Annotated in this window: 49 protein-coding genes and 1 pseudogene (1 of these 50 only partly in view); 10 read left to right on the top strand and 40 right to left on the bottom strand. The window is 40.3% G+C overall.

Annotated elements, in window-relative coordinates; genetic code table 11:
• The first annotated feature begins 146 nt into the window (after positions 1 to 146).
• Positions 147 to 1,148, top strand: a complete 1,002-nt coding sequence (locus tag IE056_RS04515) for a sterol desaturase family protein (protein ID WP_189603497.1) — start codon at positions 147 to 149, stop codon at positions 1,146 to 1,148.
• Between the two features lie 70 nt (positions 1,149 to 1,218).
• Here the strand turns inward: IE056_RS04515 and menD are convergent, their stop codons facing one another.
• The 3 genes from menD to IE056_RS04500 form a co-directional block, all read right to left on the bottom strand.
• Positions 1,219 to 2,952, bottom strand: coding sequence for a 2-succinyl-5-enolpyruvyl-6-hydroxy-3-cyclohexene-1-carboxylic-acid synthase (gene menD, locus IE056_RS04510; RefSeq protein ID WP_189603862.1), 1,734 nt, complete (start codon positions 2,950 to 2,952; stop codon positions 1,219 to 1,221).
• 204 nt (positions 2,953 to 3,156) lie between these two features.
• Positions 3,157 to 4,317 (bottom strand): chorismate-binding protein, encoded by a 1,161-nt coding sequence (locus tag IE056_RS04505; protein ID WP_189603496.1) that lies wholly within the window; start codon positions 4,315 to 4,317, stop codon positions 3,157 to 3,159.
• Position 4,318: 1 nt separating this feature from the next.
• The gene (locus IE056_RS04500; RefSeq protein WP_189603495.1) at positions 4,319 to 4,738 is read right to left on the bottom strand and encodes a PaaI family thioesterase; all 420 of its coding nucleotides are present in this window, start codon (positions 4,736 to 4,738) and stop codon (positions 4,319 to 4,321) included.
• A gap of 48 nt (positions 4,739 to 4,786) precedes the next feature.
• On the opposite strand from IE056_RS04500, the gene IE056_RS04495 reads away from it, so the two are divergent.
• Complete coding sequence (locus IE056_RS04495; protein WP_189603494.1) at positions 4,787 to 5,419, top strand: alpha/beta hydrolase; 633 nt, start codon at positions 4,787 to 4,789, stop codon at positions 5,417 to 5,419.
• Positions 5,420 to 5,535: 116 nt separating this feature from the next.
• On the opposite strand, the gene IE056_RS04490 is transcribed toward IE056_RS04495, so the two are convergent.
• Both IE056_RS04490 and dnaK read right to left on the bottom strand, forming a co-directional pair.
• Positions 5,536 to 5,913, bottom strand: coding sequence for a hypothetical protein (locus IE056_RS04490; protein WP_189603493.1), 378 nt, complete (start codon positions 5,911 to 5,913; stop codon positions 5,536 to 5,538).
• Between the two features lie 336 nt (positions 5,914 to 6,249).
• Positions 6,250 to 8,187, bottom strand: coding sequence for a molecular chaperone DnaK (dnaK, locus tag IE056_RS04485; protein ID WP_189603492.1), 1,938 nt, complete (start codon positions 8,185 to 8,187; stop codon positions 6,250 to 6,252).
• Between the two features lie 204 nt (positions 8,188 to 8,391).
• Here dnaK and IE056_RS04480 point away from each other — a divergent pair, with 204 nt between their 5' ends.
• Positions 8,392 to 9,816 (top strand): L-serine ammonia-lyase, encoded by a 1,425-nt coding sequence (locus IE056_RS04480; protein ID WP_189603491.1) that lies wholly within the window; start codon positions 8,392 to 8,394, stop codon positions 9,814 to 9,816.
• Positions 9,817 to 9,989: 173 nt separating this feature from the next.
• Here the strand turns inward: IE056_RS04480 and IE056_RS04475 are convergent, their stop codons facing one another.
• Positions 9,990 to 10,466 (bottom strand): nuclear transport factor 2 family protein, encoded by a 477-nt coding sequence (locus IE056_RS04475; protein ID WP_229793653.1) that lies wholly within the window; start codon positions 10,464 to 10,466, stop codon positions 9,990 to 9,992.
• Between the two features lie 63 nt (positions 10,467 to 10,529).
• On the opposite strand from IE056_RS04475, the gene panB reads away from it, so the two are divergent.
• Together panB and IE056_RS04465 are read left to right on the top strand one after the other, a co-directional pair.
• Positions 10,530 to 11,348: a 3-methyl-2-oxobutanoate hydroxymethyltransferase gene (gene panB, locus IE056_RS04470; protein ID WP_189603490.1), complete on the top strand. Its 819-nt coding sequence runs from the start codon at positions 10,530 to 10,532 to the stop codon at positions 11,346 to 11,348.
• Positions 11,349 to 11,613: 265 nt separating this feature from the next.
• A complete protein-coding gene (locus IE056_RS04465; protein WP_189603489.1) occupies positions 11,614 to 12,315 on the top strand; it encodes an RluA family pseudouridine synthase in 702 nt (233 codons plus the stop codon).
• Here the strand turns inward: IE056_RS04465 and IE056_RS04460 are convergent.
• A complete protein-coding gene (locus IE056_RS04460) occupies positions 12,308 to 13,855 on the bottom strand; it encodes a hypothetical protein (protein ID WP_189603860.1) in 1,548 nt (515 codons plus the stop codon). The two genes, IE056_RS04465 and IE056_RS04460, sit on opposite strands and share 8 nt — an antisense overlap.
• 148 nt (positions 13,856 to 14,003) lie before the next feature.
• Here IE056_RS04460 and IE056_RS04455 point away from each other — a divergent pair, with 148 nt between their 5' ends.
• The 4 genes from IE056_RS04455 to leuB are packed head-to-tail and all read left to right on the top strand — an operon-like array spanning position 14,004 to position 18,260.
• The gene (locus IE056_RS04455; protein WP_189603488.1) at positions 14,004 to 15,173 is read left to right on the top strand and encodes a 2-isopropylmalate synthase; all 1,170 of its coding nucleotides are present in this window, start codon (positions 14,004 to 14,006) and stop codon (positions 15,171 to 15,173) included.
• Positions 15,173 to 16,555 (top strand): 3-isopropylmalate dehydratase large subunit, encoded by a 1,383-nt coding sequence (gene leuC / locus IE056_RS04450; RefSeq protein ID WP_189603487.1) that lies wholly within the window; start codon positions 15,173 to 15,175, stop codon positions 16,553 to 16,555. Before IE056_RS04455 ends, leuC begins: the two co-directional genes overlap by 1 nt.
• On the top strand, positions 16,555 to 17,148 hold the full coding sequence (gene leuD, locus IE056_RS04445) for a 3-isopropylmalate dehydratase small subunit (protein ID WP_189603486.1): 594 nt from the start codon (positions 16,555 to 16,557) through the stop codon (positions 17,146 to 17,148). The genes leuC and leuD overlap by 1 nt, the downstream gene beginning before the upstream one ends.
• Positions 17,145 to 18,260: a 3-isopropylmalate dehydrogenase gene (gene leuB, locus IE056_RS04440; RefSeq protein WP_189603485.1), complete on the top strand. Its 1,116-nt coding sequence runs from the start codon at positions 17,145 to 17,147 to the stop codon at positions 18,258 to 18,260. The genes leuD and leuB overlap by 4 nt, the downstream gene beginning before the upstream one ends.
• A gap of 108 nt (positions 18,261 to 18,368) precedes the next feature.
• On the opposite strand, the gene argH is transcribed toward leuB, so the two are convergent.
• From argH to IE056_RS04275, 33 genes and pseudogenes are all read right to left on the bottom strand, one after another.
• Positions 18,369 to 19,655, bottom strand: a complete 1,287-nt coding sequence (argH, locus tag IE056_RS04435; protein WP_189603484.1) for an argininosuccinate lyase — start codon at positions 19,653 to 19,655, stop codon at positions 18,369 to 18,371.
• Positions 19,656 to 19,913: 258 nt separating this feature from the next.
• Positions 19,914 to 20,981 carry a M20 family metallo-hydrolase gene (locus tag IE056_RS04430; protein WP_189603483.1) on the bottom strand — a complete coding sequence of 356 codons (1,068 nt, stop codon included), beginning with the start codon at positions 20,979 to 20,981 and terminating at the stop codon, positions 19,914 to 19,916.
• Positions 20,981 to 21,760, bottom strand: a complete 780-nt coding sequence (gene argB, locus IE056_RS04425; protein ID WP_189603482.1) for an acetylglutamate kinase — start codon at positions 21,758 to 21,760, stop codon at positions 20,981 to 20,983. Before argB ends, IE056_RS04430 begins: the two co-directional genes overlap by 1 nt.
• A gap of 156 nt (positions 21,761 to 21,916) precedes the next feature.
• Positions 21,917 to 22,879, bottom strand: a complete 963-nt coding sequence (locus IE056_RS04420) for an N-acetylornithine carbamoyltransferase (RefSeq protein ID WP_189603481.1) — start codon at positions 22,877 to 22,879, stop codon at positions 21,917 to 21,919.
• A gap of 144 nt (positions 22,880 to 23,023) precedes the next feature.
• Complete coding sequence (locus IE056_RS04415; protein WP_189603480.1) at positions 23,024 to 24,157, bottom strand: aspartate aminotransferase family protein; 1,134 nt, start codon at positions 24,155 to 24,157, stop codon at positions 23,024 to 23,026.
• Positions 24,158 to 24,159: 2 nt separating this feature from the next.
• Positions 24,160 to 24,954, bottom strand: coding sequence for a pyrroline-5-carboxylate reductase (gene proC / locus IE056_RS04410; protein ID WP_189603479.1), 795 nt, complete (start codon positions 24,952 to 24,954; stop codon positions 24,160 to 24,162).
• Positions 24,955 to 25,018: 64 nt separating this feature from the next.
• The gene (gene argC, locus IE056_RS04405; RefSeq protein WP_189603478.1) at positions 25,019 to 25,984 is read right to left on the bottom strand and encodes an N-acetyl-gamma-glutamyl-phosphate reductase; all 966 of its coding nucleotides are present in this window, start codon (positions 25,982 to 25,984) and stop codon (positions 25,019 to 25,021) included.
• Positions 25,981 to 27,168 carry an argininosuccinate synthase gene (locus tag IE056_RS04400; RefSeq protein WP_189603477.1) on the bottom strand — a complete coding sequence of 396 codons (1,188 nt, stop codon included), beginning with the start codon at positions 27,166 to 27,168 and terminating at the stop codon, positions 25,981 to 25,983. The genes argC and IE056_RS04400 overlap by 4 nt, the downstream gene beginning before the upstream one ends.
• 135 nt (positions 27,169 to 27,303) lie before the next feature.
• The gene (locus IE056_RS04395) at positions 27,304 to 27,942 is read right to left on the bottom strand and encodes a GNAT family N-acetyltransferase (protein WP_189603476.1); all 639 of its coding nucleotides are present in this window, start codon (positions 27,940 to 27,942) and stop codon (positions 27,304 to 27,306) included.
• 333 nt (positions 27,943 to 28,275) lie between these two features.
• A complete protein-coding gene (gene ilvA / locus IE056_RS04390; protein WP_189603475.1) occupies positions 28,276 to 29,550 on the bottom strand; it encodes a threonine ammonia-lyase IlvA in 1,275 nt (424 codons plus the stop codon).
• Between the two features lies 1 nt (position 29,551).
• Positions 29,552 to 31,027 carry a ketol-acid reductoisomerase gene (gene ilvC / locus IE056_RS04385; RefSeq protein ID WP_189603474.1) on the bottom strand — a complete coding sequence of 492 codons (1,476 nt, stop codon included), beginning with the start codon at positions 31,025 to 31,027 and terminating at the stop codon, positions 29,552 to 29,554.
• Positions 31,024 to 31,563 (bottom strand): acetolactate synthase small subunit, encoded by a 540-nt coding sequence (gene ilvN / locus IE056_RS04380; RefSeq protein ID WP_189603473.1) that lies wholly within the window; start codon positions 31,561 to 31,563, stop codon positions 31,024 to 31,026. The genes ilvC and ilvN overlap by 4 nt, the downstream gene beginning before the upstream one ends.
• Positions 31,563 to 33,296, bottom strand: coding sequence for a biosynthetic-type acetolactate synthase large subunit (ilvB, locus tag IE056_RS04375; protein WP_189603472.1), 1,734 nt, complete (start codon positions 33,294 to 33,296; stop codon positions 31,563 to 31,565). The genes ilvN and ilvB overlap by 1 nt, the downstream gene beginning before the upstream one ends.
• Before the next feature lie 11 nt (positions 33,297 to 33,307).
• A complete protein-coding gene (gene ilvD / locus IE056_RS04370; protein WP_189603471.1) occupies positions 33,308 to 34,981 on the bottom strand; it encodes a dihydroxy-acid dehydratase in 1,674 nt (557 codons plus the stop codon).
• A 228-nt stretch (positions 34,982 to 35,209) separates the two neighbouring features.
• Positions 35,210 to 36,745 carry a bifunctional GNAT family N-acetyltransferase/carbon-nitrogen hydrolase family protein gene (locus IE056_RS04365; RefSeq protein WP_189603470.1) on the bottom strand — a complete coding sequence of 512 codons (1,536 nt, stop codon included), beginning with the start codon at positions 36,743 to 36,745 and terminating at the stop codon, positions 35,210 to 35,212.
• Positions 36,746 to 36,821: 76 nt separating this feature from the next.
• Positions 36,822 to 37,451 carry a response regulator transcription factor gene (locus tag IE056_RS04360; RefSeq protein ID WP_189603469.1) on the bottom strand — a complete coding sequence of 210 codons (630 nt, stop codon included), beginning with the start codon at positions 37,449 to 37,451 and terminating at the stop codon, positions 36,822 to 36,824.
• A complete protein-coding gene (locus IE056_RS04355) occupies positions 37,444 to 38,226 on the bottom strand; it encodes a sensor histidine kinase (protein WP_189603468.1) in 783 nt (260 codons plus the stop codon). The genes IE056_RS04360 and IE056_RS04355 overlap by 8 nt, the downstream gene beginning before the upstream one ends.
• A gap of 664 nt (positions 38,227 to 38,890) precedes the next feature.
• Positions 38,891 to 39,274 (bottom strand): hypothetical protein, encoded by a 384-nt coding sequence (locus IE056_RS04350; protein WP_189603467.1) that lies wholly within the window; start codon positions 39,272 to 39,274, stop codon positions 38,891 to 38,893.
• 245 nt (positions 39,275 to 39,519) lie between these two features.
• Complete coding sequence (locus IE056_RS04345) at positions 39,520 to 40,383, bottom strand: 5-oxoprolinase subunit C family protein (protein WP_189603466.1); 864 nt, start codon at positions 40,381 to 40,383, stop codon at positions 39,520 to 39,522.
• Positions 40,373 to 41,107: a 5-oxoprolinase subunit PxpB gene (gene pxpB, locus IE056_RS04340; protein WP_229793652.1), complete on the bottom strand. Its 735-nt coding sequence runs from the start codon at positions 41,105 to 41,107 to the stop codon at positions 40,373 to 40,375. Before pxpB ends, IE056_RS04345 begins: the two co-directional genes overlap by 11 nt.
• Entirely contained in the window at positions 41,104 to 41,841 is a 738-nt protein-coding gene (pxpA, locus tag IE056_RS04335) for a 5-oxoprolinase subunit PxpA (protein WP_189603465.1), read from the bottom strand. The genes pxpB and pxpA overlap by 4 nt, the downstream gene beginning before the upstream one ends.
• 17 nt (positions 41,842 to 41,858) lie before the next feature.
• Positions 41,859 to 43,079, bottom strand: coding sequence for an Nramp family divalent metal transporter (locus tag IE056_RS04330; protein ID WP_189603464.1), 1,221 nt, complete (start codon positions 43,077 to 43,079; stop codon positions 41,859 to 41,861).
• Positions 43,076 to 44,224, bottom strand: coding sequence for a DUF2891 domain-containing protein (locus tag IE056_RS04325; RefSeq protein WP_189603463.1), 1,149 nt, complete (start codon positions 44,222 to 44,224; stop codon positions 43,076 to 43,078). The genes IE056_RS04330 and IE056_RS04325 overlap by 4 nt, the downstream gene beginning before the upstream one ends.
• A 97-nt stretch (positions 44,225 to 44,321) precedes the next feature.
• Positions 44,322 to 44,804, bottom strand: a pseudogene (locus tag IE056_RS04320) (magnesium chelatase domain-containing protein); the annotation flags it as partial.
• A 148-nt stretch (positions 44,805 to 44,952) separates the two neighbouring features.
• Entirely contained in the window at positions 44,953 to 45,822 is an 870-nt protein-coding gene (locus IE056_RS04315; protein ID WP_189603461.1) for an N-acetylglucosamine kinase, read from the bottom strand.
• A 59-nt stretch (positions 45,823 to 45,881) separates the two neighbouring features.
• On the bottom strand, positions 45,882 to 46,883 hold the full coding sequence (gap, locus tag IE056_RS04310; RefSeq protein ID WP_189603460.1) for a type I glyceraldehyde-3-phosphate dehydrogenase: 1,002 nt from the start codon (positions 46,881 to 46,883) through the stop codon (positions 45,882 to 45,884).
• Between the two features lie 19 nt (positions 46,884 to 46,902).
• On the bottom strand, positions 46,903 to 47,889 hold the full coding sequence (gene pfkA, locus IE056_RS04305; protein WP_189603459.1) for a 6-phosphofructokinase: 987 nt from the start codon (positions 47,887 to 47,889) through the stop codon (positions 46,903 to 46,905).
• Positions 47,890 to 48,017: 128 nt separating this feature from the next.
• Entirely contained in the window at positions 48,018 to 49,451 is a 1,434-nt protein-coding gene (locus tag IE056_RS04300) for an alpha-amylase family glycosyl hydrolase (RefSeq protein ID WP_189603458.1), read from the bottom strand.
• Positions 49,452 to 49,487: 36 nt separating this feature from the next.
• Positions 49,488 to 51,323, bottom strand: a complete 1,836-nt coding sequence (locus IE056_RS04295) for a glycoside hydrolase family 13 protein (RefSeq protein ID WP_189603457.1) — start codon at positions 51,321 to 51,323, stop codon at positions 49,488 to 49,490.
• Positions 51,324 to 51,358: 35 nt separating this feature from the next.
• On the bottom strand, positions 51,359 to 53,665 hold the full coding sequence (gene mdxK, locus IE056_RS04290) for a maltose phosphorylase MdxK (RefSeq protein WP_189603456.1): 2,307 nt from the start codon (positions 53,663 to 53,665) through the stop codon (positions 51,359 to 51,361).
• Between the two features lie 9 nt (positions 53,666 to 53,674).
• Complete coding sequence (gene pgmB, locus IE056_RS04285; protein ID WP_189603455.1) at positions 53,675 to 54,337, bottom strand: beta-phosphoglucomutase; 663 nt, start codon at positions 54,335 to 54,337, stop codon at positions 53,675 to 53,677.
• Positions 54,321 to 55,844, bottom strand: a complete 1,524-nt coding sequence (locus IE056_RS04280; protein ID WP_189603454.1) for an MFS transporter — start codon at positions 55,842 to 55,844, stop codon at positions 54,321 to 54,323. Before IE056_RS04280 ends, pgmB begins: the two co-directional genes overlap by 17 nt.
• A 106-nt stretch (positions 55,845 to 55,950) precedes the next feature.
• The gene (locus tag IE056_RS04275) at positions 55,951 to 56,991 is read right to left on the bottom strand and encodes a LacI family DNA-binding transcriptional regulator (protein WP_189603453.1); all 1,041 of its coding nucleotides are present in this window, start codon (positions 56,989 to 56,991) and stop codon (positions 55,951 to 55,953) included.
• 210 nt (positions 56,992 to 57,201) lie between these two features.
• On the opposite strand from IE056_RS04275, the gene IE056_RS04270 reads away from it, so the two are divergent.
• On the top strand, positions 57,202 to 57,671 hold the beginning of the coding sequence (locus tag IE056_RS04270) for a SusC/RagA family TonB-linked outer membrane protein (protein WP_189603452.1). Its footprint extends 2,458 nt past the window's final position; the window shows 470 of its 2,928 coding nt (coding positions 1–470); its start codon is at positions 57,202 to 57,204; its stop codon lies beyond the right edge, outside the window.

Below are 57,671 nucleotides of genomic sequence, written 5' to 3'. Positions count from 1 at the left end.
CCTTCTTTAATTCCAGACAGCACTAATTGATTTTTTAAAACTTACATTTATAAGTAATAATTTATTAATGCATAAAAGGTTAATATAAATGACTACTTTGTAAAAATATAAGCAATGGTATTCATTGCAGTTACAATTTTCAACCTATGGATTTCACTAATCCTTTAGTCTATGGGGTACCATGTTTCCTCGGGCTAATTTTACTGGAACTTACTTACAGTAAAACCGGAGACAAAAAAGACCTTTACGAATGGAAAGATTTGGCATCAAGTTTATCCATAGGGGTAGGCTCTGCCGTCATTGCAGCTTTGTTAAAAACAGTTTCTGCCATCGTCATCTTCAATTTCGTCTACGATGTATTTAATCCCGAAATAAACGGAATTCGAACTAATATATTTGGATGGGCAGCTTTTGGTTATGCCTGGTATATCTGGATCTTTTGCCAGCTGGCAGATGATTTTAGTTACTATTGGTTTCACAGACAAAACCATATGATCCGGTTTTTCTGGGCTGCACACATTGTACATCATTCTTCCCATAATTTTAATTTGGGCACTGCAGTAAGAAATGGATGGTTTACCATTTTTTACAAACCGCTGTTTTACCTATGGATTCCTGCAGTTGGCTTTCCACCGGAAATGGTGGTAGTTTGCCTCGGAATAGAGGCCTTATGGCAGTTTCAGTTACATTCCACGTATGTCCCAAAATTAGGTTTTGTAGAACGGGTTTTCAACACCCATACCATGCATCAGGTCCATCACGCAAAAAACCTGCAATACATGGATAAAAACCATGGAGGGTTCCTCAACATCTTTGATAAGATGTTTGGTACCTGGCAGGAACTGGATGACGATATAGAAATTGAATACGGAGTATCAACCCCTCCTAATTCTCATAATCCCTGGGTTGTGCTTACGCATGAATATAGCAATATCTGGAACGATATGAAGAGATCGAACAACTGGTGGCATAAGTTCATGTATGTCTTTGGTCCTCCCGGATGGAGCCATAATGGTAGTACCAAAACCGTAGCACAAATGCGAAAGCAGTTAAGGGAAAATGAGAAAGAACCTGAAAATTTAATTTCCGAACCACTTCCAGAGCATGGAAATGGTTCTTTGCTTAAGGAGTCCGAACTAAACGGATAAATTTTCTTCTTCGGTAAAGATTCTTCCGTTTACTACTGAAAACTGGCTCCTACAAAACTGCAAGCTGAAATCATCCTCTCATAAACCGGAAATATTCCAGCAACACTTCATCATTTATTTTTCTGGGGGTAAATATCTCCAGCAGTTTAGGCTTCTCCCCTTCCCTGTAGAAATTCTCAAGTGAAGTTTCCACCTCTTCCATATTAGTAGCTTTGCCGTATTCGAAGCTATACATTTCACATAATGATTTTGCATCGAGTTCGTGAATGGTTTCAAAATATTTATCGAAGGTTTCAGTATTTTTATTTCCGGGAAGGATCCTGAAAATTCCGCCGCCGCCGTTATTGACCACCACAATTCTGAAATTCTTCGGAATATAATTGTTCCACAAAGCATTGCTGTCATAGAAAAACCCGAGATCACCAGTCAATAAAACGGTGGGATCTTCACTTACACATGCGGCACCAACAGCTGTTGAGGTACTTCCATCAATTCCGCTGGTTCCACGGTTACAAAAAAGTTTATAAGAAGGATCAAGTTTAAAAAGCTGCGCGTATCGGATGGTAGAACTATTACTTAAATGCACCAGGTAATCCTGCGGAATTTTTTTCAGCAATGTCTCAAAGACCATAAAGTCTGAAAATGGGATTTGCTCAAGGTATTTTTCATGCAATTCCTGCCGTTTTTCTTTAACCGATATCCACTTGTTACGGTAATTACTTCGTACTGCATTTAAAAGTGGAAAGAAGCTGCTGAAAAAATTATTGGCACTGGTTTCAAAATGTTTGTTCAGGCAGAAATAGGTATTATAAGCCTTTTTTTCATCCACGTGCCAGTGCTGTTTCGGTTGATAATTCCGGAGAAAGGCTTTAATTTTTTTAGACACTACCATTCCCCCAAAAGTCAGTAAAATATCTGGTTGTAGCTCTTTGAACTGTTCCTCTGCGTTATCAGATTGTTCTATAGGGCCTATAATGGTATCAATCCGGGTGAAGAAATCTGTATGGTTTAGATTTGAAGTGGTCTCGGTAAAGACCAAAACAGAATCATCTTTGGCTAATTTTTCCAGGAATTTCTGTTCTATAGAATTTGGCTGATTTACCCCAACCAACACGATTTTCCGCTTTGCGCTGTTCCAGAGATCTGCATAATGCTGCAGATTTTTTTCGGTTAAAATATTGGGGTCGGTCTCCGGTAATATCTGTAACGGATTCACCGTTGGCTCATCCACAACTTCGTATAGCGGCTCATAAAACGGAACATTTATATGCACCGGTCCCTTTTCTTCAATGGCAGCATTCAGCGCCAGGTTGATCTCTCGCTCGTTGTGCTTCTGGGATTCCCATGTTTTCTGCTGAATTTTTTTATCGGTGGTGCTTGACTCCAAAACTACTTCGGAATATAAATTTGCCGAATATAAAATATGATTTTCAAAAACATTTTTTTGGCGAATGGTTTGACCATCCCCAATATCAATTCGTTCTATTGGCCGGTCGGCAGAGATCACCACCAACGGAATGTCACTGTAATAAGCTTCTGCAATTGCAGGATAATAATTCAGCAGCGCCGAGCCCGAACTACAAACCAATGCCACCGGCTTTTGCAACTGTTGAGCCATTCCCAGGGCGAAAAAGGCTGCACAGCGCTCATCAACAATACTATAAGATCTAATATGTGGATTTTGGGTGAAACCTATCGTAAGAGGTGCATTTCTCGAGCCGGGAGAAATCACCACGTGGTTGATTTTCTTGGCTTCACAAAGCGCTACTATCGATTGGGCTACCGGTATTTTTGGGTATTTCACATCCATTTTTTTATGCGTGACTGTGTAAGTAGCACTTAAAAACGTCATTCTGAATTTATTTCAGAATCTTATAAATGTTCTTTTAAATAATTATTAGAACCTGAAACAAGTTTAGGTTGACGTAAAGCAGGCTATTTAGACAATTTCATCTTTTATAAGCCAAATTTACAACTTCACAGGAACATTAAATAATCAAAAACAGCCTTATTTCAAAATCACCTTTTTCATGGTTCCGGCTTTATTTACCGTTTCCTGCCACTCATCTTCCGGAACAGAATCTTTGGTAATTCCGCCACCGATGAACAGAATTGCTTTGCCTCCCTCTATTTTCATACAACGAAGATTCACAAATAAGGACGTTTCTTTCTTCACTGCCCGGTACGCCAGATTCTCCACATTTCTCCTGCTCCGGGTTCGCTGGGTAACCTGCTGTAAATTTAATTCTCCGAGGAATCCGGTGTAGAATTCGCGGTCGTAGTTTTCTTCCTGAAGAATGAATTGTTTTGCTTTTTGTTTGGGCAGTCCGCATACGGCCGGTGTTGGATGAAGAGCAGTGATAATATTTTTAACTATTTCGGAAGAGACCCCCAGTTGGGTGTCTGTATGGGAAATTAAATTTCCCGAAATATCCGTCCGCAAATGCAATAAATTTCCAGCCCTGGTAGTAAAAGGAGCCGTAAATTGAATATTCTCAGCAGAAGAAATTTTAAAATTTTCGAGAATAGAATCCGTTACAAATTGCTGTTCCTGTTTCTCCTTTTCGCCCCATTCTACATCTGTAGTTCCTTCGTATTTCTGAGTTCCGGCAAGAGCCATTGTTTTAAATCTGTTTCCTTCGATTTTCAGCAAAGTTTCGGGAGTGGCACCAAGCCATAATCCGACGTTGGGGTGGTACCAGCAATAAACGAACGCAGTGGGATAGTTCTTCAGTAGATCCAGAAATAGCATCAATGGATCTTCTTCAGTTAAAGTCAGCTCCTCCTGTCGGGATAAAACAACCTTGTCCATTTCCCCTGCCTGCAAAGCTTTTACTGCTTTATTAACGAGGTTTATATGTTTTTGTTTATCCTCTTCAGAGGTTTTTTCAGGAGCAAGAATAATATTTTCTTCAGAATCTGAAAACTCGACCTGTTCAAAAAAGAGCTTTTCCGAAGCATTTTCAGGAATCAAGATCACTTCATTATGATCATCAAACGGAGCAAAAACAAATCCCGATTCGGTGAAATCTTCCGTGGTAAATAATTCAGATCTTTCCTGGAGCAAAGCTTTTATGGTTCCGTGGGAATCCGGCGAATTATAAACCACAAAAGGGAGATGTTGAGAATACTGTTGTTTTAATCGGGAAAAGAAAATTTCCTGGGTCATGCTATTTCTTTTTCGGTAAAGTAATGGTGGTCAATTTCACAATGGAGATCAGGTTTTCTTCTGCATCGGTAATCCTGATATTCCATAGCTGGGTGGTCCTTCCTTTATGCAGGTACGTAGCTTTCGCATAAACAAAACCTTCAGAAACACTTTTAAGGTGATTTGCAGAAATCTCAATTCCACGGACAAAAAACTCATCTGTATCCAGAAAAACATAACTGGCAAAACTTCCCACACTTTCGGCAAGTGCTACCGTAGCACCACCATGAAGCACTCCTTCGGGTTGATGAACCCTGGGTGTCACTGGCATTTTCGCGATCAAATAGTCCTCTCCTACTTCAATGAATTCAATATCAAGCGTTTCCATTAGTGTGTTTTTACACACTTTTTTTGATAACGTCAGAATTTCCTCTTTGGTCATAGCTTAAAGATTAGTTTCTTTGTAAAAGTACAAAACCACCAAAGAAAAATGGCCGAAAAGACGCTTTCTTACGAGATAACCAATACATACAGCACACTGAATGAAAATACTGCCAAAACAAAAAATGTGTGGGTGGTTTTTCACGGCATCGGCTATTTGAGCCGCTATTTTCTTCGCCACTTCCATAATTTAAATCCTGAAGAAAATTACATTATTGCTCCACAGGCACAGTCCAAATATTATCTAAATAATGAGTACCGACACGTTGGCGCCTCCTGGCTTACCAAAGAAAACACAGAAGCTGAAATCGAAAATATCCTCAATTATCTTGATGAAGTCTATAAAGCTGAAGAACTTGAGAAGGCTCCAAATATAATCTTTTTGGGATATTCACAGGGGGTTTCTATCGCTACCAGGTGGGTCGCCAGACAAAAGATTAAATGTGACCATTTAATAATGCATTCCGGAAAAGTGCCTGCGGAATTAAAACCGGGAGATTTCCAGTTTCTGAAAAACACAAGATTTTCGTTCATATATGGAACCGAAGACGAGTATCTAAAAAAAGGAATCATTGAAGTGGAGGAAGAAAGACTAAAGGAATTATTTCTCGAAAATTTTGAAGTGTATACTTTTAATGGTGGTCATGAGGTAAACAGTGAATTGTTGGGAAAGTTTCTTTAATTGATTTAAAAAGATTTTCCATGTTTTAACAGGCCTGCTCAACGCAAAAAAACTTCTCTTCGGCTAGAATCATAATTCTCCTACTATTAAAAATTGCTGAATCCACAGGATTGCAATTACTCATTACAGCTAAATATTTCCTCAGCCTCATTCCAATGGTCGTCTATAAATTCCCCACTTTCTTCTATGGTGAATTCTTCTATTTTTTCACCTACACAATTATATAAATCTATCTCATTAACACCATTACATAGTGGATCTGTCATTTGAACGTAAAATACCGATTCTCCATTATAGTTGGATTTTAGAATAGAAACTCTACAGGAATATTTTCCGCATTCCAGTTCTTCTACTAAATTCTGCATCCATTCCATTTCCAGAGGATTCCCTGCGATACAGGCATTTTGTAAATTCAATTGTAAATCTTCTTCCTTTTCGCTACAGGAAACCAGTAATACTGACGTGAATAATGCAAAGGTTATAATTTGTTTCATGTTGTTGTTTATTACTATGACCCAAAACCTTCAAAAGGTTGCGCGAAATAAGAAAAAATAAAATTTCATCTTAATTCCAACAGACCAAGTGGTACCTACATATTTATTCCTGTCCTATTCTGATAAGAAAGTATGGAATTTTTCCCTCCATTTTTAAGAAATGAAATGTTTTTGCTTTTGCTTTTGAGCAATAAAAAAAGCGCAATCAAATTAATGACTGCGCTTTTGCTTTTAAAGCCCTCCCCTATTGGGAAAGGATTTAGCAGGGGGCTTTCCCTCCTACTGTCGGGATAAGCGATACGTAAGGTTTGGCTTTTAAAAAAACCAACGTCCTGCTTACTTCACTTCTTCAAAATCTACGTCTTCAACGTCGTCTCCACCTTCAGAAGTTCCGCCTGCGGCCTGACCACCCTGAGCTCCGGCGCCACCTTGTGGTCCTCCGGCTTGTGCCCCTGGCTGTCCGCCTTGCTCGGCTTGCGCTTTGTACATTTCTTCAGAAGCTACTTTCCAGGCTTCATTGATCTTGTCCAATGCCGGCTGAATAGTTTCAACTTCTTTAGTTTCATAAGCTTTCTTGAGCTCTTCCAAAGCGTCTTCGATAGGCTTCTTCTTATCATCAGAAAGTTTATCACCGAACTCTTTCAGTTGCTTTTCAGTCTGGAAGATCATAGCATCAGCTTCATTCAGCTTATCTACTTTTTCTTTGGCTTTTTTATCGGTTTCTGCATTCGCTTCAGCTTCCTGCTTCATCTTCTGGATCTCTTCTTCAGTAAGACCTGAAGAGGCCTCGATTCGAATATCCTGAGATTTACCTGTAGCTTTATCTGTAGCGCTTACTTTAATAATTCCGTTGGCATCAATATCAAAGGTTACTTCAATTTGAGGCGTTCCTCTTGGGGCCGGTGGAATTCCATCAAGGTGGAATCTACCAATAGTCTTGTTATCGGCTGCCATTGGACGCTCTCCCTGTAACACATGAATCTCAACAGATGGCTGATTATCGGCCGCAGTAGAGAAAGTCTGTGATTTCTTTGTAGGAATTGTAGTATTTGACTCTATAAGTTTGGTGTTTACACCACCCATAGTTTCAATACCTAACGAAAGTGGCGTTACATCAAGTAACAATACATCTTTTACATCTCCTGTCAATACACCACCCTGGATTGCAGCTCCAATTGCAACAACCTCATCTGGGTTTACACCTTTAGATGGTTTTTTTCCGAAGAAACTTTCTACTTCCTGCTGGATTTTGGGGATACGGGTTGATCCACCAACAAGAATTACCTCGTCAATATCGCTTTTTGAAAGTCCTGCATCGCTAAGTGCTTTCTGCACAGGATCCATGGAACGTTTTACCAAAGTATCTGCTAGTTGCTCGAATTTAGATCTTGTCAATGTTTCAACAAGGTGCTTTGGTCCGCTGGCAGTTGCAGTAACGTATGGCAGGTTAATTTCAGTTTGAGAAGAAGAAGAAAGCTCAATTTTAGCTTTTTCTGCTGCTTCTTTTAAACGCTGAAGTGCCATAGGATCTTTCCGCAAGTCGATATCTTCGGCTTTCTGAAAAGAATCTGCTAACCAGTCGATGATCACTTCATCAAAATCATCACCACCTAAGTGAGTATCCCCGTTTGTAGAAAGCACTTCAAATACTCCGTCTCCTAATTCAAGGATAGAGATATCGAATGTACCACCACCAAGGTCATAAACCGCGATCTTCTGGTCCTGAGATTTCTTGTCAAGTCCGTAAGCCAATGCAGCTGCGGTTGGTTCGTTGATAATCCTTCTTACTTTAAGACCGGCAATTTCTCCGGCTTCTTTTGTAGCCTGACGCTGAGAGTCATTAAAGTATGCAGGAACAGTAATTACTGCTTCGGTCACATCCTGTCCAAGATAATCTTCGGCAGTTTTCTTCATTTTTTGAAGCACCATTGCAGAAAGTTCCTGAGGAGTATATTTACGCCCGTCGATTTCAACACGTGGAGTATCGTTATCACCTTTTACTACTTTATAAGGAACCCTTCCGGCTTCTTTAGAAACTTCGGAATATTTGTTTCCCATGAACCTCTTAATAGAGGAAATAGTTTTTGTCGGATTGGTTACAGCCTGACGCTTTGCAGGATCTCCTACTTTTATTTCGCCACCTTCCACAAAAGCAATTACAGAAGGAGTTGTTCTTTTTCCTTCGGCATTAGGAATTACCGTCGGTTCGTTACCCTCCATTACGGCAACGCACGAGTTGGTAGTACCTAAGTCGATTCCAATAATTTTACTCATAATTTTATAGATTGTTATTTATTGTTCATTTATTTTTTTCAACAACCACTAAAAGTCAATCTTTATGCCAGCAGGAATTTTATGACATGATGTCATAGATTTACTATTTCCCTCTTTCTACTGAAGAAATTACCTGTTAAGCTTTAAGATAATTTGACGGTTTTCTTCAGCCTTATTCTTACTTTTGCAGCCTAAATTGCAGGTATGGAAAGTATAAGCGTTTTTGATATGCTTAAAATTGGCGTGGGGCCATCCAGTTCACACACTTTGGGTCCCTGGAGAGCCGGTGAAAGATGGATTCAGGAATTAAAAAAATCGAATAAATTTGACGAGGTCAAAAGCATTCGAATAGATCTGTATGGATCATTATCGCTTACCGGAAAAGGCCATGCGACAGATCTTGCTTCCATTTTAGGCCTATTAGGATATGATCCTGTTACTGTTCCTGTAGAAAATATAGATCCAGAAATCAGTAATATCAAAACATTCAATCGGTTAAACCTGAACGGGGAAAGATCTATTGATTTTAATATGGATGAAGATGTTGTCTTCAATAAAAAATTCCTTCCCTTCCACCCTAACGGAATGAAATTTACAGCTATTCTTAACAACGGAAAGAAAACGTTTTCTACCTTTTATTCTATTGGTGGCGGATTTGTAGTGAAGGAGGAACGCAGCCAGGCGAAAAAGAAAATGGCGAAATTTGCTGAATTTCCTTTTCCGATCACCAAAGGAACCGATCTTGCCGCGTATTGTAAGCAGGAAAATAAAATGATTTCGGAGATCGTTTATGAAAACGAAAAATCTTTACGATCTGAAGCTGAAATTGATGCCGGACTTAAAGCTGTCTGGGATGTCATGCTTGAGTCTATGTATATAGGCTGTCATACCGAAGGAAAACTTCCCGGTGGACTAAATGTAAGAAGAAGAGCCTTTGATTCCCATCAAAAATTAATTGGGGACCTTGAATATAATTCTCCCGAAGAATGGATCCAGGCCATTAGAAAAACGGAAGTTAAATTCCGATCTATCCTGAAATGGGTGAGCTGCTTTGCACTCGCTGTTAATGAGGTAAATGCTTCCTTGGGTAGGGTTGTGACTGCTCCCACCAACGGAAGTGCGGGGGTAATCCCATCTGTCCTGATGTACTACCTTACCATCGAAAATCATGACGCCGGATTTGAAAAAATTAAACAGTTTTTACTGGTCGCAGGAGAAATTGGCAGTTTATTTAAAAAAGGAGCTACTATTTCGGCAGCCATGGGCGGATGCCAGGCAGAAATAGGAGTTTCTTCCTCTATGGCCGCCGGCGCCCTGACAGAGATTATGGGAGGAACTCCAGCACAGGTGATGATGGCAAGCGAAATCGCTATGGAACACCACCTTGGACTTACCTGCGATCCTATTGGAGGCCTTGTACAAATCCCTTGTATAGAAAGAAACTCCATGGGTGCCATAAAAGCAATTAACGCAGCAGAACTTGCCATGGACAGCGACGCCTCTCACGCTAAAGTACCTTTAGACAAAGTAATAGAGACTATGTGGGAAACGGCTAAAGACATGAATTCAAAATACAAAGAAACTTCAGAAGGCGGCCTGGCGGTAAGAGTAAGTCTGAGTGATTGCTAGTCCGATTTGAGATGGGAGATGTAAGATTTAAGATTTTAGGAATGTTCGGCTGTTATTCCACAAGCTTTACAAGTACGTCTCCGAAGTAGACAGAAAAACAGGTATTTTTTCTTAATTCCCGTAATGACTCCCCTCCTTTTTTCAAGCAGAGGTCGCCGAAGGACGGGGTGTTTCTACTCCAACTTCCGCTGGTCACAACCTTCTTTTCTTCTCGTATCTACCAAGTAAATAATCTGCCATTCTTCATTTTTCCTGAAAAGCTGAAAATTATTTACTCCGCAATGCTGAAAGACTTCGTTGACATATAAGGTATATGGCGTCCAAACATTGGCCATATCTCCATCAATCTTTATTTCATAAGAATGTAATTCCTCCCGAAATAAGGTTGTGGCTGGAATGGAAATAATAGATTTCAGAAATTTCCCGAAATCTTCATGATGAAGTTTTAATTCCCCTTCTGGATTTCTTCCAATAGACTGCATCACTATTTCTTCATTAACTACAGATTTCATTATAAGGGAGTCACGACTGTGAAATCCATCGAAAAAGGTTTCAATGGTCTGCTTCACATTCTCTTCTTCAGAAGTTTTCTGGGAATATGAAGTTATGCTGAAAACAATGATAAATAAGGCAGAGATAAGCTTCTTCATATCTATTTGTTTGAATGTAGAAGGCTAATTTACTACTTTTACAGGGAATCAAAACTACAACGAATGTCAGTCGCTAAAAAAGAATATAAACGCATCACCACAAAATCTTTGGTGGAAATGAAATCTAACGGAGAGAAAATTGCCATGCTAACGGCATATGATTTTTCCATGGCAAAAATAGTGGATGGTGCAGGAATTGACGTGATACTTGTCGGCGACTCGGCGAGTAATGTTATGGCAGGTCACGAAACAACGCTTCCAATTACGCTCGATCAAATGATCTATCATGCGGTAAGTGTAGTTCGGGCGGTTCAAAGAGCTCTGGTGGTCGTAGACCTTCCCTTTGGAAGTTATCAAAGTGATCCAAAAGAAGCCTTACGTTCTGCAATCAGAATAATGAAAGAAAGTGGTGCTCACGCCGTTAAACTGGAAGGCGGAAAGGAAATAAAAGATTCCGTTAAAAGGATTCTTCATGCCGGAATTCCAGTAATGGGCCACTTAGGGTTAACTCCGCAGTCCATTTATAAGTTCGGAACCTATACAGTACGTGCAAAGGAAGAGCAGGAAGCTGAAAAATTAAAGGCTGATGCCCTGATGCTTGAAAAAGCCGGATGTTTTGCCATTGTACTTGAAAAAGTACCTGCCAAGCTCGCTAAGGAAGTAGCAGAAAGCCTTACCATTCCAGTGATTGGAATTGGTGCCGGAAACGGAGTAGACGGTCAGGTGCTAGTTGTACATGATATGATTGGAATGACCCACGAATTTAATCCGAGATTCTTGCGTCGTTATCTTGATCTCTATTCTGAAATGACCAAAGCCTTTGAGAATTACCGGGATGATGTGAAAAGTAAAAGTTTTCCATCGGACGAGGAACAATATTAGGTTAGAGGTTAGAGGTTAGAGGTTAGAGGTTAGAGGTTAGAGAAAAATATGGATTTGAAATTATAAAGTTTTACCTCTCGATTCTTTTCTTCTTGAACCAAGTAAATCTCTGCGCCCCAGATGTAATAATCAGATTCTAACAATATCCTTGTGCATCAAAAACAGGAGAATGACCAAATAATCATAATAGAGCATCCCTCGCGTATCCAGTATAATCCAGAAACGGAACCATAAAGAATTAACAGAGCTAGTTTAAAAAATCCTTTTGAGCAACAAGATAATATCCACTCCCCAAAACCTGCAGGTCCTTTACGAGGATAATCACCTTATTGTCATTAATAAAAGGTCCGGGGATATTGTACAGGGAGATAAAACCGGAGACACACCTTTAAGTGAGGTAGTAAAGGAATACATAAAAGTAAAATACAACAAGCCCGGAAATGTATATCTTGGAGTAGTTCATCGTCTTGACCGACCTACCAGCGGAATTGTTCTTTTTTCTAAAACTTCCAAAGCACTACCCCGACTTAACAAGTTGTTCCAGGATAAAGATGCAAAAAAAACTTATTGGGCAGTAGTAAAAATTCCGCCCCCAAAACAGAAGGATACACTGCTGCACTACATGAAACGGAATCCAAAACAAAATAAATCCTACGCCCATACCAAAGAAGTTCCCGATTCCAAAAAAGCTATTTTAGAATATCACATTCTTAAAGAATTGAATAATTACTTTTTACTTGAGATTGACCTGCACACCGGTAGACACCATCAAATAAGAAGTCAGTTATCTGCCATTGGTAGTCCCATAAAGGGAGATTTAAAATATGGATTCGACAGGAGTAATAAAGATGCAAGTATCCATCTGCATGCAAGAAAACTGACTTTTGTTCATCCTGTCAAAAAAGAATCCTTAAGCATCATAGCCCCTCTTCCTACTGATGCAATTTGGGATGCCTGTATTACTTAACAATCAACCCATTGATCCTTTTCTGAATAATTTCCGCAACAGGTTTATTTTCTATTTTGCTTTCGAGCCAGGAAAGAATATCCAGGTAGAGGAATGATCTTCGTTCAAACGGATGATTCTCATATTGTTTTAAAGTACTGTGTAAATTCCTGAATTCTCCCTTGATTTCCAATGGAGAAACATCAGGAAGATTCCGAAGAAATCGTATCATCTCCTTTTGAACCTCATGCAGGTCATTCATCTTGATCAGGAATTTATAAGTTGATTTGATGAGGCTTTCCAGATGATAATCCATTCCGGCTTCATAATGCGCTACAAGATTCAGGATTCTTGCGAAGCACATTAAATCCTCCCGCATTTCGAGAGATTTATTATTAATGATCTTTTTAAGATATACAATACACTTTTTGTTATCACCGTCCCCAAAGTATAAACAGGCTATTTTATAGTAGAAGATCATGATATGATGTTCATCAATCCTGCTTCGAAATTTCTTTATCTTCTTTTCAATTTTTTCCACCAAAGGCTCGCCGTTCGAGAAGTTTCCAAGCATAAACCTTAGGTTTAATTTATTTGAATACAAATAAAGGAATGCAAGGGCTGCTATATTATCATCATCAGGTATTTTAGGATCTTTAAGATTGGATTCTAAACTAAGCAGGACTTTTTCAAATAAGCTTGTATGGCCCAGGTAAAATAAAGATTCAAGTAGATAATGATTTCCTTTTAAATAAGAAACAGGATGCACCGAAATTAAATGAGGATATTCATTAAACAAATCATTCCATTTTGATGAATAACGATAACAGGACAAGAAATCCTGAGACATAAAACTGTACCACAAAGAAGCTTTATAGAGCCACAGTTTTTCCCGGAACCCTAACTCCTTAAAATCATATTCAGGTAACCCGTTCTGGAAATCTTCTTTAATCTTTTTTGCTTCAGCTTCCGTTCGGGCATAGCCCATTTTTAGAAAAATTCCGTATAAATGGAGCGAAAGATTAGATAATTTACTGGCTATGAGATTCAGTCTGCTAAGCTCTTCGGTCTCCTTAATTAGGATTTCAGCGCGGTTTTCAATACTCCGGGTGATGTATTGGGATTCTATAATTTTTTCCCAGTCAAGAATCTCATAAGCCACATTTTTTTCCTCATAATATAATGCAGTCGCTTTCACTTTATCTAAAAGTTTTAGACTCTGTTTATAAAGGCCTTTTCTATATAAGATTACGGCAAAATCCAGTTGTTCCCTTATATGTACAGAAATATTCTGATGAGATGGGTTGAGCCTGAGGCTGATTAAGATTTGTTTATATAAATGTGCTTTTACATTTGATAACTGACGCTTACTGATTTTTGTATTCTTAAGAATTTGCTCTTCATCATACTTTTTAAGTCTTGACATGATCTTGAACAAATTCAGAAATTTACTGTCGGTATTCACTCCTATTCTTCCAACATAAAGTGAAAACTGTCTCTTTTCAGAAGGAGATAAAGACTGAACCAGAGAAAAAAGGTTGTCTGTAGATTCGTTGGTCATTGTAAAAACATAGAGGTTAAGTTGCTGTTTTACAGTATAATAAAGTTTTAATAACTTCAATCAATTGTCGTAACAGTTGAGTTGAAATTGTTCCTGCAAGAGACTGAAAATTATACTTTAGTTAAAGATAAAGCAAAAAAATTCTCTTATGAGCACAGAAAAGGTAGAAATTTTTGACACAACATTACGAGATGGAGAACAGGTCCCTGGCTGCAAATTGAATACTTCCCAGAAGCTCAAGATAGCTGCCCGCCTGGATGAAATGGGTGTGGACGTAATCGAGGCCGGATTTCCCATTTCCAGTCCCGGGGACTTTAAATCGGTTACTGAAATATCTAAAATGGTGAAAAATGCTGCGGTTTGCGGACTCACCCGTGCAGTAAAAAAAGATATTGAAGTTGCGGCAGAAGCGCTCAAATATGCCCGAAAACCTAGAATACATACAGGAATAGGAACTTCAGATTCCCATATAAAATATAAATTTAATTCCACAAGAGAAGGAATTATAGATAGGGCTATAGAAGCAGTTTCGTATGCCAAGAAATTTGTGGAAGATGTGGAGTTTTATGCGGAAGATGCAGGTCGTACAGACAATGAATTTTTGGCAAAAGTATGTACGGCAGCGATAAAAGCAGGTGCCACCGTTTTGAATATTCCGGACACAACAGGTTATTGTCTTCCGGAAGAATATGGAAACAAAATAAAATATCTGAAAGAAAATGTTACCGGAATTCACAAGGTCCGTATTTCCTGCCATTGCCATAACGATCTTGGAATGGCAACTGCCAACGCAATCGCCGGAATTTCAAACGGAGCCCGTCAAATTGAGTGTACCATCAACGGAATTGGAGAACGTGCCGGAAACACTGCTTTAGAAGAGGTTGTCATGATCCTTAGACAGCATCCAACGCTTAACCTTACGACAGGTATAGATCCTAAATTTTTGTATGACACCAGCACCATGGTCTCCAGAGAAATGGGAATGCTTGTACAGCCAAATAAAGCCATTGTAGGTGCTAATGCATTTGCACATAGCTCGGGTATTCACCAGGATGGGGTGATCAAGAACAGAGAAACTTATGAGATTATAGATCCCGCAGATGTTGGTGTAACCGAATCAGCTATCGTGTTAACCGCTCGTAGTGGCCGTGCTGCTTTGGCCTACAGGGCTAAAAAAATGGGCTATGAATTAACAAAACTTCAGTTGGATTCGGTCTATAATGAGTTTCTACACTACGCCGATGTAAGAAAAGAAGTCGTAGATAATGACATCCATGAGATCATGGAATTGTCAAGAAAAAATAGAGCAATTGCATAATGAAGAAGACATTATTTGATAAGATCTGGGATTCCCATGTTGTAGAATCCATCCCTAACGGCCCGGATATTTTGTACATTGATAAACACCTTATCCATGAGGTAACCAGCCCCCAGGCATTTAATGAATTAAAAGAGAGAAATATCCCGGTGTTCCGCAGTGAAAGAATTGTGGCCACTGCAGATCATAACACTCCAACAGAAAATCAACACCTTCCGGTAAAGGATTTGTTATCTCGAAATCAGTTAAGGGAGCTGTCTCAAAACTGCGAGGATAACAATATTACCCTTTACGGATTGGGACACCCATATAACGGAATCGTGCACGTCATGGCTCCGGAACTGGGGATTACCCAGCCGGGAATGACGATAGTTTGCGGAGACAGCCACACCTCCACTCATGGTGCTTTCGGAACAATTGCCTTCGGAATTGGCACAAGTCAGGTGGCACAGGTGTTTGCCAGCCAGTGTGTGCTGGTTGAAAAACCTAAAAAACTAAGGGTAAATGTCAACGGAAAGCTCCGCAAAGGGGTACTTCCCAAAGATGTCATCCTGTATCTCATCAGCAAATTAGGGACAAATTCCGGAACCGGATATTTCTGCGAATACGCAGGTAACGTATTTGAGGAAATGTCTATGGAAGGCAGAATGACCGTTTGTAATATGAGTATTGAAATGGGGGCACGAGGCGGATTGATCGCTCCTGATGCTACCACATTTGAGTATGTAAAAGGACGCGAATTTGCCCCCAAAGGAGAACAATTTGAAAAAATGAAATCCTATTGGGAAACGCTGAAAACAGATGAAGATGCCGAGTTCGACAAAGAATTTTCTTTTGATGCCGAGGATATAGAACCTATGATCACTTACGGCACCAATCCCGGAATGGGAATTAAAATCTCAGGTGCAATTCCTGTGGAAGCCGGTAAAAGTGATACTAAAGCCCTGAAATATATGGGCTTCAAACCCGGAGAATCCCTACTGGAGAAACCCATTAATTACATTTTTATTGGAAGCTGCACCAATTCCAGAATAGAAGATTTTAGAATGGCCGCTTCCTATATAAAAGGAAAAAGAAAGGCCGACAATGTAAACGCGCTCATTGTTCCCGGCTCAAGGCAGGTCGCCGAACAAATCAAGGCCGAAGGCTTGCACACCGTCTTTGAGGAAGCAGGATTTGTCCTGCGGCAACCGGGATGTTCGGCCTGTTTGGCAATGAATGATGATAAAATTCCGGAAGGAGAATATTGTGTTTCAACCAGTAACAGGAATTTTGAAGGAAGACAGGGACAGGGCTCAAGAACCATTTTAGCGAGTCCGTTAACTGCCGCCGCCACTGCCATCGCCGGAAAATTGTTTAATTACACCGAAAGCCTCAATTAATGGAAAAATTTATAAAATTAACAGATACTGCAATTCCTTTGGAGATCGAAAATATCGATACCGACCAGATCATTCCTGCACGTTTTTTAAAAGCGACCGACCGGGCCGGGTTTGGAGAGAACCTTTTCAGGGACTGGAGATTTGATAAGGAAGGAAATCCCACTAAAGATTTCAGCTTAAATGATGCTGCGTATAGCGGATCCATTTTGGTCGCAGGAGATAACTTCGGATGTGGTTCCAGCAGGGAACATGCAGCATGGGCCTTAAAAGCCTACGGATTTAAAGTAGTTGTTTCCAGCTATTTTGCTGACATTTTTAAAGGAAATGCACTGAATAACGGATTACTTCCGGTACAAGTAAGCCCTGAATTTTTATCAACATTATTTTCAGCAGTTACCGAAAATCCTTCCGAAGAAATAAACGTAGACCTGGAAGATCAAAAAATAGAAATAAAAAGCTCAAAAGTATCTGAACATTTTGACATCGATTTTTACAAGAAAACCTGCCTTATCAATGGGTTTGATGATATCGATTTCCTGGTGAGCAAATTAGATGCTATAAAAAAATATGAAGAAAAACAATTGCAGTTATGAAGATGAAAATAGCAGTTTTACCGGGTGACGGAATAGGTCCGGAAATAACACAGCAATCTGTAAAAGTATTACAGGCCATTGCAGAGAGATTCGACCACGAATTCTCATTTGAAGAAGCAATTGTTGGGGCCGCAGCCATAGATTTAATGGGAAATCCCCTTCCTGAAGCTACGCTGGATTTGTGTAAAAAGTCTGATGCTGTTTTATTTGGTGCCATTGGGGACCCAAAGTATGATAATGATCCGGAAGCAAAGATAAGGCCCGAACAAGGCTTGTTGAGACTTAGGAAAGAATTAGGGTTGTTTGCCAACATCCGTCCTGTCAAAACCTATCAGAAACTTCTGGATCAATCCCCATTACGTCCAGAACGGATTGCCGGGGCAGACATAGAAATTTTCCGGGAATTAACCGGCGGTATTTATTTTGGTGAAAAGAGCACTGCTGAAGACGGAAAAAGTGCTACAGATGTTTGCACCTACTCTGTGGAAGAAATTGAAAGAATTGCACATCTTGCTTTTAAAGCTGCTCAAAAGAGAAGAAAAAAGTTAACCTTAGTTGATAAGGCCAATGTTTTGGAAACCTCCCGGCTTTGGAGAAAAACGGTGACTAATCTGTCGAAAGAATACAAAGATGTGGAACTGGATTTTCTATTTATAGATAATGCAGCGATGCAAATGATTCTGAATCCAACTCAGTTTGACGTTATCTTAACAGAAAATATGTTTGGGGATATTCTTTCTGATGAAGCCAGCGTCATTGGAGGAAGTATAGGGCTACTGGCCTCGGCTTCTGTAGGCAACGAAAATGCCATGTTTGAACCCATCCACGGATCTTATCCTCAGGCCACCGGAAAAGGCATTGCTAATCCTATAGCATCCATTTTATCTGCTGCGATGCTGCTGGATCACTTCAATATGACTGAAGAAGCAGAAGCTGTAAGAAAAGCAGTGGAAATAAGTATAAATTCTAATGTTTGCACTCCAGATATCAATAAGAACAGTGAGTACAGCACAAAGAAGGTGGGTGAATTTATCGAATTAAATATTACAGATCCCGACAACCATATTGTAAATAATGAAAATGTAAGCCTTGGGCAGATGACGATTATATAGGCTTCACTTTTTCTTTTTAAACCTCTCCGTAACCAAAGGTATTAGCCACCGTGAGAGGTTTTTTAATGTGCAAAACTGAAATATTATTTAAATATTCAATCCCCGGATTTAAAAATCTTTTGCAGAATTTTTCTTCCGGGTGATTTCATCAAGGGCAAGATTATCTTTGCTACCGGTATGAGAATGTTTTTTAGAGGCCGCAGGTGTATAGGTTCCTTCCTGCACCTGCCCTCCTATTTCTTTATAAGCTTCCCTAAAAGATTTTCCCTGCATCACAAGGTCATTAATACTATCTACGGTAAATAAATACTTATATTTTTCATCAGTAAGATCTACTTCTTTTACTCTTATTAAAGCGATGGAATGTGTAAACACATCCAGGATCTCTTTGATATTTTCTACAGCATAAATACTGTTTTCCTTGATTAACTGAAAATCCCGGTGGTAGCCGCTGGGGAGGTTGTTGGTGATCAGGATCATTTCATTGGCTATGGCCTGCAGCTTGTTACATTTCCCTCGGATCAATTCAAAAACATCCGGATTCTTCTTATGAGGCATTATGCTTGAGCCAGTGGTAAGTTCATCGGGAAAGGTGATGAAGTGGAAATTCTGACTCATATACAAACAAATGTCCATTGCAAAACGGGATAGGGTATTTGCCAGGGAGGCAATATTTGAAGTCACTGTTCTTTCAGATTTCCCCCGGCTCATTTGCGCTGCCACCACGTTATATTTCATCGTGGAAAATCCCAGTTCTTTGGTAGTGAATTCACGGTCGATCGGAAAAGAAGAACCATAACCCGCAGCAGATCCCAACGGATTCTGATCCACAATTTTTAATCCGGCATCCAGCAGGTACAAATCGTCGATCAGCAATTCGGCATAGGCCGAAAACCATAATCCGAAAGAGGATGGCATTGCCACCTGTAAATGAGTATACCCCGGTAGTACTTTTTCCTGATGTTCTTCCGCCAGCCCTAAAAGCACATCGATCAAACTTTCCGTTTTTCCATATATTTCCTGCAGGTTCTCCTTAAAATAAAGCTGCATTGCCACCAGAACCTGATCGTTTCTTGAACGGGCTGTATGGATCTTTTTTCCGGTATCGCCAAGGCTTTTGGTTAGTTCATATTCAATCTTGGAATGCACATCTTCGAAATCCTCTTCTATGACAAAAGATCCTTGCTCTAATTGCTTCTGAAGTTTCTCCAGTTCCTTCACAATATCTTTGACTTCTTCCGAAGTTAAAATTTCTACCTTCCCCAGCATTTTTGCGTGTGCTTTAGAAGCTGTAATATCATATTTGGCAATATGCATATCCAGTTCACGGTCGTTTCCAACGGTGAAATTTTCGATCTTTTTATCTATTGATATTCCTTTGTCCCAGAGTTTCATAATTTCTTGTTTGTATAAAAATCGTCTCTTAACGTCAAGCTGATCCTGTTTCAGCTTCTTTTGATGATTAGAACCCAATACAATAAGATCCTGAAATAAATTCAGGATGACGTAATCTATTTTACTTTAATATTTTAAATCCCCCTAATTCTCCTTTAACCTCAAGCTGTCCCCAAACTCCGAGAGTTTCGGCTTCTTGTAATTTTTAAATGTACTACTACAAGACTCTGAAATAACTTAGGATGACGTAAAATTTAATTATTTCAATGCCTTTTCAAGCAACCTGATGTATTTTTCAATCCCCTCTTCTATTTCCTTCACATAAATAAATTCATCGGCGGAATGGGATCTTGTGGAATCACCCGGCCCCAGCTTTAAAGAGGGGCAACTCAACATTGCCTGATCTGATAAAGTTGGGGAACCGTAAGTATCCATTCCTAAAGAAACTCCGGCTTTTACCAGGTCATGGTTTTCAGGAATAGAGGAAGAATTGAGCCTCAGGGAACGTGCTTTAATTTCATCCACCGGAGCTTTTTCTGCTAAAATTTCAGCAATTTCGGTATTGGAATAACGATCATTTACCCGCACATCCAGAACCAGATCTACTTTCGCAGGAACAACATTGTGCTGACTTCCGGCATTGATTTGAGTCACCGTTAGTTTAACATCTCCCAAAAATTCAGAAGTCTCTTCAAACCTGAACTTTTCGAACCAATTGAGCACTTTTGCTGTTTTGTAGATGGCATTGTTGTCATTTGGATGTGCCGCATGCGACGGAGTCCCTTTAACTACCGCATCAAAAACAATCAGCCCTTTTTCGGCTATGGCCAGCATCATCAATGTAGGTTCCCCAACAATTGCAACGTCAATGTGGGGAATAATCGGCAACAGGGAAGCAATTCCATTCTTTCCGTTGATCTCCTCTTCTGCAGTACCTGCAAAAAGGATATTATAATCCAGATCTTCAGCTTCATAAAAGTAGGTAAAAGTAGCCAGTAAGGAAACCAGACATCCCCCTGCATCGTTACTTCCTAGTCCGTATAATTTTCCATCCTCGACTTTCGCATCAAAGGGATCGCGGGTATAGGCAGCATTTGGTTTAACCGTATCGTGATGAGAATTCAGGAGAAGTGTGGGTTTAGATTTCTCGAAATTCTTATTGACCGCCCAAACATTATTCAAATTCCTATTAAACGGAATTCCTTTTACACTGAACCAGTTTTCCAGAAGAGCGGCAGTTTTATCCTCTTCTCCGGAAAAAGATTGTGTCCTAATTAAATTTTTCAGTAATTCTTTTGCCTGCTCCTGAAGTTCTTTTACTGCCATTATTGTACGATTTTGGTATGCTTGGTTTTACTCTGAAGAAGTGCCGAGTTACCTAAAAATATTGTAGAAACACCATTTTCCAGCGCCTGGAAACAATTATGAAGCTTTGGTAGCATTCCGTCAGTAATAATTTTCTCATCAAGCAATTCCCTATATTTGCTTTTATCTATGGTTTCTATAACCGACTCATTATCTGCCGCATTGGCTAAAACTCCGCTTTTCTCAAAACAATAATACAATTCGGTTTCATACATACTGCTCATTGCTCTTGCAATTTCTGATGCCACTGAATCTCCGTTCGTATTCAGTAATTCCCCTTCCTTTGTACACGAAATAGCCGAAAACACCGGAATAATCTGCTGATTTAGCAATGAAGATATAAAATCTGAATTTACTCTTTCTATATCCCCCACAAAACCATAGTCAATTTCCTTCACTTCTCGCTTTTTAGAAATAATACTCTGTCCGTCAGCTCCACATAAACCGATCGCGTTAGATCCCAAAGCCTGCAGCTTAGCTACTATATTTTTATTGATAAGTCCGCCGTAGGTCATAATAATTACTTTCAGCGAATCTGCATCAGTGATCCTTCTTCCATCCACCATTTTGGTTTTATAACCTAGTTTGAGCGCCATTTCTGTGGCGAAGTTTCCGCCGCCATGTACCAATATCTTGGGACCTCCCAAAGCTGAAAAATCCTTAAGAAATTCTTGAAACTTAGTTTTATCCTCAATAAGCTTCCCTCCTATTTTTACAACCTTTAAAACCTGATCTTTCATTTTATTTCTTGGTTTGCAACGAATACACGAAAATTTTTAAATTCCTCATTTTATGACGCGATATCCTGCCCCAATCTTGTTTCAGGATGTCTTTTGGACATCCCCCTATAGCTCCCCTCCTTTTCAAGGAGGGGTGTCCGAAGGACGGGAGTGGTTTCACTCTGCCACTTGCGTGGTTGCGGGAATAAGCAACCTCCTCAACACCGCCTGTGCCGCAAACGTCCTGTTGTTAGCCTGGTGGATCACCACTGAATTTCCACAATCCAAAACTGTATCATCAATGACAACGTTTCTCCTCACCGGCAAACAGTGCATCACCTTCGCATTGTTTGTAACAGCCAATTTTTCTTGACTGAAGGTCCAGGATCTGTCATCGCTTAGGATCTTTCCATAGTCTTCATAACTGCTCCAGTTCTTCACGTACACAAAATCGGCATCCTTTAAGGCTTCCTCCTGATCGTGGATCACCGGAGTATCCTTCGTGATTTTAGAATTAAGATCATATCCTTCCGGATTCGTGATTACCAGATCAACATCAGCTCGTTGCATCACATCCACAAATGAATTAGGAACCGATTGCGGCAACGCCCTCGGATGAGGCGCCCAGGTAAGTACAACTTTTGGTCGTTTTACCTTCTTCAATTCTGAAATGGTGATGGCGTCTGTCAATGCTTGCAACGGATGTGCTGTGGCACTCTCCAGGTTTACCACCGGAACCGATGCATATTTCTGAAAACTATTCAGCACAAGTTCAGCTTCGTCCTTTTCGCGATCTTCCAATCCTGGGAAAGCACGTACGGCAATGATATCACAATACTGAGAAAGCACCGCAGCCGCTTCTTTTATATGCTCCGCTTTATTGGAATCCATTACCGCTCCATCTTCAAATTCCAGTGCCCATCCATCTTTATCGGCATTCATCACCATCACTTCCATTCCCAGCAATTTCGCTGCTTTTTCGGTACTTAACCTCGTACGCAGGCTGGGATTGAAAAACAGCATTCCCAGTGTTTTTCCTTTTCCTGCATCGGCGGCGGAATTCTCTTTTTTTAGCTGAAGGGCTTCTTCAATTAATTCCTGTAAATTTTCTATATCTAATAAATTAGTGTAGTTCTTCATTCGTGCTATTTAATCTTAAAATTGTTCTAAGTCAAGCTGAATTTATTTCAGCTTTCCACCAAAAGATCCTGAAAAAAGTTCAGGATGACGTTCTTTGTACTCTTTCTAGACCTCACACGTTTTGGAAATCTGTGAGGTCTGTCACTAATATTTCTCTAAGGCACTCTTTAACGCCTCAAAAAAAGTATCCAAATGCTCTTTTTGAATGTTGAGCGGTGGTAATATTCTAAGTTGTTTTTTGTTCGAAGAGGCTCCGGTAAAAACCTTGTGGTTAAACAGAAGCTCTTTTCTTAAAGCTGCAATTTCGAAATCGAATTCCAGCCCTATCATCAGTCCTCGTCCATACAACCTTTTAATCTGTGGAATTTCGGCGGATTTCTCCTTTACATATTCAAATTGGTTTTCTGCATTTTGGAGCAGGTTTTCCTTTTCAATGACCTCCAGGACAGCAATTCCTGCGGCACAAGCCAGATGGTTTCCTCCAAAAGTGGTTCCCAAGATCCCATGCTCCGGTTTTATGGCTTCATCTATTAAAATACCACCAATTGGGAATCCGTTGCCCATTCCTTTGGCTATCGAGATAATTTCAGGATGGATCCCGTATTTCTGAAATCCGAAAAAATCCCCTGTTCTTCCGTAGCCCGACTGTACTTCATCTGCAATGAGAATGGTTCCGTATTTTTTGCACATTTCCGAAGCTGCTTTGTAATATTCCGCAGAAGCTTCCTCAAGTCCGCCAACTCCGCGAATCACTTCAAAAATCAGCGCTGCAACATCTTCTTTTTGAAGTTCCTTTTCCAGGGCAGGAAGATCGTCAAAAGCTAGTTTTGTGACTTTATGATTCTTATTAAAGGGAGCTTTGATCGATTCATTATCGGTCACTGCAACTGCCCCGGAAGTCCTTCCATGGAAGCCTTTCTCGAAATAGATAATTCGGCTTCTTCCGGTGTGAAAAGAAGCAAGTTTCAACGCATTTTCATTCGCTTCAGCCCCGGAATTACATAAAAAAAGTGCATAGTCTTCACATCCGGACAATCTCCCGAGCTTTTCTGCCAGTTCCTCCTGCAACGGATTTTTAACGGAATTAGAGTAAAACCCCAGCTTCCCAACCTGATTTATAATAGCTTCTACATACTCCGGATGGGAATGACCGATAGAAATTACGGCATGTCCACCATACAAATCCAGGTATTTTTTTCCGGCTTCATCATAAACAAAAACGCCGTCACCTTTCACCGGCGTGATATCGTAAAGCGGATAAACATCAAATAAATTCATAGTTATTTCTCTGTAATGTTATTGATCTTTTTAAAGGACGCCTGCATTCCACGGATAAGAGAAGAACTCAACCCGTGATGTTCCATTTCATTCAGGCCTTCAATCGTACAGCCCATAGGAGTCGTGACTTTATCGATCTCCTCTTCCGGATGCTTGCCCGATTCTATCAACAAACTGGCTGCACCGAGGCAGGTTTGCATGGAAAGTTCCTGGGCGTCTTTTGCATCAAATCCCAGTTGTACGGCACTTTGAGTTGTGGCGCGAATTAAACGCATCCAGAATGCGATTCCACTGGCGCAAATCACTGTTGCTGCCTGCATTTTATTTTCCGGAATCACCATACTGGTTCCCAACCGATTAAAAATAGCAGATGCAATCGCCACCCGTTTCTGACCTTTTTCATTACTGCAAAGGCAGGTCATCGATTTACCAACGGCAATTGCCGTATTCGGCATCGCCCGAACAATGAATTGCTCTTCCCCCACAATGGACTCGATCCTACCGGTTTTGAATCCAGTAACTGTTGAAATTATCACATGTTTTTCGGTCAACAGATCTTTGATCTCTTCCAATATTCCTTCCAGTTGAGTCGGCTGCACCGCAAAAATAAGAATATCCGACTGGTCCACGGCTTCCTTATTGTCCTCTGTTACGTGTACCTTCGGATATTTTTCGTAGTTCTTAATATCTTCAGGTTTTCGCTTCGTCAAATAAAGCGTGGTGAACGCATTGTTCACGATCAGGCCTTTCGCAATGGAAAGTCCGAGGTTTCCTGCTCCGAGAATCGCTATTTTCATTTTTACTCGTTTATTGGTTGGTTTAATTCCGACTTTACGGGCCTTTGATACCTGAGGGGTCTGTTTAAAAATAGTTCGCTTTTAATCTAAGTCCCATATCCTCTTCAAATCCAAACATTAAATTCATGTTATGGACCGCCTGTCCCGAAGCCCCTTTTAAAAGGTTATCCAAAACAGAAGTAATTAAAAGCTTGTCTCCAAACTTCTGAAGCCTGATCAAACATTTGTTGGTATTCACTACTTGTTTTAAATGCACCTCTTCTTCAACGACGAAAGTAAAAGCCGCATCATTATAATAATTTTTATAAAGCTCCTGAGCCTCTTCCAAACTTCCACTGAAGTTGGTGTAGGCAGTACAATGTATTCCCCTCGAAAAATTTCCCCGATTCGGAATAAAATTCAATGCGGAAGAAAACTCCGGTTGAAGATTCTTCATACTCTGATTTATCTCAGCTAAATGCTGATGTTCAAAAGCCTTGTACGCTGAAAAATTATTATCTCTCCAGGTAAAATGTGTGGTTTCAGATAAAGAAGTTCCGGCTCCGGTGGCCCCGGTTACGGCATTTATATGAACATCATCCTTTAATAACTTTTCAGAAGCCAATGGTAGAATTGCCAGAGTAATCGCCGTAGCAAAACATCCTGGATTTGCTATAAAATTAGCTTTTTTGATCTGCTCTTTTTTAGATTCGGGCAATCCGTAAACGAACATATGGCCTTCATCTGACATCCTGTAGTCGGTACTGAGATCCACAATTTTAGTGGTTTCAGAAAAGTAATTTTCCTCCAGGAATTTAATTGAATTTCCGTGGCCCAGGCACAGGAAAACTACATCTATGTCTGAATTTATTTCCCCGCTGAACTGCAGATTGGTCTCCCCCAGTAAATCCTGGTGGATCTTTGTCACCGGCATTCCTGTCTGGGAAGTACTGTAGATAAAATTCAGATTCAAGCCGGGATGTCTCCACAGAATCCTGATTAATTCACCGGCCGTGTAACCGGCTCCGCCTATTATTCCTGCCTGGATCATTGGTTGTTTTTTACGTACTGGGAAATTTTCCCCGCATTCGACAAAATCTTGATAAAGCCCTTGGCATCATCTGCGGTCCAGGCATTGTTCTCTTCCCCGTATTTTCCGAAGCCGGAATTCATTAAATCATTTTTGGATTCGATTCCGTCGAGAACAAACCTGTAAGGATGAAGCGTGACAAAAACATTTCCGCTCACCTGCTCCTGGGAACTCTGTAAAAATGATTCAAAATCGCGCATTACCGCATCCAGATATTGCCCCTCGTGAAGGTGGGTTCCATACCAATTAGCAATATAATCTTTATGCTGAAGCTGCCATTTGCTAAGGGTATGTTTCTCCAGCAAATGATGAGCTTTGATTGTAATTAATGCCGCTGCGGCTTCAAAACCGACTCTTCCTTTGATCCCAATGATCGTATCACCAACGTGGATATCCCTACCAATGGCATATTTCGAAGCCATGTCTTCCAGGATCTCAATGTTCTTTTCAGGAGCATTCTCTTTTCCGTTTACAGCGGATAATTCTCCTTTCGTGAAAGTCAATATAACCTGCTTGAGTTCCTTTTGCTGAAGTTGTGACGGATATGCAGTTTCCGGCAAAGGCTTTCCTGAAGTCAGTGTTTCGGCTCCACCAACGCTGGTACCCCACAGCCCTTTATTCACCGAATATTTAGCTTTTTCCCAGTTCATATCTACTCCATTGGCCTGAAGATATTCAATCTCCTCCTGTCTGGTGAGTTTTTTATCTCTGATAGGTGTAATTATGTTGATCCCAGGCGCCAGGGTCTGAAAGATCATATCAAAGCGCACCTGATCATTCCCTGCACCTGTACTCCCGTGGGCGATGTGCTCTGCTCCGATTTCCTTCGCATAATTCACAATCTCAATTGCCTGAATAATTCTCTCAGCACTCACAGAAAGCGGATACGTATCATTCTTTAATACATTTCCAAAAATGAGATATTTCACCACCTTTTGATAAAAGGAAGAAACTGCATTGATATTTTTATAGGAAGCCGCTCCGATCTTTCTCGCATTCTCCCCTATCTTATTAATCTCTTCCTCCGAAAAACCACCGGTGTTTACACTCACCGCGTGCACTTCAAAATTCTCTTCTTTAGATAAATATTTAGCACAATAAGAAGTATCAAGACCTCCACTGTATGCTATTACTACTTTTTTCATTTTTTATGGTTTACACTATGTATATTTATTTTTTACCTCCTTTCCACGAGCTTATACCTAACTGGTTTTGGGATGTTCTATTTTATTCCCCTCCTTTTTCAAGGAGGGGTGACCGCAGGGCGGGGTAGTCAAAGATTAGTTTTCACTCTTCTCCTTCTTATAAAACAGTGCCTGCTTGATATTCTTCAGTCTTTTAAAAGTCTTATCGTTAAACCGAGTCTGCTTTTCAGTTTCTTTTTGACTCTTCTCCTTTTTACCAGGATCATACAACATTCCTGTACACAAGCACATTTTTCGTTCGGTACGGGTAAGTATATCGAAGTTTTTGCAGGTCTGGCAACCTGCCCAGAAGGTATCATCATCTGTAAGTTCAGAAAAGGTCACGGGTTGATACCCCAGTTCATAATTGATCTTCATTACCGCCAAACCGGTGGTAATTCCGAAGATCTTTGCATTGGGATACTTTTTTCGGGAATGGTCAAAAATCGCTTTTTTGATTTCCTTGGCCAGCCCCTGATTTCTAAAATCCGGATGCACGATCAATCCGGAATTTGCTACAAATTTTTCGTGGCTCCAGACTTCTATATAACAAAAACCGGCGAATTTCTCCCCTTCCAGGGCTATTATTGCGTTTCCGTTTGCCATCTTTTTGAGGATATATTCCGGTGTCCTACGGGCAATCCCTGTCCCACGGACTTTAGCCGATTCTTCAATGGTAGCACAGATAATCTCTGCATATCGAGCATGAGATTCATTAGCAATGACAAGTTTCATATGCTAAAAGTTTTGAGTAAAAGTTTAAAAAAAGGTTTTGTTTCGAAGGGGGAACCGGACTCACCTAAGTTCCATGAAATTAAGCGCGCACAAACGTGCGGCGGAAATGGCGGCGGGGCATGTAAAAACCTTCAGAAGAAATTCTGAAAAGAAATTGTTTTAAAAAATAATTGAGGTTTTTCAAAATGTAAAAATCAAATAATAAATGTAAAAAACGAGTAGGAAGTACCCTTACCTGCGGATAGAAATACAGCGGCGGAACAGTGGCCTTATTATTTGACTCGGTATAATCATGTAGTAAAAGTAGTTTTATTTTTTTAAACACCAACAAAATCATACCAAAAATTGAAATAAATCTAAATTATTATTTAAATATTGCCCGTAGAAGTTTTGCTCTTTCATCCGCTTCACCAAGGGATTGAAATCCTTCTGATCTTTTAATTCAATTCCAACTACTGCGGGACCATTTTCCCGATGGTGCTTTTTGGAATATTCAAAATGTGTGATATCATCATCAGGGCCGAGAACAGCTGCGACAAATTGTTTCAAAGCTCCTGCTCTTTGCGGGAAACGCACAATAAAGTAGTGTTTTAATCCGGCATACAGCAAAGCTCTTTCTTTGATTTCTGCCATCCTGGTGATATCATTGTTTCCGCCACTTATAAGACAAACAACATTTTTACCACGAATCTCTTCAGCAAAAAAATCGAGCGCACTAAGAGCCATAGCACCTGCGGGTTCTGCTACAATGGCATCCTGACTGTAAAGATCCAGGATGGTCTGACAAATTTTACCTTCAGGTACTGTAACCATTTGATCCAGGTTTTCCTTACAAAGTGCAAAATTTCGAAATCCAACCTTCTGCACGGCTGCACCGTCCACGAACCGCTCAATTTGGGAAAGCTCCACTACTTTCCCTTCCCGTAATGCACAAGTCATTGAAGCCGCACCATCGGGCTCTACTCCTATTATTTTGGTGTTAGGGGAGAGTTGCTTAAATACGGAAGACAATCCCGCAAGTAAACCTCCCCCCCCGAGGGGGGCAAACACAAAATCAATGGGATCTTTTGCCTGCCCCAGAATTTCCATACCAATAGTAGCCTGACCTTCTATTACTTTTTCATCATCAAAAGGATGAATAAAAACCAGGGAAAGTTTCTCACCATGGATTATAGCTTCTTTAAAGGAGTCGTCAAAGGTGTCCCCTTCGAGAACGACCTCAACCCATTCTCCCCCAAACATCCTGGTTTGTTCCACTTTTTGTCTGGGAGTGGTAATAGGCATATAAATCACTCCTTTTGCTTTTAATGCATTGCAGGCAAAAGCTACTCCCTGGGCATGATTTCCTGCACTGGCACAGATCACACCCTTCTCCAGTTGCTCCTTTGAAAGGCTGGAAATTTTATTATAAGCACCACGGATCTTATAGGAACGGACCTGTTGCAGGTCCTCCCTTTTCAGTAAAACGTTCGCATCATACTTCCTGCTGTACGTAACTGAATGAGCCAGCGGGGTAATAACCGAGACTTTCGAAATACGTTCTGCAGCTTCCTTCACAGCTGATATTTCCGGCCTGTAGGTTTTATTATCCGTGAGTGTACTATTCATGTTAATCGTGTATTTTTTTCATTGCCGTCATCGCCTTTCTTAAGGTTGCCCCTACCTTTTCCACCGGATGTTGCCTGATGGTATCATTCACTGCAATTAACTCCTGATTATCCACTCCTGTATAATCAGTTCCGTAAGAATGGCCAATTACTTCCGGTTCCAGGTTGTTGATATAATCTCTTATCAATGGTTTACAGGAATGGTCAAAAAGATAGCATCCGTATTCTGCTGTATCAGAAATAATACGGTTCATTTCGAACAGCTTCTTTCTTGCAATGGTATTTGCAATAAGCGGAGCTTCGTGAAGGGATTCGTAGTAGGCAGATTCTTCTATGATCCCGGCTTCGACCATCGTCTCAAATGCCAGCTCCACGCCCGATTTTACAAAGGCTGTAAGTAATACTCCATTGTCGAAGTATTCCTGTTCTGTAATTTCCTGGTCTGTAGCTTTTGTTTTTTCAAAAGCGGTATCCTCTGTAGCGGCACGCCATTCCAGAAGTTCCCGGTCATCATTTGCCCAATCTTTCATCATCCTGGAACTAAATTCGCCAGACATGATATCATCCATGTGTTTCCTAAAAAGCGGACGTAGCGTGACCTTTAATTCTTCTGAAATCTCATATGCTTTGATCTTTGCAGGGTTCGATAACCTGTCCATCATAGTGGTGATCCCTCCATGCTTCAAGGCTTCGGTGATGGTTTCCCATCCATACTGAATTAGCTTTGCTGCATATTCCGGTTCTACACCTTCAGCAATCATTTTATCAAAACTCAGGATGGAGCCAGTCTGCAACACACCACATAAGATGGTTTGCTCTCCCATAAGGTCTGATTTTACTTCAGCTACAAAAGAAGATTCCAGTACTCCGGCTTTATGCCCACCTGTAGCAAATGCATAGGCCTTTGCCCATTCAAAGCCGATTCCGAGGGCATCATTTTCAGGATGAACTGCGATAAGGGTAGGTACTCCAAATCCCCGTTTGTATTCTTCCCGAACTTCAGATCCGGGGCATTTTGGAGCTACCATGATCACTGTAATATCTTCGCGTATCTGCATTCCCTCTTCCACAATATTGAATCCGTGGGAATAGGAAAGCACCGCATCCTGCTTGATAAACGGAAGAATGGTATTAATAACGTTAGTATGCTGTTTATCGGGTGTTAAGTTAATTACCAGGTCTGCTTCAGGAATGAGTTCTTCATAAGTACCCACTTTGAAATTATTTTCAGAAGCATTTTTATAGGACGCCCGTTTCTCCTTAATGGAACCTTCTCTAAGGGCATAGGAAATATCGAGTCCGCTGTCGCGCATATTCAGACCCTGATTAAGCCCCTGGGCGCCGCACCCCACAATTACTATTTTTTTTCCTTTTAATACCTCCACTCCATCTTTGAATTCATCACTTGCCATTAAGCGGCAGGTTCCCAGTTGGGCGAGTTGTTCACGAAGTGAAAGGCTGTTAAAGTAGTTGGTCATGATAATGAGTTTGTTGTATTAAATTTTTCTAATATTCCTGATATCTGCATTTCATTTTTAGACACGGCAATGGTTCCCGAGCGTACGAACTGCATCAATCCATAAGGTTTTAGTTTTTCATAAAGATGGTCTGTCTCCTGGCGTCTTCCGGTTTTTTCGATCACAAAGAAATCGGGAGTAGCTGCCACAATTCGAGCATTGGTTTCCTGAATAAAATGCTGGATCCCCGAATCTTTCATAAAGTCTGAAGATCTTACTTTGTAAAGCGCTGTTTCCTGGAAGAACAATTCTTCATCGGTATGATAAAAGGCTTTTATCACCTCGATCTGTTTTTCGATCTGGCCCACTATTTTCCTCACCTGATCTTCGGTGACCTGAACGATCACTATAAAACGCATTACATCGTTCACTTCACTTTTTGAAACAGTAATACTTTCAATGTTTATATGTCTTTTCAGGAAAATGGCCGCAATCCTGCTCAGCAGGCCAAGGTTATTTTCGGTATATATCGAAACGGTATAATTTTTCTTTTCCATTATTCTAATCTTATTTCTGAAACCGATGCTCCTGTAGGGATCATCGGAAAAACATTTTCTTCCTGCTCTACACTCACTTCTAAGAAATAAGAGCCTTCAGCCTCCATCATTTCCTTCACCGCATCCTTCAATTGCGAACGTTTTGCCACATGCCTGGACTGGATATGATACCCCTTTGCAATTGCTATAAAATCAGGATTGATCATTTCTGTAGAAGCATACCTTCTTTCAAAGAACATTTGCTGCCATTGGCGCACCATTCCCAGGAAACTGTTGTTTAATACTACAATTTTCACAGGGACTTTGGTTTGGAAAATAGTACCCAATTCCTGAATATTCATCTGGAATCCTCCGTCCCCTATGATAGCCACTACATCACGGTCGGGTTTTCCCATTTTGGCTCCGATTGCAGCCGGAAGAGCAAATCCCATGGTGCCCAGTCCACCGGAAGTAACATTGCTTCTGGAAGTTTTAAATTTGGCATATCTACAGGCTACCATCTGGTGCTGACCAACATCTGAAACTATAATGGCATTTCCATCGGAACAGGTGTTGATCTCATCAATAACTTCGCCCATTGTTAATTCCGGATTTTTGGAGGTAAGGTGATGCTGGATGAGTTTATCATATTCAATGGCATATAATTCCTTGAACTTTTGATGCCATTCAGAATGGTCGTTTGGCTGTAAAAGTTCCATTACCAGGTTCAGGGTTTGGTTGACATTTCCAAGAACCGGAATATCTGCGGTTACGTTTTTATTTATTTCTGCAGGATCAATTTCAAAATGGATGACTTTAGCCTGTTTCGCATAGGTTTCCAGGTTTCCTGTAACGCGATCATCGAAACGCATTCCTATAGCTATTAATACATCACACTCGTTGGTAAGCATATTGGGAGCGTAGTTTCCATGCATCCCCACCATCCCCACGTTCAGCGGATGGCCTGTAGGAAGTGCTGACAAGCCTAAAATTGTCCAGGCTGCAGGAATTCCCGTTTTTTCAACAAGCTTTTTCAGAAGTTCTTCTGCTTTACCCAGAATAACACCCTGCCCGAAGACAATCATTGGTTTTTTAGCATTGTTGATGGCCTCAGCCGCACGTTCCACCTGCAACAAATTTATTTCAGGAACGGGTTTATAACTCCTGATACCCGAACATTTTTTATAACTGAACTCCAACGGAGCGAATTGAGCATCCTTCGTTATATCGATCAAAACAGGGCCCGGTCTTCCCGATCTTGCGATATAGAAAGCCTTGGCGAGAACTTCAGGTATTTCGGAAGCATCTGTCACCTGGTAGTTCCATTTTGTAATAGGAGTTGAGATCCCCACCACATCTATTTCCTGAAATGCATCACTTCCCAACAGGGTTGATCCTACCTGGCCTGTAATAAAAACCACCGGCGTGGAATCGATATGAGCATCTGCAATTCCGGTAATTAGATTGGTCGCTCCTGGACCGGAAGTTGCCACTGCAACCCCCACTTTCCCCGTAACCCGCGCATAACCCTGGGCCGCATGAGCAGCTCCCTGTTCGTGCCTGGTGAGCACATGGTGAATCTTGTCCTGATATTTATACAGCTCATCATAGACCGGCATGATGGCTCCACCGGGATATCCATAAATGGTATCCACCCCTTCTTTCAATAGACATTTAATGATCGCTTCTGCACCACTTACTGTAGCGGATTCCGGTGTGGCAATCTCTTCAAAACTTGCTGTCTTTACTTTCATAATTCACCATTTTAAAATTCATCGGTAACACAGCCATCAGAGGCCGAGGAAACCATTCTTGCATATTTGTAAAGCACTCCCTTTGTGAACTTAGGCTCGGGTGCTTTCCAGTTTTTTCGTCTGTTTTCTATTTCTTCAGCGGATAGAGCCGCTTCAATTGTATTTTTTTCAGCATTGATGGAAATCTCATCCCCATCCTTAAGGAGTGCGAGTAAACCACCTTCCTGAGCTTCGGGAGTAATATGCCCCACTACAAAGCCGTGCGTTCCTCCAGAAAATCTTCCATCCGTGATCAAAGCGACATCTTTCCCAAGTTTTGCACCCATAATCGCCGCTGTTGGCTTCAACATTTCAGGCATTCCCGGGCCTCCTTTCGGCCCTTCATAGCGAATCACCACTACATCTCCCTTTTTCACTTTCCCTGCAGAAATTCCTGCGTTGGCTTCATACTCACTGTCAAAGACTTTTGCTTTTCCGGTGAAATAAAGTCCTTCTTTCCCAGTGATTTTGGCTACTGAACCTTTTTCAGCGATATTTCCATAGAGGATTCTGATATGTCCGGAAGCTTTTATAGGATTGTCCAGGGTTCTGAAAACATCCTGACCTTCTTCCAGATCGGGTACCTCCTCCAGGTTTTCTGCCAGAGTCTTACCTGTTACGGTAAGGCAGTCCCCGTGAAGCATTCCGTTTTGGAGCATATATTTCAATACTGCAGGAATCCCTCCAATACGATGCACATCTTCCATGGCATATTTCCCACTCGGTTTTAAGTCTGCCAGAAAAGGAGTGCTGTCACATAATTTCTCAAAATCTGTGAGAGTGAAATCTACTTCCGCAGCCTTTGCTATTGCCAGAAAATGCAATACAGCATTTGTAGAACCACCAAGAACAGTAAGCAACCTGATGGCATTCTCAATAGCTTTTTTTGTTACTATATCCCTTGGCTTGATATCGTTTTCAACGAGCAGACGCATTGCTCTTCCCGCTTCTATACTTTCGGTTCTTTTCTCTTCACCTACTGCAGGATTAGATGAATTATACGGAAGTGACATTCCCAGTGCTTCTATAGCCGATGCCATGGTATTGGCTGTGTACATTCCACCACAAGCCCCGGCACCCGGACAAGCCTTCTCTATTACCGCATCATAATCTTCTTTACTGATATCTCCCGATACTTTTGCTCCCCAGGCTTCAAAAACAGACACTACGTCCAGCTTTTTATCTTTATGACATCCGGAAGAAATAGTGCCTCCATAAACCAGTATAGAAGGGCGATTAATTCGTAGCATAGCCATTAGAGCACCCGGCATATTTTTGTCACAGCCTACCACTGTGACCATCCCGTCATAAGACATCGCATGGATCACGGTTTCCATAGAATCTGCAATAAGATCCCGGGAAGGGAGAGAGTAGCGCATACCCGGGGTTCCCATGGAAATCCCGTCACTTACTCCTATGGTATTAAAAATAAGGCCTACAAGCTCATTTCCGTTACATCCTTCTTTCACCAGCTTTGCCAGGTCATTCAGGTGCATGTTACAGGGATTTCCTTCATAACCTGTACTGGCAATTCCTATAAATGGCTTTTTAAAATCTTCTTTGGTTAAACCTATCGCGTGAAGCATTGCTTGGGACGCAGGTTGTGAATCACTCTGAGTTAAAATCCGGCTGTATTTGTTGTTCATTCTTAAGTTTTCATTCTAAATTTTATTTAAAATTACTTTCTTAAGATTTCCGTGGCTTTCTATATGATTAAGATGAATTATCGCTAAGTTTCATTTTAACAAACTACATACCTGATTTTCAGTTTTTTAAAGGAATTATTTTTACGACAGCTGAAACTCCAAAAGACCGGAAAATAAAAAAATGCGCTATCCAATAAGACAGCGCATTTTTAGTAATGGTGGAAGAGCTTAATTGTTGTCTTTACCCTTCAGTTTTAGTTTATACAAATCAAGGCGGCGGTCTTTTAGATTACGCACACTTCCGAAGTTATGCAGTTCTTTAAGAAGATCAAGGTCTACGTCCACCAGTAAGGTGCTTTCGGTGTTTGGAGTAGCTTCTGCTTTGATCCCATTCACCGGAAAAGAGAAATCTGAAGGCGTGAAAACGGCACTCTGAGCATATTGAATATCCATATTGTTTACCTTCGGAAGATTTCCAACTGAACCTGCAATTGCTACGTAACATTCGTTTTCAATTGCACGGGCCTGCGCACAGAGCCTCACCCTTGAATATCCGTTTTGAGTATCTGTCATAAACGGAACAAAAAGGATGTTCATTTCCTGTTCTGCCAGAAGCCGTGGCAACTCCGGAAATTCAACATCATAACATATCAATACCCCGATTTTTCCGCAGTCGGTATCCATAGTTTTTAACTTGGTACCGCCTTTCATTCCCCACGCCGATTCTTCGGCCGGAGTAATATGAAGTTTCTCGTAACGCTCATAACTACCGTCCCTTCTGCACAAATAACCTACGTTGTACATATGCTCTCCAATGATCTGGGGCATACTTCCGGTAATGATGTTGATGTTATATGTAATAGCGAAATCACTGAAGGTTTCGAGCAATCTATCTGTATAAGATGCAAGGGAACGGATAGCTTCAGCTTCATTCAGGTGGTTATAATCGGCCATTAAGGGCGCATTAAACAACTCCGGAAAGAGGATAAAATCACTCTGATAATCACTCACCGCATCCACAAAGAATTCTATTTGAGCCACCAGGGCATCAAAATTCTTAAAAAGCCGCATCTGCCATTGCACCAACCCAAGCCTAACTACCGTTTTTTGGGAAGTAAAAATTTTGTCGGGTTTGGTGTAATAGATGTTATTCCATTCCATAAGAGTAGCGTATTCCTTGCTCTCATGATCGCCAGGCAAATATCCTTTGATTACTTTTTTTACGTGGAAATCATTGGATAACTGAAAAGACAACACAGGATCGTGAATTTCCTTCAGTTTTACCTTTTCAATGTATTTCTTCGGAGTTAATTCCTCTGCATATTGTCCATAATTGGGAATTCTTCCTCCAAAAACAATGGCCTTCAGGTTTAACTGCTCACAAAGCTCTTTTCTGGCTTCATAAAGCCGACGGCCCAATCGCATTCCGCGGTATTCAGGATGGATAAAAACATCAATTCCGTAGAGAACGTCTCCGGTTTTAGTGTGGGTGGAGAACGTTTCTCCTCCTATGATCTGTAAATAGGTATGGTTGTCGTCAAATTTGTTATAATCTACAATGATGGAAAGTGCACAACCGGCAATTTTCTCATCAATTACGATACATAACTGACCTTCGGGAAATTTCTTGATCAGGTTTTTGATCTCCCCTTCACTCCAGTATTCGCCTGGCATGGAATCGTAGCTCTCAATCATTGAGATCTTTAATTCCTTATAATCTTTTACACTTAAGTAACGTAGTTCTATTTTTGCTGAATCTATCACGCTGCAATTTTTCTGCAAATATATCGCTTTGCCACGTTCTTTGGAAATACAGCAGCAGTTAATAATCTGGTAAGATTCAAATGCTTACTACTTTATTTTTTATAGCGTAAAGCACTACCCCGGTTCTACTTTTAGCATTGAGTTTTGCAAACAGCTGCTCCCGGTAACCATCGATGGTTTTGGGGCTAAGATTCATTTCCCCCGCAATTTCTTTATACGTCCTTTCGGAACATACCAGGTGGAGAAATTCCAGTTCTCTTTTAGTGAATTGATCCTTTCTCTTATCTTCGGAATGTAATATAACCTCTGCCACTTCATTACTGTAATAATAACCGCTTTGCAGAACAGTTTCCATGGCATAACGGAATTCATCGGGATCGATATCTTTAAGAAGATAGCCTCTACAGCCAAGTTTCAGCATTTTTATGATGGTCTCCTCTTCATGCTCCATGGTTAAAGCGAGCACTTTTTGATCGGGGAAGTTTTCTTTAAACCATTCCATGGTCTCTATGCCGTCCATCACAGGCATGCGGATATCCAGCAGCACAATATCTGGTTTAATCTTGTTGCTTTCATAGTATGTCACCAGTTCCTGTCCGTTTTTAAGGACGTCCAGGACTTCAAAATCCTGAAGGGAATTAATTAATCCTTTTAAAGATTGGGAAAAGAGAATATGGTCATCTACAACAAGTATTTTTTCACTCATCAAACTGCTTTTTTGGATATAGTAAAGTTAATAAAGATCCATTACCTTCAGAAGAATCAAGATTAAAATCTGTATTGATAAGTTTTGCCCTGCTTTTCATATTTATGAGCCCGGAGTTTTTTTGCACCTTTTCAGGATCAAAGCCCTTCCCGTTCTCCCTAACATGTATTTGCAGCACATCTTCTTTATAAATGAACCCCACCTCCAGTTTCTGAGCTTTGGCGTGTTTTAGAATGTTTGAGAACGTCTCCTGCAAGATCCTGAAAAGAATGATAGCATCTTTAGGGGAAACTTCAAAAGCTTCTCCTGCTGACTTAAATGTTGCTTTAACTACATTAATGCGGTTAAAACGAACAATTTCATTTCTTACAGATTCTTCCAGGCCAACATAATCTATCACTTCATTATTCAGGGATTTTGATAGAGACCTCACTTCCTGCAGGGAAGTAGCGACGATTTCCCGGATCTCATTTACCTCTGTAGTTTCATTCCCTTTCGAACGGGAGAGCATATTTAGCTGCATGTTAGCCACAGAAAGTAACTGTCCAATATTATCGTGCAATTCCCAGCTAATGTTTTTCAGGGTCTGTTCTTGTATTTCTATCCTCGACTTAATAATTTCATTTTCGAAACGCTTTTCTGCTTCAAATTTTTCAAAAAGGAATTTATTTTTCCTTTTTTGAAATGTGATAAAGAAAATGATAGCAACGCCAGTGAGCATTACAATAACTGCTACAAAGTATATAATGAGGACAAGTTCTTCTTCCGCGAGCATAATATAAAACCAAAAGTAAAGCAAGTATACATAAAAATATTGGCTGCTATCATTATGTACGTACTTAGCTGCACAAAACCGGGACTCTGGGTATTGAAATATCTAAAATAAATAAATACCGGAGAAACTATAAGATAAAAAAACAAAGCCCCTACAGATATATAGAAACTAACCTCCCTCTTTATTTCCAGGATTCTTGAACTGGTAAGCAATTCGTAATAATACATGAAAATAGCCACTAGAAGTAAAAGGGTGCCACCTAAATAGGTGAGCGCAGAATTAGTTACGAAAAATACGTCTGTAAATAAAAGATTCAGCACAGTAACCAAAAGATATACTGACAAACTAATATTCAGGATTTTCACAAAATGTTTCCTACTAAGGTTCCACTTAAAAAAACTCACATACACCAGAAAATTCAGAATTAAATAGGGGTTAAATAACCAGTAATTATTACCCAAAAAAGTGTTTTTTAAAAAATACAGGCTTTCATTCCGGTAAATAATCAACGGGATATGCCCTATAGTCTCAATAAAAAAAGTGAATAATAGAAAGTAGACAAAATTGCGAACCGGTTTGTTTTCGGGTTTTTTAAGGAGATAATAAAATCCGGCTACAGCAGCCACAGCTTCCAATAAATAGACTAAAAATCTAAAGCTCTGCATTAGTAGATTTTTGGTGGCATTCCACTGGTAATAGTATTCATAGGTTCTATTTCATAGTTATTCTCATTCTGCCCTTCTTCATCTTCAACATCCTTATTTTCTTTCTCTTTTGTTGCTGCAAGAAAAATAGTAGAATAACTTTTCTTGTTTTCGCCTTTGGGATAAGCTCCTAAATAAAAACGTATTCCCGGTTTTTTTACACCCTGTTCTGCAGATTTTTCCCTCACATAATCCAAATACTCCTGTAACTCATCGAGACTGTACCAGAATTCCCGGGTATCTTCATAACCTTCTCCCCTTTCGATATCTTTTCCTCTGGTTCTTACCCATTCGTTCTGTTGATTACGAGCTTCTTCTACTGAAATGCATTTTTTAGGTTTCATACGGAGTTAAATTTTAGAGATTTAATATATATTTTGAAATATTTGAAGATAAAAGTATAAAAATAAGTGAGGTGAAATTTGTTGTTACTTAAAAAGGGGAATTTTCCCCTTGTAAAGAGATTGGTGTCGAAGTATATTTGATTATTAATTAAGGGGAAACAAAAAGTGTCGGTTATCTGTAAAAGCCAATGAAGTAGGGTAAGTTGGTTTATTAATGCAGGTCCGGCACTTTTTTTATATTAATCCTACTGATGGATTTTTAAATTAAACTGAAGTTTATCTCCCATTACTTTCTGAGCCAGCACATTCATTCCTTCCTCACTAATTTGTAGTACCCGCGGATATCCGCCGGTTGTCTGGCAATCTCTCATTAAAATAATCAATCTTCCTGAAGGAGTCAACTGAACAGTTCCGGGCAGGACGGGACCTGTTAGAATTGGGGCAAGGGTATTTTCAAATTCCTCTTTCAGCTGGATAGCCATTCGGTTGGCATTTTTTCCGACAGAAAATTGAAAGTTCAATAATATTTCTTGTTCTTCTTTGGATAGCAAATGATACTCAGGCCCCGGAAAAGCAGCAATTTCTGACTGCTCCATATAACCAGATTCTACCTTTACTGCTGTTTGGGTTTCCAAAGCAGCATCTTCAGCACTGTTAAAAGGTATATTATCCCCTCTCTCCAATTTTGACTGAGCAGTCACACCTTCATACCAACTTTGGCTATCAAGTGGGTTTTCTGTTTGAAAGCCGCCTGAAACAGCTAAATACGTCCTGCATCCAAAAATTCGCCTGCCAAAGGAAAGTTCGTCTCCCGGGTTTATAATAATAACAGCATTATTAGAAACAGGAGCTTTATTCACTTGAGGTGAAAAATCTGCACCACTTATAGCAATCTTTGCGGAGCCGTGAAAAATCATTGTTGGTCCAATAAGCGTCATTTCAAGAACGGCAGCATCTGCCGGATTTTGTAGCAATAAATTTCCAATCTTAGCCGCATATTGATCCATAACTCCGCTTACAGGGACTCCATATCTTAAGTATCCTCTCCTGCCCATATCCTGAATAGTGGAAAAAAGTCCGGGACGAGTGACTTCAATTTCAGCTTTCATAAATCTCACTTTTTAGCTCATATTTTCCGACTTCTACTACTTCTGAAATCTCGTAAAATTCCTCTTTTGAAACAGGGAAGAATTTCAGCTTATCCCCGGCTGAAATTTCGCATGGTGGATCTTCATATTTATTAAAAATTTGAACGGGGGAATTCCCAATAATCTGCCATCCACCGGGACTGGATTTTGGATAAATTCCGGTCTGTTTTTCACCTATTCCAACAGCCCCTTTTCTCACCTCCAACCGAGGTTCATTTTTACGGGAAATATGAAGCCTTTTATCCAACCCCCCCAGGTATAAAAATCCGGGCAAAAATCCGGTAAAATAAACCGTATAGATTGGAGAAGAATGTATGCTTATAATTTCTTTTTCTGCAAGATATTTCTGCTTTGAAATCAGCTCAAGATCGAGCCCGAATTCTCTATCATAGCATACAGGAACATGAAAAAGGCGTGGGATGAGCTTTTTTTCTATATTTACCTGCTGGAAGAGCTTTTCCAAAGTTAAAAACTCTTCATAGGCATTTTCTATAGCGTACTCATAAGTAATTAATAATGAATTATATGTGTTAATCACTTCACCTTTTAATTTAACTATATCCCTTTCAATTACTTCTTTGTAAATTAGGATTCTTTCCAACAGATTTTCCCTGATTTCCGGCTCGAATTCAATAAGAATGGAGCGCTCTCCCATTAAAGATATCTTCGGAAATTGAGGTTTCACGTGTTCTGTATTTTTACATTTTCAGCAGCTAATTCCTTCTCTAGATATTTAAGAATCTCAACAGAATCTGGCGTGTCGCTATGCAGGCAAAAAGTGCTTGCATTACAGGCTATTTTCCCACCACTTGCACAGGAGATTTTCTTCTCGTGGAACATGGTGTAAAGGTGGTTAAAAACCGCTTCTTTTTTAATGATCAAAGCATGTGGATCCTGACGGGAAACCAGGCTGTAATCTTCGTTGTAATTTCTATCTGCAAAAGCTTCATATACCACTTTGATTTTTCCTTTTGCCATTTCAGAAATCACGGATTTTGGAGGTACAAATAGAAAGAAATTTTCTTCAAACTCCAGAATGGAATTAATGATAACTTCAGCAGTTTTTTCATCTTTTACGGCATCACTATAAAGCGCCCCATGAGGTTTAATATGGATCAATTTTCCGCCGACCGCTTCAGTAATTTGTTTCAGGCTTAAAATCTGTGCCACTAAAGATCTTTGTAATTCTTCAGCAGAAATCTTTATAGATTTTCTTCCAAAGTTATCTTTATCGGGATACGATGGATGTGCCCCCATTTCCACCTTGTGTTCCATGGCCAGTTCGACCGTTTCTCTCATGGTTTCCAGATTTCCGGCGTGACCACCGCAGGCAATATTACAGGCAGAAATATGCGGCATTAGTTGTGCATCATACTCTCCTCCTTCCCCCAGGTCACAATTAATATGTATTGTATCCATTTTAAAAATTTTTAATGTTACTGGAGCACTGTATAAATTGATCTTGCTCCTAAAAATATGGTAATTCCAATCACCATTAGTCCGGTAATGTTTTGAAACAAGGAATTACAATGCTTTCCCATCACGGCTCTCCGGTTGACTATCCAAAACAGAAATATTGCTATAACAGGCAACAGCAAAGCATTGGCTACCTGGGCAAATTGTATCACTTCTATCGGCTTTAACCGGAGAGAAGATAAGAATACTCCTACCCATAGAATCACTGCCCACACGGCCTTAAATTTAAAGGATTTTAATCCTTTTTCCCAGCCGAAACAGCCTTTTACCACATAAGCTGCTGCAAGTGGAGCTGTAATGGAAGAGGTAATTCCTGCTGCCAGCAGACCAACAGCAATAAACCAGGTCGCGAAACGGCCAAACAATGGCTGTAGTCCCACTGCAAGATCTGATGCAGAAGTGACCTTATTTGTAAATGCTGGAGCCGCTGCACAAACTACAATAGCCATTGATACGGCACCTCCCAATAGAATCGCTGTTACCAGTTCTTTCCTGGCAATATTTAATTGAGAGGGATCCTTCCATTTTTCACTTACCAAAGAAGCATGCAAAAATAAATTATAAGGAACTACCGTGGTGCCCACCAGCGCCATCACCGTAAGCAGCCCTGCAGATCCTGTTGAAGGAATAAAAAGCCCTTTCAAGATTTCTGAAAAATTGGGCTTTACCAGAAAAGCAGTAATTAAAAATGACAGGCTCATCATGATCACCAGCCCTGTAAAAATTTTTTCCAATGCCTTATAATTTCCTAAAGCAAGAATAGCAAAAGCTACAGCTCCTATGAAAACACTCCATAGATTAAGCTGAAAAGCTCCAACAGGTATTTCCAGCGGCGCTGCTACAGCTGTTACACCTAATACTGCTCCTGTAATATTACCTGCTTCATAGGCAGCATTACCAACCACAATAGCAGATAATACCAAAACGACACTTAAAATTCTGAGTATCGGATTTTTTATTTCCTCCCGAATGGAGTCACTTAAACCTTTTTGAGAAATGATGCCGAGACGAGCCGACATTTCCTGTAAAACAATACAAGCAAGAACAGAAAGCAACAAAGCCCAAAGCAACTCGTATCCATAATTAACTCCGGCAAGCGTGCAGACAGTAACCGTTCCCGGGCCAATAAATGCTGCAGAGACCAAAACTCCCGGCCCTACATTTCTCCACCAGTTTTTCACTGTTTTTCTTTTGCAGCCTGTAAGGCATAAATAGCAAAACTCCCCAGCCAGTGACCACCCTCATAGGTATCGCCAACAAGGTTAGGAAAAGAATAATCAACATGCTCACGTGCCACTTCTTTCAAGTGAGAATAATTTTCGGGATACTGGTTGGCAAGGCCATACATGACCCAGGCCCTGCTAAAATTGAGTCCGTCTAGATGAACCAGTTTTCCATCGGTCCTATCCGAAACTTCTCCCGGAGCTATTGTGAAATCAGCATTCTTGAGCTGAGGCATAAAGTCTTCCATCCATAAATTGAAAGCACTTTTAGGAAGCGTACGGCGCATAATATCAATTTCAGAAAAACAGGGGGAGAGAAAATCATAACCACTGGGTTCCCATTCCAAAGGACAATTATCGTCATTTAAATAAAAATCCCTTGCTCTTTTTTTAATTAAATCTATTAATTCTTGATTTTCTGTAGCCACAGAAAAGTCATAAACCATGGCAAGTGCAAAAGCGCTATTTGTATGCTCGCCCACCCTGATTGGGTAATTTAATTTTGGCAGGAATTCGGTAAACTTATTGATCATCAAATCGGTAAGTGGTTGTAGATTTCCCTCGAGCTCGCGTGCAAGAGGATCATCCCAGGTATTTAATTCTTCTGCTAGTTTCAGGATCCAGGCCCAGCCGTAGGTGCGTTCAAAGGTTTCATTAGGTTCTTTTTCGAAGTAACTCACCTCTGCTAAAATATTTTCTTCAGAAAGGGAGGTTTTTAGTTTCTCCCTGATTTCTTCAGCTTTGTCAAGGTTCGGAAATTGCTTTAAAAGATTCACCAGAGACCAGTGGCCATGAACAGCCGAATGCCAGTCAAAACATCCGTAAAATGCAGGATGCAGTTCTTTTGGTCCGCCCAGATCTTCTTCGCTGCCCAGCGTTTGATTCAGTTTATTGGGATATTCCACGCTAATACAATCCAGGGGCAGTTGCGCCAAATTATTTGCCTGCTCCAGCGTTAGCTGCAAAGGCTCTTCCTCGAATAAGGAAGTAGCCTCATCTGCAAGGGTAGTATCCTGATCTACTGCGGAATTTGCAGAATTCTCATTTTCACTTTTACAACTGAATAAGACTATACTCGCCAGAACGATAAGGGTTCTTTTCATTTTTGATACTTAAATTTATTAACCTAACCAGCCGTCACAATCCACACTTTTTTACTGGATGGCTTCACTAATAGGGACTCATGCTTTTCTTCATTGATTCACCAATGTTTTCTATGCCATAGACATCAAAGCCACTAACAATGGCTACCCCTTTTACATGCTGCCTAGGAAGAAAAAAGCCTTTAAAACCTTCTTCTTTGGCTTTCATTGCAATAGGCAAGGCGCCTCTAATAGGTTGAAGGCTTCCGTCAAGGGAGAGTTCTCCTATAATGATATAATCTGAAATATTATTCGCTTTAATTTGACCAGAAGCGATCAGGATTCCCATGGCAAAAGTAAGATCGTACTCAAACCCTTCCTTTCGGAGATCGGCAGGAGCCATGTTCACGGTAATTTTTTTTCCGGGGAAATTATAGCTCACATTATTTAAGGCTCCTGCAATCCTAAAACTACCTTCTGTGACGGCAGTATCGGGTAATCCTACAAGATGATAGTAAATACCGGTATCGACATTTACCGCTACCGTCATAGTTGTTGCTTCAACACCAAAAACAGCACTTCCGTAAACTTTTACCAGCATTTAAGAATTAGTTTCTTTAAATGTAGTAAAATTTAGATTATTGGGTAGCAGGCTTTAAATTGTTTTAAGAAATATTCCGAAGGAAATATACGCAAATAAAAAAATCCCGCCGTAGGGAGCAGGATTTGATTCAGTTAATCGTTAAACCTTATTTTTGGTTCTTTTCCAGAACAATTTGTTCTTTATAATGCTGAAGAAGACCATCAATAGGCCTTCGTACTACATTTCCAATCTCCAAATGATATGGTTTTGCAACATCTCTAATAATATCCTGTGAAAAATAAGCTATAGAACCAATGAAATGTACAGGAACATTTTGTGCTTCCTTAAAGCAAAGCACTCTGTGTTCTATGAAATTTTTCATTCCTTCCATGATCAATTTATAGAAGTACCCGTTACGCTCGTTGGTAAAAATAAACTCTGCAAAAGAAGCGAGGTAAGTGTTGGGATTATCTTTTTTGTAAAGATTTTCTTTAATCACATCTGAAGAGAGATCGTATTGTTTTTCAAATACTTCTGCCAGCTCCTGAGGCATTTTTTTATAGTAATAATCCCTGATGAGCCTTTTTCCGAAGTAATTTCCGCTGGCCTCATCCATTAGAATATATCCCAGGGAATCTACGGCTGTTCTTACGTCTTTTCCGTCAAAAAAACAGCTGTTAGAGCCTGTTCCCAAGATACAAACAATCCCGGGCTCGGTAGTAGCTGCATACGCGGCTGCTACCATATCTTCCTTTACAAGTACTTCACTTGCATTGGAATAAAATTCGGAAAGTATTCGTTTCAATTCAGCTGAAGGTTTCGGAGTTCCGCAACCTGCACCATAAAAATGAACTTTTTCGACCTTATCCTTAATATCTAAAAGTTCCTGATTCTCCAGTAATCTCGCCTGAAGGACTTCCGATTTGAACACGGCAGGATTTAATCCTTTAGACCTGGTTTTCAATACCTGATCTCCATTGGAATCAAGTAAAATCCAGTCACACTTGGTAGAACCACCATCTGCTATTATTATCATTGTAGCTGTTTTTATAGAAAAAACCCTGAACTGCAGTCCAGGGTTTTTTATGTAATAAATTATTTAACAGAAGCTACGTGAGCAGCCATCTCCACCATTTTGCTTGAATATCCATATTCGTTATCATACCATGCGATCAATTTGAAGAAATTATCGTTCAGGGCAATTCCTGCTTCTGCATCAAAGTTACAGGTATGAGCATCTGAAACGTAATCCTGCGAAACTACTGCCTCGTCTGTATAAGAAATCACTCCTTTATACTCTCCTTCTGCTGCTTCTTTAAATGCTTTTTTGATCTCCTCGTAAGTAGTACTTTTTTCTGTACGAACTGTTAAATCTACCACAGAAACATCTGCAGTTGGTATTCTGAAAGCCATACCGGTCAATTTCCCTTTCAATTCAGGAATTACCTTGGTAACGGCAACTGCAGCTCCGGTTGTACTTGGGATAATATTGTTCAATGAACTTCTTCCAAGTCTGTAGTTTTTTCCTGAAGGAGAATCTACTGTAAACTGAGTAGCGGTAGCGGCATGAACCGTTGTCATAAGTCCTTCCACAAGTCCAAACTTGTCATTGATCACTTTTGCAAGTGGCGCAAGACAGTTGGTAGTACAGGATGCATTTGATATAATCTTGTTATCTGCAGTAATGTCTTTGTGGTTCACACCCAATACGAACATAGGAACATCTTTAGATGGAGCAGAAATAACTACTTTTTTAGCACCGGCAGTAAGGTGTTTTCCGGCAGAATCCATACCTGTGAAAATTCCGGTACATTCCATTACTACTTCCACACCGGCGTCGTCCCACTTCAAATCTTCTGGATTTTTTTCAGCAGTAACTCTAATGGATTTTCCATTTACAACCAGGCTACCATCCTTTACTTCTACAGAACCTTTAAATTTTCCGTGTACAGAATCATATTTCAGCATATAAGCCAAATGATCCACATCAAGTAAATCGTTTATTGCAACTACTTCCACATCTTCTCTTTCAGAAGCTATTCTAAAGGCAATTCTACCTATTCTTCCAAATCCGTTTATTCCTATTTTAGTACTCATATTAGTGTGTATTTAATTATTAAACTGTGGTGATATTTAACACCCTTCTTAATTCGTTATCTACTGGCCTCTGGCCTTTAATGGCAACTTCAAAATCTACAGAGGTCACTTTCTTGTTGGTAACACCTACCATCACATTGCGTTCTCCACGAAGCAGCGCTTCTACAGCACCAACTCCCAGTCGGCTGGAAAGTACCCTGTCGAAACAGGTAGGTACCCCACCTCTTTGAATATGACCCAGCACCGAAACCCGAATATCGTAATCGGGATAATTCTCACCAATATACTCGGCCAGCTCAAAGATATTCTTTCCGCTCTTTTCTCCTTCTGCAACTACAATGATACTGGAAGTCTTACCGGACTTTGCACTTTTTTTCAAAGACGCCATTAGTCGGTCAACTCCACCATCTTCCTCAGGGATCAGGATTTCTTCTGCTCCGGCTCCCACTCCGCTGTTCATGGCAATGTCACCGGCATCTCTACCCATCACCTCCACCAGGAACAACCTGTCGTGCGAACTTGCCGTATCCCTTATCTTATCTATTGCATCCACCACCGTATTCAAAGCAGTATCATATCCAATAGTATAGTCTGTACCATTTATATCATTATCGATGGTTCCGGGAATACCAATTATTGGAAAATTATGTTCCTCATTAAAAAGAATCGCACCGGTAAAAGTACCGTCCCCTCCTATTACCACAAGAGCATCAATATCTGCGTTCTTCAGGTTTTCATAGGCTTTGGCTCTTCCTTCTTTGGTGACAAATTCTTTAGATCTTGCAGATTTCAGAAAGGTTCCCCCTCTGTTAATGATATTTCTGACAGACCTGGCTGTCAATTCTTCAAAATCATTATCGATGAGTCCCTGGTATCCGCGGTAAACCCCTATACATTCAATTTTATAGTAGGCGCAGCTTCTTACAACGGCTCTTATTGCAGCGTTCATTCCGGGAGCGTCCCCTCCAGAGGTCAAAACTCCTATTTTTTTAATTTCTGTTGTCATTGACTCAAAGCTATTTCAATTAAATAATATAACCTAATTTCCCCAAAGACTAAATCGTTTGCGGTTAATAAATAATAAAAAAAGCTCTAAAAAAAGAGCTTTTATAAATTTTTTATGATATATATCATCTATTTCCTAAATATTCTATATTCCCACGGCTGAAAATTCAATTTTGCTCCCGGCGCGAGTGTGGTAGTATCACCATTCATGTAGTCAGTAAAATCTCCTTCTAAATTGATGGTGAAATCTTGTTCTTCATCACTCATATTCGCAATATAAATTACCTGTGCCCCATCTTTTGATCGTTCAAAAGCCAGGATCTTCTTATCTGCAGATGTTTCTAACCTGTTGTAATCAGCGGCATTTTTTCCGCCGTGAAGAGCAGGGCTTTCCTTCTTTAATGTTCCCAGCTTTTCCAATACCGGCCAAACATTCCCTTTTTCCTTCGGAATAGTATCTTTTTCAAAGAACTTTAACCGCTTGTCCATATCATATTCCTGCCCACTATAGATCAACGGCATCCCCGGAAGTGTATATGTTAACGCCAACATAGTTTCTGAAGCATCTCCCATTCGTTCCTGCACCGTGCCATTCCAGGAATTTTCGTCGTGATTGGTTACAAAATTCATTAGAAAATCATCTTTTTGATAGGTCGTATCGATCTTCTTCATATAATCATCCCACACCTCAACAGAAATTTCCTGTTGTGCCAGCTGGTTCATTAAATGGTGCCCTTCCCAGTTATAGCCCATATCAAAGGCGTTGTGAAACAAATCTTTATCTTCAGATTCTGCCAGCATGAACAAAGGCTTTATCCCTTCCAATTCCTCCAGAGACTGCTCCCAGAATTCTGTTGGCACCTCTCCTGCCACGTCTGCCCTAAAACCATCAATATTGTGTTCCTCGATCCAGTATCTCATTTCTGAAGTCATAGCGCTCCACAATTTCTTGTTGTCATAATTAAGATCTGCCACATCGGTCCAGTTCCAAGATTCTCCGGTTGCAGGATTTAAAGGATCTATTATTTCTCCCTGCTTATTCTTTGTATAGAATTCTGGATGCTCCTCCAGCCAGTGATGATCCCAGCCGGTATGATTGGCCACCCAATCAAGGATGACGTACATTCCATTATCATGTGCGGTTTCTACCAGCTCCCTGAAATCTTCTTCTGTTCCAAATTCAGGATTTACAGCCGAGTAATCTGCAATAGCATAGTAACTGCCAAGGTATTTCTTCCGCTCTTCAGGATCTTCAATATCTTCAATACTACGGTCTCCGGTTGCTTTCCTTTTTACTTCAGAAATTGGGTATACCGGCATCAACCAGATAATCTTCACCCCAAGGTCCTTCAACTGCGGAATTTCTTCGGTAAAGGCATCAAAGGTTCCTTCCGGAGAATATTGCCGAATGTTTGCCTCGTAAATCACCGCAGATTCCATCATTTCTTCTGAAACAGGTTCAATTCCAGATTGCTCTTTTTCGGCAACAGGTTCCTGCTGATTTTCATTTTTACACGAAGCCATGATCATTAATCCGGCCAGTGCTATTGCTATTTTTCTCATAATACTGAATTTAATTATTCCTGATATCCTTCTAATTTAGAGTTCAATGACCATAGAGGATTTTCCTGTGATCTTCAAAGAATCCTGAAGAGAAATCCTATTTCCGGAAATAACCTCATTTCCTGATTGTGCTCCTTTTAAACCTTCGGTAAAACGCACCAGGTCAAGTTCCCTTTCTTCGGGGCTATTGTTGATCACCACCATGACCCTGTCTTCCTCGTTAAACCTGAAATACACGTACACGTTCTCTTCCGGTACATATTGCAGTAGTTTTCCATTGTGCAATACCTTGCTTTCTTTACGATAATTCAACAACTTCTTAGTAAACGAATGATAGGCTTCCTGAGTTGCTGTACGTCCAGCCTTAGTGAAAGCAGACTGCTCATCATTATTCCAGCCTCCCGGAAAATCCCTGCGAATATCTCCGTCACCGGTAGCCTTTTCTCCTCTCATTCCTATCTCATCGCCATAATACAACTGCGGAATTCCACGGGTGGTCAACACCAGTGTTAGCGCAAGTTTATATTTTTCTAAGTCACCATCATAAATTTCATTGATACGGCCCGTATCATGATTTCCCGCAAATACCAGAAGATTATAAATGTCTGCATATAGAAAATCATTGGCAAAATTATCATAAGCGCGCACCATTCCATCTGCATAGCCTTGTTCATCCTGGTCAAACATGCCAGTAATTGCATCATGCAGGGTAAAATCCATTACTGCCGGCAAACCGGTATTGTAACTATCTATCGCCCCCACAGGACTGTCTTTTTGCCAGTAAGAAATCTGCGCCTGATCATGCATCCAAACCTCTCCCACAATATTAAAGTGTGGATATTCATTCATTATAGTTTTCGTCCATTCTGCGATTCCTTCTTTCTCATTATAGGAATAAGTATCTACCCTGAAACCATCTAAATCTGCAAACTCGATCCACCAGATCGCGTTCTGAATAAGATAATTAAGCACCAAAGGATTACTTTGATTCAAGTCGGGCATGGTAGATGTAAACCATCCATCCTCATTTAATTTACGGTCAATATCTGCTTTATGAGGATCGAATTGCGTAGTCATGCGATAGTTGGAGTTGCGGTAACCGGGGAACTGGTGCACCCAGTTATACGTAGGAAGATCTTTGATCATCCAGTGCTCGGCACCCCAGTGATTGGTCACATAATCCATGATTAATTTCATATCTCGATCATGCATTTCGTCTGCCAGCCGCCGGTAATCATCATTAGAACCATAACGAGGATCGATTCTATACACATCACTTTGCGCATACGTATGGTAAGAGTACTTCGGATCATCGTCTTCCAGCAACGGAGTACTCCAAATGGCAGTGGCTCCTAAATCCTGAATGTAATCCAGATTATCAATGATTCCCTGAATATCACCCCCGTGTCTTCCACCCTGAAGACTTCTGTTTACTTTTTCGGTGAGCTCAGGATGAGAATCATTGGATGGATCTCCATTCGCAAATCTGTCGGGCATGATCAGGTACAAAACATCACTTGCATCAAAACCTTCACGCAACGCTGAACCTTCCTCCCGCTCCCGAAATTCGAAAGTTTCAGAAAAGACTTTTTTCTTTCCTTTTCTGAAAATAAATTCAATGTTTCCGGCAGGAATTTCTCCCGAATTAATGGTAACAAAAATATAATTTGGATTTTCAGTTTTTCGAATGTTGTTGATGATCACTCCTTCTGAAGCCTGCACGTCATACTGAGCAATATTATTTCCGTAGAACATTACCTGAAGTTCCGGAAGGTTCATGGCACTCCACCAAAAAGGAGGCTCTACCTTTTCTACCTGTGCATGTAACGTCATGCCGGCACAGAAAAGAAATAAGAATAAGATATTTTTCATTTTTATATTTTTATATTATCTGAAATCTTAAGCAGTTAGACGGTAACAAGATTATTTGGTTCCACCGTTATCAATTGTCCGTTTACTATAATATCCAAAGGTTCCACTCCTTCCAGACTAAAACTGGTTTTGCCTGCTGCTACATTTATCTTTAAAATTTGATTTCTGAAATTGATCTTAAAAGAATAAGCTTTCCACTCTTTAGGGATACGCGGATTAAATGAGAGTTTTCCATCCAATACCCGCATTCCTCCAAAACCTTCAACAATACTCATCCATGTACCTGCCATACTGGTAATGTGGCAGCCTTCCTTCACCTCATTGTTGTAATCATCAAGATCCAGTCTTGAAGTTCGAAGGTAGAATTCGTAAGCCTGCTCCATTCTTCCCAATACTGCGGCCTGAATACTATGAACGCATGGAGAAAGGGAAGATTCATGAACCGTTAGCGGCTCATAGAAATTGAAATGACGCTCCAGATCTTCTTGCGAAAAATGATCTTCAAAGAAGTAGAACCCCTGAAGCACATCTGCCTGTTTTATGTAGCAAGAGCGGAGAATGCGATCCCAGCTCCATTTTTGATTGATTGGCCGCTGTGATTTCGGTAGTTCGGATACAGGGACGATCTCTTTGTCCAGGAAGTTGTCCTGCTGTAAAAACACATTATATTCTTCAGAATACGGGAAGTACATTTTATCTGACACATCTTCAAGGTTTTGCAGCTCTTCTTCTGTTAAAGATGTTTTTTCAATGACCCTCTTATAGTCTTCAGTAAAATCAGATTTTACCTTTGCAAGGTTCTTAAGGCAATAATCTATACACCATTTTGCGATGTAATTTGTGTACCAGTTATTGTTTACATTGTTTTCATACTCGTTGGGACCGGTAACTCCAAGAATAACATACTTTTCTTTCTGCGTACTAAACGTTGCGCGCTGTTGCCAGAAACGTGCAATGGCAATCATTACCTCCAATCCCTTTTTCGGAATGTATTCATAATCTCCCGTGAAATTCACATACCGGCTAATAGCCACTACCATTGCACCATTTCTATGGATCTCTTCAAAAGTAATTTCCCATTCGTTGTGACTTTCCTCGCCATTCATGGTTACCATTGGATATAGAGCAGCACCATTTTTAAAGCCTAATTTTTCAGCATTTTCAATGGCTTTATCTAAATGATTATAACGGTAGGTGAGAAGGTTTCGGGCAACATTTTGATCTTTGGTAGCCATGTAAAACGGAATACAATAGGCTTCGGTGTCCCAATAGGTACTTCCGCCGTATTTCTCACCGGTAAATCCTTTGGGACCTATATTTAATCTTGCATCTTTCCCAAGATAGGTCTGGTTAAGCTGAAAGATATTAAACCTTATCCCCTGCTGTGCCTTCACATCTCCTTCAATGGAAATATCGGCCATTTCCCATATTTTAGCCCAGGCCTCATTTTGTTCTTGCAATAAGGTTTCAATACCGGCTTCCAGACCATCCTGTAAAACAGCTTTTGCTGCCGGGATCAAATGGTCCTTATCATGATTTAAACTCGTTACATAACCTGCAAACTTCTGCAAGGTCACTTTTTCCCCTTTTTTCGCCTGAATAGAATAAAGATAAGAGATCAACTCTTCTTTGGTTGAAGTTTCGGGTTGGGCATCTACAATACGGCCATTCTCCAGAAGTCTGGATTCCATATAGGTGCAGGCGTGGTATTCGGTTTTCAGCGTTTTCGAGGTAATAAAAGCCTGCCGACCTTCATCCTGAACCTGAAGAGTTTCCCAGAATTTTTCTTCCCAGTTGGCATCTTCGTTGGTGATCCCACTGTCGATGTAAGGTTCAAAAACAACCTTTGCATCTGCATTTAATACTTCAACTTCATAATTTATGACCCCCAACTCATCACGTTGGATGGATAAGAACCTGGTCACTTTAACTGAAACTTCCAGGTCATTTTGCAAAGTAGCTGTAAAACTGCGCACATAAGAACCTTCTTTCATGTTGAGTTCCCTGCGGTAATTATTGACAGCTTTACACCTGAAAAGATCCAGGGGCTCCCCGTTTATAAAAACATTGATCCCAATCCAGTTGGGCGCATTCAGTACTTTGGCGAAAGTTTCGGGATATCCGTTTTTCCACCAGCCTACTTTGGTTTTATCGGGGTAATAAATCCCGGCAATATAACTGCCCTGAAAAGTCGGACCTGAATAGTATTCTTCAAAATTTGCACGCTGTCCCATAGCCCCATTTCCAAGGCTAAAAAGACTTTCAGATGATTTTACACGTTCTGGTTCAAAACCTTCTTCTATGATGGACCAGTTGTTTGGTTTTATATAATCTTGATTCATTGTATTCGATTATTTTCTAACTAATTTTTCTAAAAATTCTATTTCTATTTCAGTGGAATCAGCAAAATTGTAATCTGCATCCTGCAGTACATTTTTATCGCCGATGCCTATGCTTATCATTCTGGCAGTATTGGCAGCTTCTATTCCCGCCAGTGCATCTTCAAAAACGATACAATCTTCAGGCTTCATGTTCAATTTTTCTGCTGCGATAAGAAATACTTCGGGATCGGGTTTGGCTTTGGTTACATCGTTACCATCAACAATGGCTGCAAACCTGTCGTATATTTTTAGGCTCTTCAGGATGGGCCTCGCATTTTTACTTGCCGAACCTAGTGCAAACGGAATATTGTTTTGGGTCAAGTAATCAAGAATTTTTCCCATTCCGGGTAAAAGATCATTTTCAGACATAGAAGAGATCTGAGAAAGATAATCCTCATTCTTTTCGGTCATTAACCTCTGAAAATCTTCTTCAGAAACTGTCTTATTTCCCCATTTAAGGATCCTTTGCAGGGAAAGCACGCGGCTTACTCCTTTTAAATCTTCGTTTTGCTCCTGCGTAATGTCAAATCCCAGGTTATTCGACATTTTTCTCCAGGCGAGAAAGTGAAACTTAGCGGTGTCTACTATGACTCCATCTAAATCGAATATGATTCCTTTACTCTGCTGATTCATCTATATTTAATCTTTTGTTCGTTTTTACTCTTAATGTTAGTAATCCTGATATGATCATGGCAAATCCACCTACTATCAGGGCATAAATTGGCTCATTATTGAAAAGTTCTTTTACCAGAAAACCGAGTACTGTTGCCGCAACTATTTGTGGGATGACCACAAAGAAGTTGAAAACCCCCATATAATATCCCATTTTTGCTGAAGGGAGAGAACCTGAAAGCATGGCATAAGGAATGGAAAGTATACTGGCCCATGCAACTCCTACTCCTATCATTAAAACCAGTAATCCTGTTTTACTTGAAAGGAAATAGATGGAGATCAAACTTAGTCCTCCAAGAACCAGGGCAATCATATGCGTGAACTTATTGCTTGTTTTTCCTGCCAGTACAGGCAGCAGAAAAGCTACTGCAGCGGCAATCCCGTTGTAAACGGTAAACATTACCGTCACCCAGTCGGCCGAATCATTGTATAATTCTGAAGTGGTATCGAGTGCTCCGAAAACATGACCTGTAACGGCAGGAGTGGTATAGATCCACAGGGAAAAAAGTGCAAACCATGAAAAGAATTGGACCCAGGCCAGCTGTTTCATTGTTTCCGGCATGTTGATCATGTCGGTAAGAATGACGGTAAAGCCGTTCTGTACTTTTTTCTTGCGGAGTTGTGAGGCTACGATAAAAAGTATCCCAACAAGTAATAATCCTATAAAAAGAATGTATAGTTCTTTAGTAAGATCGTAATTATAGATTAAGAAGGAGACAATGGCTCCACTTAAAAACATTCCCAGCCCCGTATTAAACTGCTTTTTAATGTTTTTTTCTGTATCCTGAATCTCGATCCTTTCGGGTCTGGTTTCTTTTTCAGTTTTTTCAAAAGCAGCAAGTTCTTCGGGAGAATATTCTTTCGTCTTGAAGACGGTCCATAAAACAGCCGATAAAAATGCCACACCGCCCACATAGAAAGACCATTTTACAGAATCGGGTATTTCACCGGCTGGTGCAGTATTGCTCACCCCAAACCAGTTGGAAAACATATAGGGAAGTAAAGAACCTATTACAGCTCCGGTTCCGATAAAGAAACTTTGCATGGCAAAACCAAGGGTGCGCTGTCGGGTTGGTAAATTATCTCCTACAAAAGCCCTGAAGGGCTCCATCGAGATATTTATAGATGCATCCATGATCCACAACGTACCGGCTGCCACCCACAAAGCTGGGGAATTTGGCATTATAAAAAGCGCTATAGAGGAAAGGATGGCACCAATTAAGAAATACGGCCGGCGCCTGCCTAGACGGGTCCAGGTCCTGTCACTAAAATAACCCACAATAGGCTGAACGACTAATCCTGTTACCGGTGCAGCAATCCAGAGAATAGGAATATTCTCCACCTCTGCTCCTAATGTTTCAAAAATTCTGGAAGTGTTGGCGTTTTGCAGTGCAAAGCCAAATTGTATACCGAGGAAACCGAAACTCATGTTCCATATTTCCCAAAAACTCAAGGTGCGTTTTTGCATATCGTATATATTAGATTACGATAAGCACTAAGACTTATCAAAACTTAATTCTGGTAGTGAAAATATAAGTCCTGATAAATTTCTGATTTCAAAGATAGCTAAATTTTTAGATCTTCAAAGGTAAATTAAGTAGTGTAGATTCTCTTTCTATTAAACTGGTCTCAATAATTTCGGTGGTATATTTTTCTTCACCGGCCACTGCGTTTTCCAGTTTATCAATTAGTAAATTAGCTGCTTTTGCACCCATTTGTGCCCCGTGCTGACTTACAGTGGTTAAACTGGGAATAAATCTTTTCGAAAGCTCTCCATTGGTGAACCCTACCACCGATACATCTTCCGGTACTTTTAATCCGCGGTTATTTAAACCTCTTATGGCACTCACAGAGAATTGTTCATTTACAGCAAAAATTCCGTCTACATCATTCCGGAATAAAAACCTGTTGATCTCCTCATCACTGTTTTCCACATCCTCTATCTTCAGAATAAGATTTTCATCTATGGGAATACTATTTTTTTCCAGCGCCTGTCTGTATCCTACAGTGCGGAGTTTCCCAACGCTCACATAATCTACAGTGGTAATAATAGCAATTTTTTTACATCCTATATCTACCAGGTGCTGCACTGCTTTTCTCGCACCTTCCCTATCATTGATAATTACCTTATCACATTCAATCTCATCCACCACCCGGTCGAATAACACAATAGGCATTCCCTGGTTGATCACTTCGGTTAAATGTTGATAATCCCCTTTTTGCTGGGTTTCCTTGGCTACAGAAAGGATAAAACCGTCTGTACTTCCATTGGCCAACATCTCCATATTGATCACCTCCTTATCAAAAGAATTATTGGAGAGGCAAATAATTACATTATATCCACGTTTATTTGCTACCTGCTCTATTCCACTAATTACGGTAGTAAAGAAATGGTGAATGATCTCGGGAATGATCACTCCAATAGTCATTGTTTTTCTGTTCTTAAGACTTAAAGCGATATTGTTGGGCTTGTAATTATAAAGTTTGGCAAATGCCTTGATCTTTTGACGTGTATCTACACTAATTTCATCACTGTCACGCAAAGCTTTTGACACAGTAGAGACTGCAACATCTAATTCCCGGGCGATTTGTTTTAAAGTTAACTTTGGTTTCATGACTTTTTAATTCTAGGGGGTAAATAAAACTGATCCCGCAAAATTAGGATTAAAAAATGATAATGTGATTACCGCAGAAAGTTTTCAACACGAAATCGATTTCGGCTCGCGCACATGACTTTCATCATCTCTCATTCCTTGATTTTATTATACTTTTAGCCTCTGGTAGTGAAAATATAGTCTAACAATTAAACCTAATAAAAATAATTTATGAGAACATTATTTAAAAGCACATTGTTGCTGCTGTTTATGCTGCCAATGAGCTTTTTTGCACAGTCCACACTCACTGGAACCGTAATTGAGGAAGAGACAGGAATGCCCATTCCGGGTGTGAATGTACTTATCGATGGTACCAGCAGAGGAACAACAACAGATTTTGATGGAAATTTCACCCTATCAGATCTGGAGGAGGGTAACGAAATCGTTTTTTCTTACCTGGGTTTTGCTCCACAACAAGTTACTTATACCGGGCAGCAAACACTGGATATTTCACTTTCGCCCGATACTGCACAGCTGGAGGAAGTAGTATTAATTGGTTACGGTTCCCAAAGAAGGCAGGACGCTACGGGAGCGGTAGAACAGATTTCTTCGGAACAATTCAACCGGGGCGCCATCGTTTCCCCCGAACAGCTTATCGCAGGTAAATCTGCAGGTGTACGAATCACCCCGAGCAGCGGTGA

The organism is Salinimicrobium marinum (genome assembly GCF_014651535.1).
GTDB classification, from domain to species: Bacteria; Bacteroidota; Bacteroidia; order Flavobacteriales; family Flavobacteriaceae; genus Salinimicrobium; species Salinimicrobium marinum.
Note: the sequence above shows the minus strand (reverse complement) of the source record. Positions and strands in the feature narration are given on the sequence as shown.

Excerpts from the sequence above, each read along its gene's own strand:
- IE056_RS04515 (WP_189603497.1), top strand. The coding sequence starts at position 147 with ATGGATTTCACTAATCCTTTAGTCTATGGGGTACCATGTTTCCTCGGG.
- IE056_RS04505 (WP_189603496.1), bottom strand. The coding sequence starts at position 4,317 with ATGACCCAGGAAATTTTCTTTTCCCGATTAAAACAACAGTATTCTCAA.
- IE056_RS04500 (WP_189603495.1), bottom strand. The coding sequence starts at position 4,738 with ATGACCAAAGAGGAAATTCTGACGTTATCAAAAAAAGTGTGTAAAAAC.
- IE056_RS04495 (WP_189603494.1), top strand. The coding sequence starts at position 4,787 with ATGGCCGAAAAGACGCTTTCTTACGAGATAACCAATACATACAGCACA.
- IE056_RS04490 (WP_189603493.1), bottom strand. The coding sequence starts at position 5,913 with ATGAAACAAATTATAACCTTTGCATTATTCACGTCAGTATTACTGGTT.
- dnaK (WP_189603492.1), bottom strand. The coding sequence starts at position 8,187 with ATGAGTAAAATTATTGGAATCGACTTAGGTACTACCAACTCGTGCGTT.
- IE056_RS04480 (WP_189603491.1), top strand. The coding sequence starts at position 8,392 with ATGGAAAGTATAAGCGTTTTTGATATGCTTAAAATTGGCGTGGGGCCA.
- IE056_RS04475 (WP_229793653.1), bottom strand. The coding sequence starts at position 10,466 with ATGAAGAAGCTTATCTCTGCCTTATTTATCATTGTTTTCAGCATAACT.
- panB (WP_189603490.1), top strand. The coding sequence starts at position 10,530 with ATGTCAGTCGCTAAAAAAGAATATAAACGCATCACCACAAAATCTTTG.
- IE056_RS04460 (WP_189603860.1), bottom strand. The coding sequence starts at position 13,855 with ATGACCAACGAATCTACAGACAACCTTTTTTCTCTGGTTCAGTCTTTA.
- IE056_RS04455 (WP_189603488.1), top strand. The coding sequence starts at position 14,004 with ATGAGCACAGAAAAGGTAGAAATTTTTGACACAACATTACGAGATGGA.
- leuC (WP_189603487.1), top strand. The coding sequence starts at position 15,173 with ATGAAGAAGACATTATTTGATAAGATCTGGGATTCCCATGTTGTAGAA.
- leuD (WP_189603486.1), top strand. The coding sequence starts at position 16,555 with ATGGAAAAATTTATAAAATTAACAGATACTGCAATTCCTTTGGAGATC.
- leuB (WP_189603485.1), top strand. The coding sequence starts at position 17,145 with ATGAAGATGAAAATAGCAGTTTTACCGGGTGACGGAATAGGTCCGGAA.
- argH (WP_189603484.1), bottom strand. The coding sequence starts at position 19,655 with ATGAAACTCTGGGACAAAGGAATATCAATAGATAAAAAGATCGAAAAT.
- IE056_RS04430 (WP_189603483.1), bottom strand. The coding sequence starts at position 20,981 with ATGGCAGTAAAAGAACTTCAGGAGCAGGCAAAAGAATTACTGAAAAAT.
- argB (WP_189603482.1), bottom strand. The coding sequence starts at position 21,760 with ATGAAAGATCAGGTTTTAAAGGTTGTAAAAATAGGAGGGAAGCTTATT.
- IE056_RS04420 (WP_189603481.1), bottom strand. The coding sequence starts at position 22,879 with ATGAAGAACTACACTAATTTATTAGATATAGAAAATTTACAGGAATTA.
- IE056_RS04415 (WP_189603480.1), bottom strand. The coding sequence starts at position 24,157 with ATGAATTTATTTGATGTTTATCCGCTTTACGATATCACGCCGGTGAAA.
- proC (WP_189603479.1), bottom strand. The coding sequence starts at position 24,954 with ATGAAAATAGCGATTCTCGGAGCAGGAAACCTCGGACTTTCCATTGCG.
- argC (WP_189603478.1), bottom strand. The coding sequence starts at position 25,984 with ATGATCCAGGCAGGAATAATAGGCGGAGCCGGTTACACGGCCGGTGAA.
- IE056_RS04400 (WP_189603477.1), bottom strand. The coding sequence starts at position 27,168 with ATGAAAAAAGTAGTAATAGCATACAGTGGAGGTCTTGATACTTCTTAT.
- IE056_RS04395 (WP_189603476.1), bottom strand. The coding sequence starts at position 27,942 with ATGAAACTTGTCATTGCTAATGAATCTCATGCTCGATATGCAGAGATT.
- ilvA (WP_189603475.1), bottom strand. The coding sequence starts at position 29,550 with ATGAATAGTACACTCACGGATAATAAAACCTACAGGCCGGAAATATCA.
- ilvC (WP_189603474.1), bottom strand. The coding sequence starts at position 31,027 with ATGACCAACTACTTTAACAGCCTTTCACTTCGTGAACAACTCGCCCAA.
- ilvN (WP_189603473.1), bottom strand. The coding sequence starts at position 31,563 with ATGGAAAAGAAAAATTATACCGTTTCGATATATACCGAAAATAACCTT.
- ilvB (WP_189603472.1), bottom strand. The coding sequence starts at position 33,296 with ATGAAAGTAAAGACAGCAAGTTTTGAAGAGATTGCCACACCGGAATCC.
- ilvD (WP_189603471.1), bottom strand. The coding sequence starts at position 34,981 with ATGAACAACAAATACAGCCGGATTTTAACTCAGAGTGATTCACAACCT.
- IE056_RS04360 (WP_189603469.1), bottom strand. The coding sequence starts at position 37,451 with ATGAGTGAAAAAATACTTGTTGTAGATGACCATATTCTCTTTTCCCAA.
- IE056_RS04355 (WP_189603468.1), bottom strand. The coding sequence starts at position 38,226 with ATGCTCGCGGAAGAAGAACTTGTCCTCATTATATACTTTGTAGCAGTT.
- IE056_RS04350 (WP_189603467.1), bottom strand. The coding sequence starts at position 39,274 with ATGAAACCTAAAAAATGCATTTCAGTAGAAGAAGCTCGTAATCAACAG.
- IE056_RS04345 (WP_189603466.1), bottom strand. The coding sequence starts at position 40,383 with ATGAAAGCTGAAATTGAAGTCACTCGTCCCGGACTTTTTTCCACTATT.
- pxpA (WP_189603465.1), bottom strand. The coding sequence starts at position 41,841 with ATGGATACAATACATATTAATTGTGACCTGGGGGAAGGAGGAGAGTAT.
- IE056_RS04325 (WP_189603463.1), bottom strand. The coding sequence starts at position 44,224 with ATGAAAAGAACCCTTATCGTTCTGGCGAGTATAGTCTTATTCAGTTGT.
- IE056_RS04315 (WP_189603461.1), bottom strand. The coding sequence starts at position 45,822 with ATGATAATAATAGCAGATGGTGGTTCTACCAAGTGTGACTGGATTTTA.
- gap (WP_189603460.1), bottom strand. The coding sequence starts at position 46,883 with ATGAGTACTAAAATAGGAATAAACGGATTTGGAAGAATAGGTAGAATT.
- pfkA (WP_189603459.1), bottom strand. The coding sequence starts at position 47,889 with ATGACAACAGAAATTAAAAAAATAGGAGTTTTGACCTCTGGAGGGGAC.
- IE056_RS04300 (WP_189603458.1), bottom strand. The coding sequence starts at position 49,451 with ATGAGAAAAATAGCAATAGCACTGGCCGGATTAATGATCATGGCTTCG.
- IE056_RS04295 (WP_189603457.1), bottom strand. The coding sequence starts at position 51,323 with ATGAAAAATATCTTATTCTTATTTCTTTTCTGTGCCGGCATGACGTTA.
- mdxK (WP_189603456.1), bottom strand. The coding sequence starts at position 53,665 with ATGAATCAAGATTATATAAAACCAAACAACTGGTCCATCATAGAAGAA.
- pgmB (WP_189603455.1), bottom strand. The coding sequence starts at position 54,337 with ATGAATCAGCAGAGTAAAGGAATCATATTCGATTTAGATGGAGTCATA.
- IE056_RS04280 (WP_189603454.1), bottom strand. The coding sequence starts at position 55,844 with ATGCAAAAACGCACCTTGAGTTTTTGGGAAATATGGAACATGAGTTTC.
- IE056_RS04275 (WP_189603453.1), bottom strand. The coding sequence starts at position 56,991 with ATGAAACCAAAGTTAACTTTAAAACAAATCGCCCGGGAATTAGATGTT.